At 39.4% G+C, this 57,671-nt stretch carries 56 protein-coding genes, 3 pseudogenes and 1 other annotated feature (1 of these 60 running past the window's edge); of the genes and pseudogenes, 41 read left to right on the top strand and 18 right to left on the bottom strand.

The features are described 5' to 3' along the window. Nucleotides 1–17: 17 nt before the first annotated feature. Nucleotides 18–311, bottom strand: coding sequence for a hypothetical protein (locus tag PSM_RS14605; RefSeq protein WP_013466154.1), 294 nt, complete (start codon nt 309–311; stop codon nt 18–20). 385 nt (nt 312–696) lie between these two features. Between PSM_RS14605 and PSM_RS14600 the strand changes: the two genes are divergently transcribed. Then, nucleotides 697–1,293 (top strand): hypothetical protein, encoded by a 597-nt coding sequence (locus PSM_RS14600; RefSeq protein WP_013466153.1) that lies wholly within the window; start codon nt 697–699, stop codon nt 1,291–1,293. A gap of 74 nt (nt 1,294–1,367) precedes the next feature. On the opposite strand, the gene PSM_RS14595 is transcribed toward PSM_RS14600, so the two are convergent. Beyond that, nucleotides 1,368–1,748 (bottom strand): hypothetical protein, encoded by a 381-nt coding sequence (locus PSM_RS14595; RefSeq protein WP_013466152.1) that lies wholly within the window; start codon nt 1,746–1,748, stop codon nt 1,368–1,370. Between the two features lie 95 nt (nt 1,749–1,843). Here PSM_RS14595 and PSM_RS14590 point away from each other — a divergent pair, with 95 nt between their 5' ends. Beyond that, a complete protein-coding gene (locus tag PSM_RS14590) occupies nt 1,844–2,287 on the top strand; it encodes a TerB family tellurite resistance protein (protein ID WP_013466151.1) in 444 nt (147 codons plus the stop codon). Between the two features lie 7 nt (nt 2,288–2,294). On the opposite strand, the gene PSM_RS14585 is transcribed toward PSM_RS14590, so the two are convergent. After that, complete coding sequence (locus tag PSM_RS14585) at nt 2,295–2,861, bottom strand: NADPH-dependent FMN reductase (protein WP_013466150.1); 567 nt, start codon at nt 2,859–2,861, stop codon at nt 2,295–2,297. A 116-nt stretch (nt 2,862–2,977) separates the two neighbouring features. Between PSM_RS14585 and PSM_RS14580 the strand changes: the two genes are divergently transcribed. Beyond that, complete coding sequence (locus PSM_RS14580; protein ID WP_013466149.1) at nt 2,978–3,874, top strand: LysR family transcriptional regulator; 897 nt, start codon at nt 2,978–2,980, stop codon at nt 3,872–3,874. A 5-nt stretch (nt 3,875–3,879) separates the two neighbouring features. Here PSM_RS14580 and norR read toward each other — a convergent pair whose 3' ends face one another. Continuing rightward, nucleotides 3,880–5,445 carry a nitric oxide reductase transcriptional regulator NorR gene (gene norR, locus PSM_RS14575; RefSeq protein WP_013466148.1) on the bottom strand — a complete coding sequence of 522 codons (1,566 nt, stop codon included), beginning with the start codon at nt 5,443–5,445 and terminating at the stop codon, nt 3,880–3,882. Nucleotides 5,446–5,610: 165 nt separating this feature from the next. Here norR and hmpA point away from each other — a divergent pair, with 165 nt between their 5' ends. After that, a complete protein-coding gene (gene hmpA, locus PSM_RS14570; RefSeq protein ID WP_013466147.1) occupies nt 5,611–6,792 on the top strand; it encodes an NO-inducible flavohemoprotein in 1,182 nt (393 codons plus the stop codon). A 39-nt stretch (nt 6,793–6,831) separates the two neighbouring features. Here hmpA and PSM_RS14565 read toward each other — a convergent pair whose 3' ends face one another. Further along, nucleotides 6,832–7,485 carry an endonuclease gene (locus PSM_RS14565; RefSeq protein WP_013466146.1) on the bottom strand — a complete coding sequence of 218 codons (654 nt, stop codon included), beginning with the start codon at nt 7,483–7,485 and terminating at the stop codon, nt 6,832–6,834. 252 nt (nt 7,486–7,737) lie between these two features. Between PSM_RS14565 and PSM_RS14560 the strand changes: the two genes are divergently transcribed. Continuing rightward, entirely contained in the window at nt 7,738–8,118 is a 381-nt protein-coding gene (locus PSM_RS14560) for a hypothetical protein (protein WP_013466145.1), read from the top strand. 29 nt (nt 8,119–8,147) lie between these two features. Here PSM_RS14560 and PSM_RS14555 read toward each other — a convergent pair whose 3' ends face one another. Next, on the bottom strand, nt 8,148–8,591 hold the full coding sequence (locus PSM_RS14555; RefSeq protein WP_013466144.1) for a PaaI family thioesterase: 444 nt from the start codon (nt 8,589–8,591) through the stop codon (nt 8,148–8,150). A gap of 198 nt (nt 8,592–8,789) precedes the next feature. Here PSM_RS14555 and lexA point away from each other — a divergent pair, with 198 nt between their 5' ends. From lexA to PSM_RS14530, 5 genes are all read left to right on the top strand, one after another. Continuing rightward, a complete protein-coding gene (gene lexA / locus PSM_RS14550) occupies nt 8,790–9,407 on the top strand; it encodes a transcriptional repressor LexA (protein ID WP_008114166.1) in 618 nt (205 codons plus the stop codon). A gap of 493 nt (nt 9,408–9,900) precedes the next feature. Next, nucleotides 9,901–11,043, top strand: a complete 1,143-nt coding sequence (gene coxB, locus PSM_RS14545; protein ID WP_013466140.1) for a cytochrome c oxidase subunit II — start codon at nt 9,901–9,903, stop codon at nt 11,041–11,043. Then, complete coding sequence (gene ctaD, locus PSM_RS14540; RefSeq protein ID WP_008114160.1) at nt 11,043–12,635, top strand: cytochrome c oxidase subunit I; 1,593 nt, start codon at nt 11,043–11,045, stop codon at nt 12,633–12,635. Before coxB ends, ctaD begins: the two co-directional genes overlap by 1 nt. Continuing rightward, nucleotides 12,635–13,165, top strand: a complete 531-nt coding sequence (locus tag PSM_RS14535; protein ID WP_013466139.1) for a cytochrome c oxidase assembly protein — start codon at nt 12,635–12,637, stop codon at nt 13,163–13,165. The genes ctaD and PSM_RS14535 overlap by 1 nt, the downstream gene beginning before the upstream one ends. 35 nt (nt 13,166–13,200) lie before the next feature. After that, complete coding sequence (locus PSM_RS14530) at nt 13,201–14,076, top strand: cytochrome c oxidase subunit 3 (protein ID WP_013466138.1); 876 nt, start codon at nt 13,201–13,203, stop codon at nt 14,074–14,076. On the opposite strand, the gene PSM_RS18850 is transcribed toward PSM_RS14530, so the two are convergent. After that, nucleotides 13,979–14,287, bottom strand: coding sequence for a DUF2909 family protein (locus PSM_RS18850; RefSeq protein WP_081485455.1), 309 nt, complete (start codon nt 14,285–14,287; stop codon nt 13,979–13,981). The two genes, PSM_RS14530 and PSM_RS18850, sit on opposite strands and share 98 nt — an antisense overlap. A 14-nt stretch (nt 14,288–14,301) precedes the next feature. Here PSM_RS18850 and PSM_RS14525 point away from each other — a divergent pair, with 14 nt between their 5' ends. From PSM_RS14525 to PSM_RS14465, 13 genes are all read left to right on the top strand, one after another. Further along, nucleotides 14,302–15,042 carry an SURF1 family protein gene (locus PSM_RS14525; protein ID WP_013466137.1) on the top strand — a complete coding sequence of 247 codons (741 nt, stop codon included), beginning with the start codon at nt 14,302–14,304 and terminating at the stop codon, nt 15,040–15,042. Next, nucleotides 15,032–15,526, top strand: coding sequence for a hypothetical protein (locus PSM_RS14520; RefSeq protein ID WP_013466136.1), 495 nt, complete (start codon nt 15,032–15,034; stop codon nt 15,524–15,526). The genes PSM_RS14525 and PSM_RS14520 overlap by 11 nt, the downstream gene beginning before the upstream one ends. Before the next feature lie 12 nt (nt 15,527–15,538). Then, complete coding sequence (locus PSM_RS14515) at nt 15,539–16,528, top strand: COX15/CtaA family protein (protein ID WP_013466135.1); 990 nt, start codon at nt 15,539–15,541, stop codon at nt 16,526–16,528. A gap of 12 nt (nt 16,529–16,540) precedes the next feature. Continuing rightward, nucleotides 16,541–17,470, top strand: a complete 930-nt coding sequence (gene cyoE / locus PSM_RS14510; RefSeq protein ID WP_013466134.1) for a heme o synthase — start codon at nt 16,541–16,543, stop codon at nt 17,468–17,470. Continuing rightward, entirely contained in the window at nt 17,467–18,084 is a 618-nt protein-coding gene (locus tag PSM_RS14505) for an SCO family protein (RefSeq protein WP_013466133.1), read from the top strand. Before cyoE ends, PSM_RS14505 begins: the two co-directional genes overlap by 4 nt. Nucleotides 18,085–18,247: 163 nt before the next feature. Then, nucleotides 18,248–18,520: an STAS domain-containing protein gene (locus PSM_RS14500; protein WP_013466132.1), complete on the top strand. Its 273-nt coding sequence runs from the start codon at nt 18,248–18,250 to the stop codon at nt 18,518–18,520. A gap of 8 nt (nt 18,521–18,528) precedes the next feature. Continuing rightward, a complete protein-coding gene (locus PSM_RS14495; RefSeq protein WP_013466131.1) occupies nt 18,529–18,891 on the top strand; it encodes a response regulator in 363 nt (120 codons plus the stop codon). Nucleotides 18,892–18,905: 14 nt separating this feature from the next. Continuing rightward, nucleotides 18,906–20,981 (top strand): chemotaxis protein CheA, encoded by a 2,076-nt coding sequence (locus PSM_RS14490; RefSeq protein WP_013466130.1) that lies wholly within the window; start codon nt 18,906–18,908, stop codon nt 20,979–20,981. Then, nucleotides 20,963–21,448, top strand: a complete 486-nt coding sequence (locus tag PSM_RS14485) for a chemotaxis protein CheW (protein WP_013466129.1) — start codon at nt 20,963–20,965, stop codon at nt 21,446–21,448. The genes PSM_RS14490 and PSM_RS14485 overlap by 19 nt, the downstream gene beginning before the upstream one ends. Nucleotides 21,449–21,496: 48 nt before the next feature. Further along, complete coding sequence (locus tag PSM_RS14480) at nt 21,497–24,196, top strand: methyl-accepting chemotaxis protein (RefSeq protein WP_016900080.1); 2,700 nt, start codon at nt 21,497–21,499, stop codon at nt 24,194–24,196. A gap of 69 nt (nt 24,197–24,265) precedes the next feature. Further along, entirely contained in the window at nt 24,266–25,096 is an 831-nt protein-coding gene (locus PSM_RS14475; protein ID WP_013466126.1) for a CheR family methyltransferase, read from the top strand. After that, a complete protein-coding gene (gene cheD, locus PSM_RS14470; RefSeq protein WP_013466125.1) occupies nt 25,080–25,697 on the top strand; it encodes a chemoreceptor glutamine deamidase CheD in 618 nt (205 codons plus the stop codon). Before PSM_RS14475 ends, cheD begins: the two co-directional genes overlap by 17 nt. Nucleotides 25,698–25,705: 8 nt before the next feature. Continuing rightward, the gene (locus tag PSM_RS14465) at nt 25,706–26,737 is read left to right on the top strand and encodes a protein-glutamate methylesterase/protein-glutamine glutaminase (protein ID WP_013466124.1); all 1,032 of its coding nucleotides are present in this window, start codon (nt 25,706–25,708) and stop codon (nt 26,735–26,737) included. A 3-nt stretch (nt 26,738–26,740) separates the two neighbouring features. Here the strand turns inward: PSM_RS14465 and PSM_RS14460 are convergent, their stop codons facing one another. Then, nucleotides 26,741–27,766 carry a polysaccharide deacetylase family protein gene (locus PSM_RS14460; RefSeq protein WP_013466123.1) on the bottom strand — a complete coding sequence of 342 codons (1,026 nt, stop codon included), beginning with the start codon at nt 27,764–27,766 and terminating at the stop codon, nt 26,741–26,743. On the opposite strand from PSM_RS14460, the gene dinF reads away from it, so the two are divergent. Next, nucleotides 27,746–29,080, top strand: coding sequence for an MATE family efflux transporter DinF (dinF, locus tag PSM_RS14455; RefSeq protein ID WP_076916068.1), 1,335 nt, complete (start codon nt 27,746–27,748; stop codon nt 29,078–29,080). The two genes, PSM_RS14460 and dinF, sit on opposite strands and share 21 nt — an antisense overlap. Before the next feature lie 4 nt (nt 29,081–29,084). On the opposite strand, the gene PSM_RS14450 is transcribed toward dinF, so the two are convergent. Together PSM_RS14450 and nfuA are read right to left on the bottom strand one after the other, a co-directional pair. After that, complete coding sequence (locus PSM_RS14450) at nt 29,085–29,354, bottom strand: hypothetical protein (protein WP_013466121.1); 270 nt, start codon at nt 29,352–29,354, stop codon at nt 29,085–29,087. A 13-nt stretch (nt 29,355–29,367) separates the two neighbouring features. Further along, nucleotides 29,368–29,943: a Fe-S biogenesis protein NfuA gene (gene nfuA, locus PSM_RS14445; RefSeq protein ID WP_013466120.1), complete on the bottom strand. Its 576-nt coding sequence runs from the start codon at nt 29,941–29,943 to the stop codon at nt 29,368–29,370. Nucleotides 29,944–30,089: 146 nt separating this feature from the next. Here nfuA and PSM_RS14440 point away from each other — a divergent pair, with 146 nt between their 5' ends. Then, nucleotides 30,090–32,639 (top strand): M14 metallopeptidase family protein, encoded by a 2,550-nt coding sequence (locus tag PSM_RS14440; RefSeq protein ID WP_013466119.1) that lies wholly within the window; start codon nt 30,090–30,092, stop codon nt 32,637–32,639. 2 nt (nt 32,640–32,641) lie between these two features. On the opposite strand, the gene PSM_RS14435 is transcribed toward PSM_RS14440, so the two are convergent. Beyond that, complete coding sequence (locus PSM_RS14435) at nt 32,642–33,319, bottom strand: ComF family protein (protein WP_013466118.1); 678 nt, start codon at nt 33,317–33,319, stop codon at nt 32,642–32,644. 74 nt (nt 33,320–33,393) lie between these two features. Between PSM_RS14435 and bioH the strand changes: the two genes are divergently transcribed. The 3 genes from bioH to PSM_RS14420 all read left to right on the top strand — a co-directional run bounded on the left by bioH (nt 33,394) and on the right by PSM_RS14420 (nt 35,396). Continuing rightward, nucleotides 33,394–34,131, top strand: a complete 738-nt coding sequence (bioH, locus tag PSM_RS14430; protein ID WP_013466117.1) for a pimeloyl-ACP methyl ester esterase BioH — start codon at nt 33,394–33,396, stop codon at nt 34,129–34,131. Between the two features lie 92 nt (nt 34,132–34,223). Next, a complete protein-coding gene (locus tag PSM_RS14425; protein WP_008112879.1) occupies nt 34,224–34,532 on the top strand; it encodes a hypothetical protein in 309 nt (102 codons plus the stop codon). A 6-nt stretch (nt 34,533–34,538) separates the two neighbouring features. Next, nucleotides 34,539–35,396 (top strand): putative metalloprotease CJM1_0395 family protein, encoded by an 858-nt coding sequence (locus tag PSM_RS14420; RefSeq protein ID WP_013466116.1) that lies wholly within the window; start codon nt 34,539–34,541, stop codon nt 35,394–35,396. Between the two features lie 66 nt (nt 35,397–35,462). Here PSM_RS14420 and PSM_RS14415 read toward each other — a convergent pair whose 3' ends face one another. The 4 genes and pseudogenes from PSM_RS14415 to PSM_RS14400 all read right to left on the bottom strand — a co-directional run. Then, a complete protein-coding gene (locus PSM_RS14415; protein ID WP_013466115.1) occupies nt 35,463–37,787 on the bottom strand; it encodes a Tex family protein in 2,325 nt (774 codons plus the stop codon). 168 nt (nt 37,788–37,955) lie between these two features. Further along, the gene (locus PSM_RS14410; protein WP_013466114.1) at nt 37,956–38,534 is read right to left on the bottom strand and encodes a CBS domain-containing protein; all 579 of its coding nucleotides are present in this window, start codon (nt 38,532–38,534) and stop codon (nt 37,956–37,958) included. 55 nt (nt 38,535–38,589) lie between these two features. Further along, nucleotides 38,590–38,895: a hypothetical protein gene (locus PSM_RS14405; RefSeq protein ID WP_013466113.1), complete on the bottom strand. Its 306-nt coding sequence runs from the start codon at nt 38,893–38,895 to the stop codon at nt 38,590–38,592. A gap of 124 nt (nt 38,896–39,019) precedes the next feature. Then, a pseudogene (locus tag PSM_RS14400) lies at nt 39,020–39,352 on the bottom strand (GreA/GreB family elongation factor); the annotation flags it as partial. Between the two features lie 138 nt (nt 39,353–39,490). Here PSM_RS14400 and gmtY point away from each other — a divergent pair. The 4 genes from gmtY to PSM_RS14375 all read left to right on the top strand — a co-directional run bounded on the left by gmtY (nt 39,491) and on the right by PSM_RS14375 (nt 45,589). Next, nucleotides 39,491–40,795, top strand: coding sequence for a gamma-mobile-trio recombinase GmtY (gene gmtY, locus PSM_RS14395; RefSeq protein WP_016900090.1), 1,305 nt, complete (start codon nt 39,491–39,493; stop codon nt 40,793–40,795). Beyond that, nucleotides 40,792–43,380 (top strand): integrase repeat-containing protein, encoded by a 2,589-nt coding sequence (locus tag PSM_RS14390; protein WP_013466110.1) that lies wholly within the window; start codon nt 40,792–40,794, stop codon nt 43,378–43,380. Before gmtY ends, PSM_RS14390 begins: the two co-directional genes overlap by 4 nt. Nucleotides 43,381–43,392: 12 nt before the next feature. Further along, nucleotides 43,393–44,612 (top strand): IS3 family transposase gene (locus tag PSM_RS14380; protein WP_236613520.1). Its coding sequence is split into 2 segments (ribosomal slippage): nt 43,393–43,681 and nt 43,681–44,612, totalling 1,221 coding nucleotides; the frame shifts between segments, so codons are not numbered across the junction. Next, nucleotides 43,671–43,787 (top strand) — a sequence feature (AL1L pseudoknot). It overlaps the preceding gene by 117 nt. Nucleotides 44,613–44,632: 20 nt before the next feature. Beyond that, on the top strand, nt 44,633–45,589 hold the full coding sequence (locus PSM_RS14375) for a VPA1269 family protein (protein ID WP_013466108.1): 957 nt from the start codon (nt 44,633–44,635) through the stop codon (nt 45,587–45,589). Here PSM_RS14375 and PSM_RS14370 read toward each other — a convergent pair. Then, nucleotides 45,586–46,788 carry an IS256 family transposase gene (locus PSM_RS14370; RefSeq protein WP_013463204.1) on the bottom strand — a complete coding sequence of 401 codons (1,203 nt, stop codon included), beginning with the start codon at nt 46,786–46,788 and terminating at the stop codon, nt 45,586–45,588. The two genes, PSM_RS14375 and PSM_RS14370, sit on opposite strands and share 4 nt — an antisense overlap. A gap of 72 nt (nt 46,789–46,860) precedes the next feature. Here PSM_RS14370 and PSM_RS14365 point away from each other — a divergent pair, with 72 nt between their 5' ends. Genes PSM_RS14365 through greB form a run of 3 tightly spaced genes read left to right on the top strand, consistent with a single transcriptional unit; the run spans nt 46,861 to nt 49,327 of the window. Further along, nucleotides 46,861–48,210, top strand: coding sequence for a tyrosine-type recombinase/integrase (locus tag PSM_RS14365; RefSeq protein WP_013466107.1), 1,350 nt, complete (start codon nt 46,861–46,863; stop codon nt 48,208–48,210). A 1-nt stretch (nt 48,211) separates the two neighbouring features. Then, complete coding sequence (gene gmtX / locus PSM_RS14360; RefSeq protein WP_013466106.1) at nt 48,212–48,835, top strand: gamma-mobile-trio protein GmtX; 624 nt, start codon at nt 48,212–48,214, stop codon at nt 48,833–48,835. A gap of 21 nt (nt 48,836–48,856) precedes the next feature. Then, nucleotides 48,857–49,327, top strand: coding sequence for a transcription elongation factor GreB (greB, locus tag PSM_RS14355; protein WP_013466105.1), 471 nt, complete (start codon nt 48,857–48,859; stop codon nt 49,325–49,327). A 354-nt stretch (nt 49,328–49,681) separates the two neighbouring features. Here the strand turns inward: greB and PSM_RS14350 are convergent, their stop codons facing one another. After that, nucleotides 49,682–51,550 (bottom strand): hypothetical protein, encoded by a 1,869-nt coding sequence (locus PSM_RS14350; protein ID WP_010554775.1) that lies wholly within the window; start codon nt 51,548–51,550, stop codon nt 49,682–49,684. Nucleotides 51,551–52,132: 582 nt separating this feature from the next. On the opposite strand from PSM_RS14350, the gene PSM_RS14345 reads away from it, so the two are divergent. The 5 genes and pseudogenes from PSM_RS14345 to PSM_RS14325 form a co-directional block, all read left to right on the top strand. Next, nucleotides 52,133–52,966: an HNH endonuclease gene (locus PSM_RS14345; RefSeq protein WP_010554774.1), complete on the top strand. Its 834-nt coding sequence runs from the start codon at nt 52,133–52,135 to the stop codon at nt 52,964–52,966. 25 nt (nt 52,967–52,991) lie between these two features. After that, nucleotides 52,992–53,555 (top strand): hypothetical protein, encoded by a 564-nt coding sequence (locus tag PSM_RS14340; RefSeq protein WP_010554773.1) that lies wholly within the window; start codon nt 52,992–52,994, stop codon nt 53,553–53,555. 237 nt (nt 53,556–53,792) lie between these two features. Beyond that, a complete protein-coding gene (locus PSM_RS14335) occupies nt 53,793–54,833 on the top strand; it encodes a nucleoid-associated protein (protein ID WP_010554772.1) in 1,041 nt (346 codons plus the stop codon). Continuing rightward, on the top strand, nt 54,833–56,032 hold the full coding sequence (locus tag PSM_RS14330; RefSeq protein ID WP_010554771.1) for a hypothetical protein: 1,200 nt from the start codon (nt 54,833–54,835) through the stop codon (nt 56,030–56,032). The genes PSM_RS14335 and PSM_RS14330 overlap by 1 nt, the downstream gene beginning before the upstream one ends. A 228-nt stretch (nt 56,033–56,260) precedes the next feature. After that, nucleotides 56,261–56,380, top strand: a pseudogene (locus PSM_RS14325) (integrase); the annotation flags it as partial. 7 nt (nt 56,381–56,387) lie between these two features. Here the strand turns inward: PSM_RS14325 and PSM_RS14320 are convergent. Then, a protein-coding gene (locus PSM_RS14320) for an IS3 family transposase (RefSeq protein WP_086008870.1) occupies nt 56,388–57,568 on the bottom strand; the annotation gives its coding sequence in 2 pieces (ribosomal slippage) (nt 56,388–57,310 and nt 57,310–57,568; 1,182 coding nt in all). A gap of 80 nt (nt 57,569–57,648) precedes the next feature. On the opposite strand from PSM_RS14320, the pseudogene PSM_RS14310 reads away from it, so the two are divergent. Then, a pseudogene (locus PSM_RS14310) lies at nt 57,649–57,671 on the top strand (transposase) (its annotated part continues 253 nt past the right edge of the window); the annotation flags it as partial.

Below are 57,671 nucleotides of genomic sequence, written 5' to 3'. Positions count from 1 at the left end.
TGCGCTTTTTTAATCGCTTATATTAAAAAACCACGCAATAAGCTTGCTAATGTAATCATTGCCATTAGTAATAAATTGAGAGTTTTAAATTTCTGGTAGCGGACTACCTTTGGGTCGTTGATAGTCGAAAAAAAACCATCTTTAAATGACTCAGCAAGATTGGCATAGGGTGTCCCATCTAATGAATTTTGTGATAATTTTTTCCATTGTTCTGGGTGCTGCTCAGCAAGGTGTTGATATATGTGCAGAGTGTAGCGATTTTGAATAATTAATAGTAATACGATGATTATTAAGCCGATATATTTTTCCATTTAAATATGTGCTCCACGCTAAAACTGGCTTTACGTTTATACCAATCCGCAATAATACTCAATCATTTTGCGGGGCTAAACGTGTCGCTATCTGTGTTAAAAAATTCTCATTTAGAACAACTAAATAGCGAATTTCTTGCCTAGCTATCAACCCGTTTTTCCTGCCTCAAAATAGACCGCTTAATTAAGCGAGTTGGTATTAGTTATTTCTCCTTTATCAAACAACGATATTTAATTTCTCATTTTCTTTCAAGCGATATTTTTTTACCAATTAATTAAAGCAAAGCTCCATTGTTCTGTTAATTTTTATTGCTGTTCATCGTGATTATTTTCTTTGTGTTTGCTTAAACGCTAAGCTGATTTTTTACATGTTTAGGGACACATTATGAAATTATTAACAGCTGCAGCGTTTATGCTGGCATCAACCGCTGCATTAGCTCGCCCAGCACCTTTAGTATCAATTCCAAGTCATGATAGCTTTTTCAATAGTATTGCTGCACATTGCGGTAAAGCTTTTGAGGGTAAAGTAACGGTTGATAATGCCACAGGGCCGAGTTCATTTGCCGGTAAAAAATTAGTTATGCATGTGCGTAAGTGTAATGAACGTGAGCTACAAGTGCCGTTTCATGTCGGTGATGATGCTTCACGTACGTGGATTATTACTAAAACAGGTAGTGGTTTGAGCCTAAAGCACGATCATCGCCATAAAGATGGCAGCGATGATGTGTCTACTATGTATGGCGGTCATACTGTGGATGCGGGTTTTGCTAATATGCAGTCATTCCCTGCAGATCAGTATTCAAAAGAGTTATTTGTTAGCCAAGGCATACCGCAATCGGTAGGCAATAAATGGCAAATGTATATTTACCCTGAACAGTTCACTTATCGACTTATTCGCCAAGGTCGCGAATTCCGTGTTGATTTTGATTTAACTAAACCTATCACACCACCGGCTGCGCCGTGGGGATATGGCGTTAACTAACTTAGTTCAGGTTAACTACAGTAAAACCACAGGCTATTTTAATACTCAGTGGTTTTACTGAAAATAACGAGGTGTTATTTTTTTGAGGTTTTTTCTGCAGGCATTTCACACTGCACAAATACACTGAGCGGTGGCTGATAAGCACGCGGTTTAGTTGGAAAGCGTTGGTACTCCTGCACGCCCTCAGTCACTTTTAACATAAAAGGATTATCGTGACATAAACGATTTGCGTGGCGCAACAAAAACACACTTTGGTTTCTAAAATGTGGGTAGTCGTCAGACTGTATTTCTAAGTGGTAATTGTTAGTGTCTATTTGAGTTTGCTTATAATGCACCTTTTCATCAAAATCATAAAGTCGCTGCATTTCACTTTGCTCTGCCGACACACTCAAACACCCTGTTAATAAACACCAGCTAATAATTCCATGTATGTAATGATTGGCTTTTATACTCATAAACCTTTAACTCCATCTTGATTTTGGGTAGTGTGATCAGCATATCTATTAAACCCGTTATGATATAAGTCTAACACCCAAAAAGGGGAAATGTGATGTTCAAGCAAATTAAACAGCTTTTTTCGAGTATTGATCAGCAAGATTATGATATTGAACAACATGATTTAAAAACAGCGGTTGCCGCATTATTAATTGAGGTAATGCGAGCGGATAACGATTTACAGGCTGATGAGCAACATACGCTAAGTCTAACATTAAAAAAATATTTTGATTTAACGGATGAAGCAGTAGATGAGTTAACCGAGCAAGCAAGTGCAAGCTTAGATGACGCCATTGATTATTTTCAATTTTCTAAGCAAATTAACAATCAATGTAGTGCACAGCAACGCATTGATATAGTTGAATTACTTTGGCGTTTAGCGTACTCCGATGGAGAACTTGATCCACAAGAAGAATACGTTATTCGTCGTGTTGCTAATTTATTGTATGTTACCCATGAAGACTTTATTGCTGCAAAGCTTGCAGCAACAAAGTTATAGTGGCTGCTTATTTAAGCTTACTTGCTACGCTAACTAACTGCTGTGCAAGACCAGCCACTTTTTCAGCGGTAGCGGGGTCGCTAATTCGACCGTTGTCATCTAATAAAGTATGAATAGCCGGTACTGCCAGTTGGTTCGCTAATACTAAGCTGCCAATGCCTGATAATATATCACGCACATGATTTAAGCCCCGTAAACCGCCCAACCCACCTGGTGAGGCTGCATATAACGCGGTTACTTTATTTGCAAATGCAGGCTCTGCGCCTTGTTCGGTGCGCGATGCCCAATCAATAGCATTTTTTAACACGGCGGTAATAGAGCCATTATATTCTGGGCTGGCCAGCAAAATGCCATCGGCTGCGCGAAGTTTGTCTTTAAGTTGTTGTACACCGGCTGGTGTGCCTTGTGCCTCGAGATCTTCATCAAACATAGGAATGGCTAAGTCTGCGAGTTTAATCACTTCTACTTCAGCGCCACTTTCTAAAGCAAAGCGTGCCGCTTCGTTAATGAGTTTTTGATGAAAGCTATCTTTACGTAAGCTACCTGCTAGGGCAATAATTTTTGGTGTTGTCATGAGCTGCTCCTGATAATGAGTTTGTATAATGTGACTTTAACAAATAATCACTTGCAGAAAAGCCAAATAAACGCAAAACTTGTGTGCGTATATGCACAGATTAAAGAGTAGTTATCATGGCAATTCAATTTAATGATTGGCAAGACCTGAAGGTTGCTTACGAGGTAGCGCGCTTAGGTACTTTAACTGCCGCTGCCGAAGTGTTAGATGTTCACCATAGTACGGTGCTCAGGCGAATAAATAACTTAGAAAAAAGCTTAAATGCGCGACTATTTCATCGCCATGCTCGCGGCTACAAAGTCACAGAAATTGGCGCTAAGTTATTTACCACAGCACAAGCGATTAATGGTGAACTAGAGCGCCTACATAATGACATTATTGCTGCAGATAGCACCTTGCAAGGTAGCTTGTTACTCACCACAGTTAGTGGCTTTATTGATGTATTAAGTGAGGTGTGTGAGCAGTTTCAAACCTTGCATCCGCAAGTGCAATTACAAGTGATTATGGATCAAAAACGCTTACGTTTAGATCATGGCCAAGCACATATCGCAGTAAGAGCTGGACCCAGACCGGATGAGGGTGATTATATTGCTCAGCATTTAGCGGCGCTCTCGTCAGGATTTTATGCATCAAAGCATTACATTAGCCGTTATGGGTTGCCACAAACATTAGCGCAACTATCGCTGCATAGCTTTGTGTCAGGTGTAGCAGGGTATAATGCCAAAGTGCCTTACTTTGCATGGGTTGATGAAAATATTCCCCCGTCGCAAGTTAAGCTAAGAGTGTCAGAAACCTCAGAAGCGACCCGCGCCATAGTAAAAGGACTCGGTATTGGCGGATTACAGCATGATGTTGCAGCGCAATACTCTGATTTAGTCCCTGTACTGCCTAATGAACTGAGTTGGCCAACCGATTTGTGGCTGGTTACGCATCATTTAGTGCATCGAACGGCAAAAGTTCAAGCGTTTAGTCAGCTATTAAAAAATTATTTTAGGCAGCGAAAGTTAAGTTAAAAAGGCTACAACGATTTTTTTATTGAAACACCTAAGCGCTTGGCTAGCCGCGTTAAGTTAGCGCGGTCGACCTGTAAACTACGCGCTGTGCTTGCCCAGTTATAATTATGTTGTTTAAGTTGCTGTATTATAAGTTGCTGAGTATAGGTATCTATAGCTTGCTTTAACGAAATGTTGTTTGCTAAAGGTGGGATTACAAGCTGGTTTGAGTGTTCAAGAGCTAAGGTGTTAACAGCGCTTAAATTTAGCTCACAATGCGCAGGTTCAATAGTAATAATTGGTTGCTGCCACTGATGTTGTTTAGCCTTTAATGCAGCCCGATTAATCACATGCTCAAGCTCCCTCACATTGCCTGGCCAGTCATATTTTTTAAGCAGCAGTTGCGTTTCAATACTGAGTTTTAGCTGTTTAATAGCGAGCTTGCGGGCTGTTTTTTCTGCAAAATAACCGGCTAATAAAATAACATCTTCATCACGGGCTTTCAATGGAGCGACTGTGAGTGGATAAACACTTAATCGATGGTACAAATCGGCGCGAAACCGTCCTTGTGTTACTTCGTGTTTTAGGTCGCGATTGGTTGCTGCAATCACTCTAACATCGACATATTTAAGTTCATCTTCGCCAACGGTTTGTACTTCGCCACTTTGCAGTACGCGTAATAATTTACTTTGCATAGCCAGAGGCAGCTCGCCGATTTCATCTAAAAATAAGGTGCCGCCATCGGCTAACTGAAATTTACCTTGGCGGGCATTTTGGGCGCCGGTAAAAGCGCCTTTTGCATGGCCAAAAAATTCACTTTCTGCGAGGTTTTCAGGCAGTGATGCACAATTTAAATGAATTAATGGCTGATCTTTACGTGCGGAGTGTAAGTGAATATTACGTGCCACCAACTCTTTGCCGACCCCAGTATCACCTAAAATAAGGACACTAAAGTTTGATGCCGCAACCAGTTTTATCTCATTTTTAAGCGTTTGTATTGCAGAGCTTTGGCCAATAATTTCACCACCATCACGTTTGAGCGCCTCACGGTTTAACGCTTGTACTAATTCACTAGAGTGCTGCGCATGTTGTTTGTAATGGGCAAGCTCTAGGGCTGTTTTAAAGTGCGCACTGCACAAGGTTTGTAAGGTGTTGAGTGTATCAGTGGTAATACCGTCAAACGCATTGGCGTTAAGGCTATCAAAGGTCAGAATGCCAAGTAGTGCGTTTTTATCATAAAGGGGTAACCCTAAGCAGGCATGCACTGGAATATCACCGGTTTTAGCCAGTAGTAGCCCGTCGTATGGATCAGGTAGTGGACAGTCATGTGCAAATTGCAGAGCCAAACGACTACTGCAGATGGCTTTAAGGCGAGGATGCTCCGCAATATCAAAACGTCGTCCTAGGCTATCGGGCATAAGCCCTTTAATGGCTAAGGGTTTTAATTGCTCACCTTGGCAAATTAATAATGCACTGGCATCGCTGGGAATAACACGTTCAACCGTGGCTAAAAGTTGCTCAAAACTGTGAGCATGTAACGTACTTTGCGCAAGTTCTAATGCAACTTGCGTCAGGTTGAATTGTTGGTTCATGTCAAAATGACCTGTTAGTGTATTTTTACAGGTTTTATAGTAGGTCATAAAGACCCATCTTGTAAAGCGAGTTAATTTAACCTTTTGAATATTATAGGTTTAATTAGTTGGCACACTCTGTGTAATGCTAAATGCAAGCAGTTAGTTATTACATAGGAAATAAACATGTTATCCGATAAAACCATACAAATAGTTAAAAGCACGGTGCCATTGCTTGCAGAGGCAGGTACGGTCGTAACCGATCATTTTTACAAGCGCATGTTTAGTCATAATCCCGAGCTTAAACATATTTTTAATATGACTAATCAAGAAACGGGTCGTCAGCAATTTGCATTATTTAATGCGTTGGCTGCGTACGCGCAAAATATTGATAATTTAGCCGTGTTAAAAGAGGCGCTAGCGCGAATTAATCATAAGCATACCAGCTTAAATATTTTACCTGAGCATTATCCTATTGTGGGCGCACATTTAATCGGTACGTTAAAAGAGCTTATTCCTGAGCAGTTTACTGCCGATGTTGAATATGCGTGGCGCGAGGCCTACGGTGTACTTGCTGATATTTGTATTACCGAAGAAGCGGCATTGTATGCGCACAGTAAAAACAACCATGGTGGCTGGGCAGGCACGCGCCAGTTTGAAATTACTGATAAACATGTTGAATCTGAATTCGTAACTAGTTTTACGCTGACACCTGTGGATGGTAAAGCAGTTATTACCTACAAGCCAGGACAGTACATTGGCATTAAAGTTAAGCCTGAGGGCGCAGAATATGAAGAGATCCGCCAGTATTCTATTTCGCAAAAGAGCAATGCTAAAAACTATCGTATTAGCGTTAAAAAAGAGTGCCAACCAAAGCCTGGCGTGGTGTCTAATTATTTACACTCACTAGAGCAAGGCGCACGAGTAGAGTTATACCCGCCAGCGGGAGACTTCATTTTAAAAAATGAGGTAACTCCAGTGGTACTTATTTCAGCAGGCGTTGGCCAAACCCCGATGATGGCGATGCTGCAAACGCTACTTAGTGGTGATAAAAATCAAGCGATTAGTTATTTGCACGCGTGTGAAAACAGCCGCGAATTTTCATTTAAAGGGTATTTAGCGCAGCAAACGGCAATGCATCCACAGCTAAAAACATTTACTTGGTTTTATCAAGGTGGCGAGGAGTGTGATTTCACTGGGCTAATGGATTTAACGGTGCTTGAGGCATCATTACCTATTAGCGAAGGGGCATTTTATTTGTGTGGACCAGCATCATTTATGGCTTACGTAAAAGGCCAGCTACTTGATTTAGGTGTGCAAAGCTCAAACATTCACTACGAAATATTTGGACCACACCAAGCGTTATAGGTTAATTAAAAGCGTGTGTTACACGCTTTTAATTTAAACTTACAGCTTTTTACTATTTGTGTTAGCAGCATAAGCTTGTTGTTGCCAAGCATTAAATAGCTTTTGTTGTTTAGCTGAAATTTTTAAACCATACGTTTTTTGCATGTAAGCGTACGCATCGGCAATGCGTTTACGTGCATGAACAGGCGGTTCAACAACACGTTGTTTAAAATTAACTTTAACCTCACAGCGACCATATTGCGTCGCGTTTTGGGCTAACATGCCAAAGCGGTAGTTTGAGCGATCGGCGTTAATTTCACCAATTGCAGGGGCTAAATTGTTTATATCGGCTTCCATCATGCGAAACTTAGCGCTAACTTTGCGGCAGTTTTTACGCCCACCATCTTGCCAACATTGTAACTGGTGACCAAATTCCCATGCAGGGACAATATGTTCCCATTCAATTCGCAGGGCACGTTGATTTACTTTGCCTGAGCGGGTTAGTGTGTTGCGAGGCACGTAGCCACAATGGGTAGGGTCGGGTACCAACTTTTTGCCTTGTTTTTTTATATCGCAACCACAATAAATACTTTTAGCGTTTTCGGGAAGGGTATTAATTAAGTGCTTTTTGGCACTCGAAAACCGCGTAAATTGTTCGCCCATTGCTGAAAAACAAGCACAGCAAGCCAACAAAGCTAAAATAAACCGAATCATATCCATCACATACGTGAACTACAGGAGCGGCTAGTTTAAGGCCTAGAATAAAAAAGTAAACTGCCGCCGGCATGCTTTAATTTTAATTTGCGTATTTTGTAGAGGGCGTTTTTGAGGAGTAAATAGTGGGCAATATTCAGAGGCTAACGCTAAAAATGCGTTAATGAGGTGATTCCTGCGTTGTTGATTTGGTATAACGGTAAAACTGCGTTAAAGTTTGCAATGAAATTAATAGAGGGTAAAAACGAGATAATGTCGGAAATTCAATTTTTAAATGTAGATCTAGAGCTTGAGTCAAAGCAAGATATTAGCGTATTAGTTGCTGATTTAAAAAAGGTCGCAACTATTTTACATTATGATAAAGACGAATACCGTCAACTTGCTCGCATTGAGGTTGCAGGTGAAATAACCACGCCAGATAAAGCGATTAATCACTTGTGTGAGTTAATCGAGTCGTGTTCACGCAATGCATTAAAGCAATGGTTGAGTTGTTCACGCAGAACTTTCGATATTGGGTTTGAGTCTGGCACTTCGCCAAAATGCTTTAACCAAGCCTTACATGCAGATACCTTGTTACGTATATCTGCAATTGGTGCAGGCGTAGAAATTACTATTTACCCTTTCGAAAAGTAATTTAATTTCAACCTTGGTTAATTGACTTACTAGCCTTTTCGCTCTACTACGGCTGCGGTCATACGTGATACGCAGCAAAGCTCATTGCGGCTATTGGTTATTTTAATATCCCAAACCGAGCTGCGCTTGCCGATATGATAAGCTCTCGCTGTGGCCGTTAATGTGCCATTGCGTGATGCCTTTAAATGACTTGCACTGATTTCTTGGCCAACACAATAAAATCGATTGAAATCAACCACAAAATTAGCGGCATAACTTGCTACTGTTTCAGCAAGCACCACATTTGCACCACCATGAACGATACCCATAGGGTTATGATGCTCTGGAATTGCCGGCATAGTTGCCACTAAGTAGTCATCACCAATTTCACTGATTTCTATTCCCATGGTTTTCATGAGTGTCCCTTGGCCTGTAATACCTTGATCTAATTGCTTACAAAACTCTAATGTAATCGGTTGATGCCAAATACTCATGCTAGCTCCTTGGATAAGTAATTGAGAATTAAAATTTATTAATATGATAATGCGTTGCTAATAATTACATTTATCACCCTGCTTTTAAAGTAGGTTATTGTTTGATGATAACGGCATATAAGGCATTAATTTATATTTGCGATTTTTAAATAACTGTATATACTCACAGTTAATTGTACTGTATGGAAAACCAGTTGTATGCGACCATTAACGAAACGCCAAGCGCAAATACTCGAACTCATTAAAGTGTTTATTAAAGACACTGGTATGCCTCCTACACGTGCCGAAATTGCACAAACACTGGGTTTTAAAAGTGCGAATGCTGCAGAAGAACACTTAAAAGCACTGGCCAAAAAAGGTGTGATTAAAATGAAGCCAGGCGCGAGTCGGGGCATTCAGCTTGTTGAAGAAGAGGAGCCAGAGCAGTTAGGCTTACCTTTAATTGGCAGGGTGGCTGCCGGTGAGCCTATATTGGCGCAACAGCATGTAGAAAGCCACTGTAAAATTGACCCTTTAATGTTTAAACCTGCGGCCGATTTTTTATTGCGTGTTAACGGTATGAGTATGAAAGACATTGGTATTATGGATGGTGATTTACTTGCTGTGCATAAAACCCAAGTTGCCGAAAATGGACAAGTTATTGTTGCCCGTGTTGACGACGATGTAACCGTGAAGCGTTTAGAAAAAGCGGGCAGAAAAGTACTCTTACATGCTGAAAATGATGAGTTTTCAGCTATTGAGGTCGATTTAGAAAATGAGTCGTTCAATATTGAAGGCTTAGCGGTAGGTGTTATTCGTAACGCTGACTGGATGTAGTATTAAAGCATAATTTAGCGCTTAATAGTGATTAGGCGCTGGGTTTGTTAGCAGCACAATGTCTAACTTATCAAATGTATGACTATATGTTGTTAAGTGCTTCTCCTATCATAAATAAAATCACTAAATACTTTATAAATAAACAAATTTACTCTGCTTTTTTAAGTTAACAATTTTTTATATTTCTATCCTGTAATTTCAATACACCCCTTACTAAACCTGACTCTTAGATTAATTGCCTGACTAGTTGCTATTTTTTTAGCTGCGCATTTTAAAAAATACACCTTGTTTATTTTTCATACTCACCTTGCTTATTGTTTATTTTTTAACTAGTTATTAAAGAGCTGGAATAAAAATAACTCACAGCTTAGTCGTTTTGAGAACACACATTTACTAAATCCAGCACCCTTATAAAAAATAAAAATAACGAATAGGCGTTTAAGCCGTATGCCTCTTCGCTTTGCGTCAGCAATAGCATCAAAGGAGCCGTCACATGGGTAAGCTGAGTTCTTCCTTGTGGCTTATATTGTTTGTTTTTTCGCAGAATGTGCTTGCTAATAGCCAATATAATATGCGTAAAGGCGTAACCGATATAAGTAATAATGTATACCAACTGCACATGACTATTTTTTTAATATGTTGTGTGATTGGGGTGATCGTGTTTGCCATTATGTTTTGGGCACTCATTCATCATCGCAAATCTAAAGGGGCTGTCCCTGCCCAATTCCATGAAAGCACCAAAGTAGAAATACTGTGGACTGCGATCCCTTTTGTCATATTAATTGTTATGGCCATTCCTGCGACTAAAACCTTAATTGCCATGGAGGATGCCAGCAAAGCTGATCTCACCATTAAAATTACAGGCTCACAGTGGAAGTGGCATTACGAGTATATGGGGGAGGACGTTGAGTTTTATTCCATGCTAGCTACACCTCAAAATGAAATAACCAACCTTGCTGATAAAAACCCGAATTATTTACTCGAGGTCGATAAACCGCTGGTACTACCAATTAATCAAAAAGTACGTTTTTTAATGACTTCAGATGATGTTATTCACTCATGGTGGGTGCCTGACTTTGCCGTTAAAAAAGATGCAAACCCTGGGTTTATTAATGAAACATGGACCAATATTAATGAGGTTGGTACTTACCGTGGGCAGTGTGCAGAGCTTTGCGGTAAAGATCATGGTTTTATGCCTGTTGTGGTAGAAGCTAAAACAGAAGAAGACTTCAAAACGTGGTTAGCAGAGGCTAAACAAGCCAAGCAAAAAGCAGCTGCAGCAGACGCTGCGTTATTAGACCAAGTTGTACCAAAAGAAGAGCTGATGGCGCTTGGTGAGCAGGTTTATATGGCGAGCTGCGCGGCGTGCCATCAGCCAACAGGATTAGGCTTGCCGGGTGTTTTTCCGGCTCTTAAAGGCAGCCCAATAGTCATAGGTGATATCAAAGGGCATATAGATATTTTGCTCCACGGTAAACCAGGTACGGCTATGCAGTCTTTCGCAAAGCAATTATCAATCAAGCAAATAGCAGCTGTTATTACCTATAAACGCAACGCGTGGGGTAATGACACTGGTGATGTAATTCAACCGAGCGAGATACAAGCGGCACTGGATGCTGATGGGGAGGCTAAATAATGAGTAGCATTGCAGAACAACCTAATACCAATGAGGCTCATCATGCCCATCAACCTGCCACAGGCTTTAAGCGCTGGTTATTTACAACCAACCATAAAGATATAGGTAGCTTATATTTAATTTTTTCACTCACCATGTTTTTAATTGGTGGGGCAATGGCGATGGTTATTCGAGCTGAGTTATTTCAGCCGGGCCTACAACTGGTTGATCCTCACTTTTTTAATCAAATGACCACAGTGCATGGTTTAATAATGGTGTTTGGTGCGGTTATGCCAGCCTTTACCGGCTTGGCAAACTGGATGATCCCGCTAATGATTGGTGCGCCAGATATGGCCTTACCGAGAATGAATAACTGGAGCTTTTGGATTTTACCGTTTGCGTTTTTAATCCTATTAGCTTCATTATTTATGCCCGGTGGTGGCCCTGCATTTGGTTGGACCTTTTACGCGCCGCTTTCCACCACTTATAGTAACGACAACACAGCAATGTTTGTGTTTGCGGTGCATATTATGGGTATTAGTTCGATTATGGGGGCCATTAATGTGGTGGTCACCATAGTAAATATGCGTGCTCCGGGTATGACGTGGATGAAGCTGCCGTTATTTGTGTGGACATGGTTGATCACGGCGTTTTTACTTATTGCAGTTATGCCGGTACTTGCTGGTGCAGTTACTATGGTGCTCACCGATAAATATTTTGCAACCAGCTTTTTTGATGCCGCTGGTGGTGGCGATCCGGTGATGTTCCAACATATTTTTTGGTTTTTTGGTCACCCTGAAGTTTATATTATGATTTTGCCTGCCTTTGGCATTATTTCTACGATTGTTCCCACCTTTTCACGTAAAAAACTATTTGGTTATGCCTCTATGGTGTATGCCACCTCCTCCATTGCCTTGTTGAGCTTTATTGTGTGGGCGCATCATATGTTTACCACTGGTATGCCCGTGGCGGGTGAGTTGTTTTTTATGTACGCGACTATGCTGATATCGGTACCTACCGGCGTAAAAGTATTTAACTGGGTAGCGACTATGTGGCGCGGGTCTATTAGCTTTGAAGTGCCAATGCTGTTTAGTATCGCATTTATTGTGTTGTTTACTTTAGGTGGTTTTTCGGGGTTGATGCTAGCGATTACACCTGCCGATTTCCAATATCATGATACCTATTTTGTGGTTGCACACTTTCATTATGTACTCGTAACGGGCGCGGTGTTTTCTATTATGGCGGGGGCTTATTATTGGCTGCCAAAATGGACCGGAAACATGTTCAATATTACCTTAGCAAAATGGCATTTTTGGTTGTCGTTGGTAAGTGTAAATGTGCTGTTTTTCCCAATGCATTTTGTTGGGTTAGCCGGTATGCCACGCCGTATTCCAGATTATGCGCTACAGTTTGCTGATTTTAACGCCATTATTAGTATAGGTGGGTTTGCCTTTGGTTTATCGCAATTATTATTTGTGGTGGTTGTGTATAAATGTGCAAAAGGGGGCGACAAAGTGCCTGCAAAAGTTTGGGATGGAGCTGAGGGGCTTGAATGGGAAGTTGATTCACCTGCGCCTTATCATACGTTCTCAACGCCGCCGGACATTAAATAATGACTCACTTGCCGTTATTAAAAAAGTTGGTGGTGATTTGCATTGCAATGTTTGCATTTGCATTTGCCATGGTCCCTTTGTATGACGTGTTTTGCGATATAACGGGGCTTAATGGTAAGCCCTCGTTAGAGCAGGCACAGCAAAGTACCTTGGTCACTGAAAATAGAGAAGTCAGCGTTAGTTTCACTACGCATGCGCAAAGTGGTGCGCCTTTTGAAGTTAAATCTAAAGAGTACAGTGTAGATGTAAAGCCTGGGGCCATGCGTGAAGTTAAGTTTAGCGCTAAAAATAACAGCAATGAAGATAAAGTAATGCAGGCTATACCGTCGGTAGCACCAGGAAAAGCGGCCAAGTATTTACACAAAATAGCGTGTTTTTGCTTTGATCAGCAACCGTTAAAGGCAGGTGAAGAGCTGGAGTTTACATTATTGTTTTATGTAGATACTGAATTACCCAGTGATGTAGAAGAGTTAACCCTGTCTTATACCGTATTTGATATTAGCGAGAGGCTAGTAGCCAGTAATAACTAGCTTATAAAACTAGTGAAAAACTAGGAGCAAATAAAATGAATCAAAAATATGAACATTATTATGTACCAGAGCAAAGTCCATGGCCAATAGTTGGGGCAGTTGCGTTATTTTTTATTGCGGTAGGCGCAGCCTTAACCGTAATGGATATGGGCAAAGAGGGTGGTAATGGCGTTTACTTGTTATACGTAGGTATAGCTGTACTACTTTACATGCTGTTTAGCTGGTTTAAAAATGTCATACACGAGTCTGATCAAGGGCTTTATTCTGCACAAATGGACCGTTCTTTTAGGCAAGGTATGAGCTGGTTTATTTTTTCAGAAGTGATGTTCTTCATGGCATTTTTTGGGGCGCTTTTTTATGCTCGCATGTTTTCTGTGCCTTGGCTTGGAGGTGCGGATAACAACGCCATGACAAATGAAGTATTGTGGCCGACGTTTGAAGCCATGTGGCCATTGCTAAATACCCCAGGAGGCACCACGACCCAAGCAATGGGCTGGCAAGGGTTGCCGCTTATCAACACCCTTATTTTGCTTGCCTCGTCGGTAACTTTACATTTTGCCCATGTGGCGATGGAAAATAATAAACGTACCCCACTCAAAGTATGCTTGGGAGCGACCATTTTACTCGGAGTGTGCTTTTTAGGGCTGCAGGTAGAAGAGTATATATATGCTTATAACGATCTTAACTTAACCCTTGATGCGGGCATTTATGGCAATACCTTCTTTTTGTTAACCGGCTTTCACGGCATGCACGTCACCTTAGGAACAATTATTTTATTGGTGGTGTTTTTACGCATTATGAAAGGACATTTCACTAAAGATAAGCACTTTGCCTTTCAAGCTGCAGCTTGGTACTGGCATTTTGTTGATGTTGTTTGGCTGTGTTTGTTTGTATTTGTGTATGTGCTTTAGTGATTAAGGGGGACTGATTTGCCGTAATAAAACCAAGTTTTAGTGCGGCAATCACCATCACTAATACCACAACAGAAAATAACACCCGACGCCCTAAAAAGTGAGACATAGGGCGTCCATTGGTTTTCCCTGACACCATAATTAATAAAGCACGAAATAAATTAAATAATATAAATAATAACAGTAGAACAATAATAATTTTAATAATCACTGGATTTTACCCTTATGCAGTTAGTTGTATTTAACAAACAAAAGCTTAGCTCAATAATAACAATTTGCTTGGTTGTTATTGTGGTATTGGTTTGTGTGCGACTAGGGTTTTGGCAATTACAGCGAGCAGAACAAAAGCAACAGCAGCTTAGTGCCATTGAAAATATACAACAACATGGCGTAATGAGCTGGGCAGAGTTACAACAGCTGCCAAAAGAGTGGAACAAAACCGGTGTATTGGTTTCGTTAAATGGTTATTTTGACACTAATAATTATTGGTTGCTTGATAATCAAATCTATAATGGTCAGGTTGGTTACGACTTACTGGCATTATTAAAACTGTCTGATGAATCACGCTTTTTGTTAGTGAACTTAGGCTGGGTAAAAGCAGAACGTTCAAGAGAAATCCTACCAAACGTAACAATACCTAGTGGTAAATTTACGTTAACGGCACAAATTAAAGAAGATAATTTAAGTGGCTTTACCTTAGCCAATAACAATACTCAGTCGGATTTAGCCAAACGAATTCAAATCATTGATTTACAAGCATTGAGTAGCCAATCTAATCGCCCTTTAGTGAATTTTATGGCTTACCGCCAAGGTCAAGCTGATGAAATTGCTGCCCCTCATTATGAAGCCGTTGTTATGAGTCCAGAAAAACATTATGCCTACTCAGTACAGTGGTTTTTAATTGCGGTTGCCTGTGTGGTGGTCGCTATTTTTGCAAGCAGGAAGAGGATAGATAATGAAAAATAAACCCCTGTTACTCTTTGCTGTGTGCTGCGCTATTCCCTTAGTGCTGGCTTACAGCGCGTTAAAACTTGATTGGCTACCTACAGCAATTACTAACCATGGTGAATTTTTAGAGCGTGAAATTAAGCTAGACAATTGGGCGCAGCATAACCCTAAGCAATGGACCATCGCTTTAAATTATTCAGCACAATGCAAAGCGTCTTGCACAGAGCAATTAGCCGCTTTAGACAATTTATATGTTGCCCTTGGTAAAAACCAACACAAAGTTGATATGGCTATTATGGGACAGCCTGAGCTAGTTACAACGCGTTGGCATGTTATTGATGAGCAACAGCAGTTAAAACCTGCCAGTTTGTATTTAATCGATCATATGGGGCTAATTGTACTGGAGTATCCATTTAGTTCTCAACCACAAGAAAACCGTTTGATCCAAAAAGGGTTATTAAAAGATCTAAAAAAATTACTCAATTACTCTCGTTCGAGCTAAGTAGAGGATGCTATGTATAAAAACTATAAAAATTTGGTATTAGCAACGGGTTTATTCGCATTAATTGTGGTGGCTCTGGGCGCATACACGCGTTTAAGTGACGCAGGGCTTGGTTGTCCCGATTGGCCTGGTTGTTATGGCTTTTTAACCGTGCCTAAACACGAAGCAGAGATTGCACAAGCGATTCAAAGTTATCCCGATATGATATTTGAAAAAGCAAAAGCATGGAAAGAAATGATCCATCGCTACTTTGCAGGCACGCTTGGGGTATTAATTTTAGTGTTGTTTATTTTAGCTTTTCTAAAGCGTCAGTACCCAACCACGCCTGTAAGGTTGCCTATGATATTGCTACTGCTTGTTATTTTTCAGGCCGCATTAGGTATGTGGACGGTTACTATGAACCTACAGCCGCTTATAGTTATGGGGCATTTGCTCGGAGGATTTAGTATTTTAGCGTTATTAACGCTATTGTATTTGCGTCTGACCAGCCAACCTATAACGGGTGGTGATGCGGGCGCAAAACCTCACTTTAAATTAAGCCTCGTGGCATTAACGGTACTGATTTTACAAATCGCCCTTGGTGGTTGGTTAGCGGCTAATTATGCGGCTCCACATTGTAATGGCTTACCGCTGTGTAGTTACGCTCAGCCTTTTTCATTCAGTAGTGTCTTTCAGCTCCCCCTTGAGCACAGTAATTATGAATTTGGTGTGTTGTCGCAACAGGCGCGTATGTCTATTCATTTACTGCATCGAATATGGGCCTTAGTTACTTGCATTGTTTTAGCCTTGGTGATGTGGCGTATATACAGTCATGCCTATTCGCAAAAAATTAAAAGCTGTACGGTGAGTGTGTTAGTGGCGTTATTCTGCCAGATAGCTTTAGGGTTAGCCGTGGTGCATTTTCATTTTCCGTTAGGCGTGGCACTGGCGCATAACTTAATGGCTGCCATACTGTTATTAACTATGGTTAGGTTATGTTATTACCTAAAAGTACGTACTTAGAGGGGAATGATTATGGCACTTACAATTAATAAAAAAGCAATGCAGCCCGTTTACAGCGCATCGTTATTGACTAAAAGTTACCACTTAATCCAAGATTATTTGGCAATAAGTAAATTTAAAGTAGTGGCTATGCTAGTGTTAACAGCATGGGTTGGCTTAGCGCTAGCCCCTGATGTTGGCAGAGGTGTTGGGGTTCAGTTCATCAGTTTATTAGGGATTGGATTACTCTCTGCGGCCGCCGCAGTCATTAATCATGTGGTTGATAGCGAAATTGATAGCAAAATGGCACGCACCCGCCATCGCCCTGTTGCTAAAGGGCGTTTAAGTAAATTACATGCGCTGAGCTTTGCTGCTGTGATTGGCGTTGCGGGCTTTATTATGCTGATGTTGTGGGCAAATACGCTCACAGCCATACTGACCTTATTTGCACTTGTTGGTTATGCGTTTATTTATACGTCATTTTTAAAACGTGCCACACCACAAAATATAGTTATAGGGGGATTAGCCGGTGCAATGCCTCCATTACTCGGTTGGGTGTCTGAAACAAATCAAATGGCGGCAGCCCCTTGGTTGCTGGTGATGATTATATTTACCTGGACCCCACCTCATTTTTGGGCGCTCGCCATCGCGCGTAAAAGTGATTATGAGCGGGCTAAAATCCCCATGTTACCGGTCACCCATGGTATCGATTTTTGTAAAACATGCGTGCTTGCATATTCGGTATTACTCGCCATTGTATGTGTGTTTCCTTATTTGATTGGCATGTCAGGGCTTATTTATCTAAGCGGGGCATGTCTTCTCAATATTGTATTTATATACAAAGCAATTAACTTAAAGTTTGCCGCCAAAGAAGACACTGCGATGGATTTATTTCGTTTTTCGATTATTCATTTGATGATACTATTTATCATCTTATTTATAGATAAATGGCTAGTTATATGAAGCAGTTATGGTGTGGTTTAGTTGTTTTTTCAGTACTCTTTTTATCGGCCTGTAGTGATAAAAAAAATTTACAAGATCTTGATGCGTTAGTTTATGAAACCGCAAAACCGTTATCTGACTTTTCGTTGCGTGATCAACAAGGGAAGTTAGTAACCAAACAGCAGTTTTTAGGCCAATGGAATTTAGTGTTTTTAGGTTACACAAGTTGCCCTGATATTTGCCCGATGACGCTAGCTAAGCTCAACAATGCCTATAAAAATTTGCAGGCTGAGTATCCACTACAAGTATGGTTTATATCTGTTGATCCTAAACGTGATATTGCTCAAAAACGTAAAGAGTACATAGATTACTTTAATCCAGATTTTTTAGCTGTATCAGGTGAACATAAAGACTTATTTCCATTTGTTCGCGAGCTTGGATTAATTTACGCAATTAGTGATAGTAATGAATCCGACTATGCGGTGGATCATAGTGCATCTGTTGCCCTTGTTGATGGCAGTGGCGCACTAAGAGCTATTTTTAAGCCTGAATTTAAACAAGGAGATGTGCCTTTGGTTAATACTACAAAATTAACCGCAGAATTTATTGAAATAGCCGAATACTACAAAAACTAGCTTTTAAAGGTTTTACGATTTTAAAGGGGCTTTATGCCCCTTTTCGCGTTTTTTATTAACGGTTTTTAATTAATTAGTTATTTTTTAGTCGTTTTTATGGCGTTTTCATTATCTCGGTCTAAGCTTTTGTTATGGATTGAGTTGATAAGGAAAAGCTTAAAAAATGCTTAAACTACCAAACGAACTTTCAATTGTTCATGTTGAAGTTTTACATCAAGATTTATTAAGCGAACTTAATAATAGCCGAGATATTTGCTTAGATATTAGCGATGTAATGTCTGCTGATACGGCCTCGGTTCAACTTTTATGTGCCCTACAAAAACATCTCCTTACTATTAATCAAAAAATTGCCTGGGTTGGCAGTAGTGATGCATTAACCAATACCATTGATCAACTCGGTTTAAGTGAATACCTAGCACCAGAAAGTACTAATTAGAGGTCTATATGAAAAGAATATTAGCTGTAGATGATTCTGCATCAATGCGTCAAATGGTGAGTTTTACGTTAAAAACAGCAGGGTTTGATGTTACCGAAGCCAAAGACGGTAGTGAGGCATTAGCGATTGCCAAGCAGCAAGGTTTTGATGCAGTTATTTCTGATGTAAATATGCCTGTTATGGATGGGATAACGCTTATTAGAGAGTTAAGAGGGCTTCCGAATTACAAGTTTACACCGCTACTTATGTTAACCACAGAATCGGGCATGGATAAAAAGGTAGAAGGGAAAGCTGCTGGGGCAACAGGGTGGATTGTAAAGCCCTTCAATCCAGATCAACTATTAGCCGTGCTAAAAAAAGTAATCCGCTAACCTAGGAGTGCACTGTGAGTATTGATTTAAGCCAGTTTTTTGAAGTGTTCTTTGAAGAGAGTTTTGAAGGCCTCGATGTTATGGAGACTGAATTACTCAACTTAGTGCCGGGCGAAGAAGACTTAGAAACCATTAATACTATTTTTAGGGCTGCCCATTCTATTAAAGGAGGCAGTGCTACCTTTGGGTTTAATTCAATCGCAAACTTCACTCATGTTCTAGAAACATTACTGGATCAAATACGTGAAGGTCAGCGAAATATAAGCAGTGAACATATTAACTTATTACTTAAATCAGTAGATTGTTTAAGAGCCTTGTTGCATTCGCTTAAAGTACAGGAAGAGCCTGATTTAAGCCAAGCTGACTCATTACGAGAGCAGTTTGAAAGATTACTTGGCATGCCTGAAAGTGAAGCCGTAGTGGCAGAAGCCAGTGTTGAACAGGTCATTATTAATACTTATCAAATTGATTTTAAACCGCATTTTCATTTGTTTAAAACGGGTAACGAACCGCTGTTTATGATCAGTGAATTAGCTGAACTTGGTGAATTGGAAGTACAAGCGTTTACAGATGTCATACCTGATATTAAAGATTTAACGACCGATGAATGCTTTTTATATTGGCGATTTTTCTTAAACACTGACCGTGACGATCAAGCAATTAGAGAAATTTTTGAGTGGGTTGAGGACGATGCCGATATTAAAATTGAGCTTTGCGGTGGCTTATTTAATGATGGTAAAGCAGCAGAAGCTGCAGTGGTCAACGAACCTGTTATTGAAACACCAAAAACGGTTGTTGAACCCAAAACCAATAAACCAAAAGCACCAACCAGTGCAAAAGCAGCGCCTGAGTCAACTTCCATTCGTGTTGGCATTGATAAGGTCGACTCACTGATTAATATGGTTGGAGAGTTGGTCATTACCCAAGCGATGCTAAATCAGCTTAGCGAACAAGAAATGACGCCTACCACGGTGACCTCGCTTCAAGAGGGGCTTGCGCAATTAGCGCATAACACCCGCGACTTACAAGAAAACGTGATGCGTATTCGCATGTTGCCAATTAACTTTGTGTTCAGTCGTTTTCCACGTTTAGTACGTGATATTGCCCAAAAGCTTAATAAAGAGGTGGAGTTAAAGCTGATAGGAGAACAAACAGAATTAGATAAAACCGTTATGGAAAAAATATCCGATCCTATGGTGCATTTAGTAAGAAACTCATTGGATCATGGTATTGAAACGGTAGAAAAACGTATTGCAGCAGGAAAAGATCCTGTGGGTAAGGTTACATTAAATGCCTTTCATCAGGGCGGCAATATCGTCATTGAAATTATGGATGATGGCCAAGGTCTTAACACTCAAAAGATCAAAGAAAAAGCGATTACCAATGAAGTGATCGCCGCTGACAGTGAGCTAACAGATGATGAAATTAACGAACTCATTTTTATGCCAGGATTTTCTACCGCTGATGAGGTAAGTGACTTATCTGGCCGTGGGGTGGGTATGGATGTGGTTAAGCGTAATATTCAATCATTAAATGGCTCGGTAGAAGTGACATCTGCTGCTGGAATTGGTTCTACTTTTACTATTCGGCTACCGCTCACTTTAGCTATTTTAGATGGGCAATTAGTCAAAGTAGCCAAGCATACTTACATTATTCCACTGATCTCGATTGTAGAATCGTTGCAAATTGATATTGCAAAAGTAAGCCGTGTTGGTAAAGACCTAGATGTACTCAGATTACGTGATGAATACATTCCTATTTTACGTTTATACGACATTTTTAATCACCAAAATGCCATTGAATCGTTAGATAAAACCTTACTAGTTGTCGTGGAAAACGATAATCAAAAAGTAGGGTTACTTGTCGACGATTTACTTTCACAACAGCAGGTGGTTATAAAAAGCTTAGAGGCTAATTACCACAAAGTGGATGGTGTGTCGGGGGCAACGATTTTAGGTGATGGGCGTGTTTCGTTAATTTTAGATATTAGCGGCTTGATAAAGCTTTCAGGGTTAAAAAAGCCAGGTAGCCAAGCATTGAGTATTGAGCCATCGACCATCTTGGAGGATTCATGTTCTCTGAATCAATAGCATTAAATAGCAATATTGAACTACAGCGCAAAGAGGGCATTAAGCAGTTTCTCACCTTTATTATGGCTGAAGAAGAGTACGGAGTAGATATATTAACGGTGCAAGAAATTCGTAGCTGGGAAGATATAACCGCACTGCCAAATGCCCCTGAGTACGTAAAAGGCGTGATTAATTTACGCGGCACCATTGTGCCAATTATTGATTTACGATTGCGCTTTGGTTTACCCACCATTGAGTATGGACCGTTAACGGTAGTCATTATTGTAAAAGTTGAGTTTGAGCAAGAAAGTAAAGTGATGGGGATCACGGTAGACGCCGTAGCGGATGTTTACAGTATTGCTGAGCAAGACGCTAAAGCAGTGCCGAGTTTAACCCAAACAAATGAAAGTGAATATGTCGCAGGGCTAGTGAATGTGGGCGATAAAATGGTCGCGCTAATTAACTTGCAGGCAACCATGAATATTTAGCGGTAATAGTAACTAAATAAAGCAAATAACTTAAAGGTGGTGATAAGCATGGGATGGTTTAGTAATTCAAAACAGTCTAAATCAAGCAATGATTTGATCATAAATGCATTGCATAAATCATTAGCAATAATTGAATTTGAGCCTAATGGAAGAATCATTACTGCCAATGTTAATTTTCTTCGTGTAATGGGCTACTCACTCGCTGAGATTCAAGGCCAGCACCATTCTTTATTTTTAAGCCCTAGCGAAACGCAAAGTGATGAATATCGTCAATTTTGGCAGCGTTTGAACGCGGGTGAATTTATTTCAGATGAATTTAAGCGTATTGGAAAAAATGGCAAAGAAGTCTGGATCCAAGCAACATACAATCCTGTTATAGACTCGCAAGGGCAAGTACTTAAAGTCGTTAAATTTGCAACAGACATTACTGAGCAAAAGTTAAAAGCGGTTGAAGCTGCAGGCCAAATTACCGCAATCAGTAAGTCACAAGCGGTTATTGAGTTTAATTTAGATGGATCCATTATTGGCGCTAATGATAATTTTTTAAAAACATTTGGTTATCAGGCAAATGAAATACAAGGGCAGCATCATAGATTGTTTGTTACTTCTGAATATGCAAACAGCCAAGAATATCAAGCGTTTTGGGATAAACTTGGGCGTGGCGAGTATGACAGTGGTGAGTATTTAAGAATAGGTAAACAAGGCGAGGAAATTTGGATATATGCCTCTTATAATCCTATTTACGATATGAATGGTAAGCCATTTAAAGTGATTAAGTACGCCACCGATATTACAGCGCAAAAAGAGCTAGAAAAAACCTCTAAAAAAGCGGCCGACTTGGCTAACGCATTAAAAGTATGCCAAGCAAGTGTGATGATTGCTGATAAAAATTTAAACATTATTTTTGTGAATGACTGCATCAAGAAAATGTTTAAAGCACGTGAAAAAGAGTTGCAAACTGTTTTACCTAGTTTTTCAGTCGCTGGGTTAATGGATATCCGTGTTGATGAGTTTCATCAGGAACTAGCTAATCAGCAAGAGCGACTAAAAAACTTAGATGCTCCTTATAAAACTACGTTGAATTTAGCTGGTCTTATTTTTGACATCATTGCTTCTCCTTGGACAAATCAAGATGGCAAGTGCTTAGGTACTATTGTTGAATGGCAAGATATTACTGATGAGGTGTCTAAAGCGGATGCTGAACGTGCTAGAGCGCAAGAAAACTTACGTGTTCGCCAAGCATTAGATACCGTGGCAACCAATACCATGATTGCTGATGCCTCGAATGTCATTGTGTATATGAATAGCGCAGTGAGAAATATGATGAGTGTTGCGCAAAATGATATACGTACTGACTTACCTAACTTTGATAGCAAAAACTTACTTAATCAAAGTATTGATATATTTCATAAAAATCCAGCCCATCAGCAAAATATGTTGGCTAAGTTAACGGATACTTACAGTACAGAAATTAAAGTGGGCGGCAGAACCTTTGGTTTAGTGGCAAACCCTATAATCACCACAGACAATGAGCGTATTGGGACGGTAGTTGAGTGGGAAGACAGAACCGCAGAAGTTGCTATTGAAAAAGAAATTGCTCAATTAGTCGGCGCAGCAAGCAAAGGTGATTTAAATGCACGAGTAGCTGAGCAAGGTAAAGATGGCTTTTTCTTACGTTTAGCTCAGGGTCTTAATAGTTTAGTTAAAGTGGTTGACGATGCGGTAACTGATACTGGCAATATGCTCGATGCCATGGCCACTGGTGATTTATCTAAACGGATTGAAAAAGAATACCAAGGCTCGTTTGAAAAACTGAAAACAGATGCAAATGCGACAGCAGATAAACTAACTGAGGTTATTAACCGAATTAATACATCAGCCACTTTGGTGGCCAGTGGGGCTGAAGAAATTTCACAAGGCAATGCTGATTTAAGCCAGCGCACAGAAGAGCAAGCGTCATCGTTAGAGGAAACAGCCTCTAGCATGGAAGAAATGACCAGTACGGTTCGCCAAAACGCCGATAATGCTAAAGTGGCAAATGACTTAGCTGAAGAAACCTGTGATAAGGCGATTCAGGGTGGAGAAGTGGTTAATAAAGCGGTAACCAGCATGTCTGCGATTAATGAATCGAGTAAGAAAATTGCCGACATCATTGGAGTGATAGACGAAATAGCATTCCAAACCAATTTGCTTGCACTTAATGCTGCCGTAGAGGCTGCTAGAGCCGGTGAGCAAGGCCGAGGTTTTGCGGTTGTTGCAGGTGAAGTACGTAACTTAGCGCAGCGCTCGGCAGGTGCAGCGAAAGAAATTAAAGAACTAATTAGAGACAGTGTTGGCAAAGTTGCTGACGGTAGCGCGCTTGTGAATGAGTCAGGTGTGACGTTACAAGAGATTGTGGTATCGGTGAAACGCGTAACACAAATGATAGCCGATATTACCCAAGCCTCTGAAGAGCAAAGTGCAGGTATTGAGCAAGTAAATAAAGCTGTATCGCAAATGGATGAAATGACCCAGCAAAATGCGGCATTAGTTGAACAAGCATCGGCTGCAGGTGAATCAATGGCGGAACAAGCCAATGAAATGCGCCGTTTACTGCACTTTTTCTCATTAGGCCAGCAAGATATGGCAGTGGTATCGCCTGTTATTCGCACACCTGAAATATCTCATCAGCAACAAAATAGCTTCGTTAGTAATAAAAGCAAAGGTGAAAATTTTGTAGACTCGGCTGAAGAGTGGGAGGAGTTTTAAACTCACTTTAGTTAGGTTCACCTGCAATGTATGCGTGAACCTCGCTTTATTTTTAAATGAGAGCAAATAATGAAAGAGTTTTTATTAACGGATAGTGATTTTAAGGAAGTGGCTCATTTAGTTTATAACGCCTGCGGTATTGTACTAGGAGAGCATAAGCGAGAGATGGTCTACTCACGCTTGGCAAGACGAATTCGTGAGCGAAAATTAACAAACTTTTCAAGCTACCTCGATTACTTAAAAAATCATAAAGATCAGGAGTTTGATGCATTTATCAATGCCATTACCACTAATCTAACCTCTTTTTTTCGTGAAATGCATCACTTTGAGTTTATAAAAGATCAGTTAATACCAACCCTGTTAAAGACAAATAAACAGACTAAGCGCATTCGAATTTGGTCTGCAGGCTGCTCTACCGGTGAAGAGCCCTATAGTTTAGCAATGACGCTGCAAGGAGCTTTTCCAAGTGATTGGGATGTGAAGATATTAGCCACTGATCTTGACTCTAATGTACTGGCGAAGGCGCAAAGTGGTATTTATACCGCAGCGAACGTAAATGGTCTTGATGATGCTTTACTAAAACGCTGGTTTTTAACCAGTAAAGATGGGCAAAGTTATAAGGTTAAACCTAAGCTGCAGCAATGTATTTCATTTAAGCGTTTAAACTTATTACAAGACTGGCCAATGAAAGGCTCGTTTGACCTGATTTTGTGCCGAAATGTAGTGATTTACTTTGATAAAGAGACAAAGGATCAGCTTTTTAACCGTTATGCCGATATTCTTAATGACCAAGGTTATTTATTTTTAGGGCACTCAGAAACCATGGGTAAAGAGCATGTTTTATTTAAAAACTTAGGGAAAACCATGTATCAAAAAGTAGCCCATGCACACGCAATTTAAGCCAGTATTAGCGGGTTTTGAGCATATTAAACGCTATTGGGACGCCTCGCGAGATCGTGTGGTCGCTAAGGTATTACCAGGTGAGTTTTATGTTTCTAAAAATGATGAGCTAATCACCACCGTCCTAGGATCGTGTATTGCTGCCTGTATTTACGACGATAAGCTAGGCATAGGCGGGATTAACCACTTTATGCTACCAATTCAAAAAGGTGAGCGAATTGAGCAAGCGCATAGTTTAAGTTGTCGTTACGGTAATTGGGCTATGGAATATTTAATTAATGAAGTGCTTAAAAATGGCGCATCCCGGGCAAACTTAAAAGTAAAACTGTTTGGGGGAGGCAAAATAATTAGCGCCATGACAGATATTGGTATTGGCAATATCAGTTTTGCCAATGCATATATAGCAGAAGAAGCGCTAAATTTAGTGGCGCATGATATGGGCGGGCCTTGGCCACGAAAAATATTTTTTAATCCTCATAATGGAAAAGTACAAGTTAAAAAGCTACGTAACTTACACAATAATACGATTGAAAAACGTGAAGTGCGTTACTTACATAATCTTGAACAACAAACAAAAGCCACTGATATAGAGCTGTTTTAAGGATGGCTATGATTAAAGTATTAATAATTGATGACTCGGCACTGATCAGACAATTGCTGACAGAGATACTGCAACAGGCAAAAGATATTGTGGTAGTAGGGGGGGCACAAGACCCATACGAAGCCCGAGAGATGATCAAAAAATATAATCCGGATGTACTAACGTTGGATGTTGAAATGCCAAAAATGGACGGCATTAGTTTTTTAAAAAACCTGATGCGCTTACGTCCTATGCCGGTTGTGATGATTTCTACACTCACACAAAAAGGTTCACCCATTACGCTTGAAGCGCTTGAGATTGGTGCAGTTGACTTTATTGCTAAGCCAACAGTTAACGTTAAGGAGCAAATGAGTCAATATGCTGATATTGTTCAGCAAAAAGTCAGAGTGGCAGCCAGTGCACGGGTTCGAGGCTATAAAAAAAATAGTGCTGTAGTAGAACCTATCCCCACTAATGCCGAATTTTTAGTAAATAAAGTGATTGCGATTGGTGCGTCAACCGGAGGCACGGAGGCGATAAAAGAAGTACTTATACGCATGCCAAAAAACTGCCCACCCATTGTAATAACGCAGCATATTCCTCCTGTATTTAGTACCTCATTTGCAGAGCGAATGCAGCGCACCTGTACCATTAACGTAAAAGAGGCACAACAAGGCGATAAGCTGGTAGCAGGATGCGCTTATATAGCTCCCGGCGGGCTACATTTACGCATTAGCAAACAAGGTAGTGCATTATATTGTCAGCTTGATGATGGTGAACCTGTAAATAGGCATAAGCCCGCAGTAGATGTACTGTTTAACTCATTACTTGAAATTGGTGCTAAGTATATTGTTGCCACACTATTAACCGGTATGGGAAGTGATGGCGCGAAAGGTTTACTGGCGTTAAAACAACAAGGGGCTTATACATTGGCACAAGATGAGTTTTCGTCTGTGGTATGGGGAATGCCCAAGGCCGCTATTGATATGGGGGCTGCAAATGAAGTAGCACCGCTGGAGAAAATGACCCAGCGGTTATTAAATCAAGTGATTAAAAAATAGAATTTAATTGATCACCCAAGGCTGTGAAAACCAATAATAACTGCCTGCTTTTTTTATTGAGGGAGCGGTGCAGTTAAAGCGAGAGCGGCCTTTATTAAGCTGCTTTGGCGAGGTCACCTCAACCGTATTATCGTTTAACCAATTTAAATCAGCTTGCCCAACGCTTGATACATAACAGGCAAATTGGCTTTTATGAAAATCATCAGTCTCTAGATTTATAGTTAACGACGGTGGATTTTGTGTGGTTACACTATCTTCATAGGTTAATTTATTAATAGTAAAAGCAGTTGAATTGAGCTTGGTAATTAACGTATCTAATTTGCTATAAAAACCAGATGCGGGAAAACGTGGTAAACGGCTAAAATTAGAATGTGGATTAACTGCACCAGAGTGCTGACCAATGCCAATAAAGCCTAGTTCAGTAACGAGAGCTTGTAGCTGATTGTTAAACTCTCCGTATGGATAGGCAAGGTATTTATAATCGTGGCCTATTTCTTCTTTAATACGCTGCTGTGAACTAAGAATGTCGTTTTTAGTGCGTTCACGCCATTGGCTTTGTGTTTCATTTTCGCGCTTTTTATGCAGATAGTTATGCTCGGCACTATGGTTGGCAATAAGGGCGCCTTTTTTTGCCAGCTCTCTGAGCTTATCCCATCCCATCACATAACCCGCTTGTTCATCAATGAGTTTTGGGTTTACAAAAATAGTGTACGGATAGCCAAATTTCTCAAGAATAGGCGCAGCTTGTTCGTAGTTATTGTTGTATCCATCATCAAAAGTAATCGCGAGCGTTTTATCGTCTAAAGCCTTACCTTGTTTTAATGCGCTAATCAGCTCATTTAGTGGAATAACGTTAAAGTTATGCTCTTTTAAATAATTTAAGTGTTTAGTAAAAGTGTTGGCGCTTACACTGGTCACCGCGGGAAGGGTTTCACTGACGTGATGATACTGTAGAATAACAGCTGCTTGCGCACGTAAAGAACCACAAATCAGGAACAATAATACTAAATGAAACAATTTCTTATACATAATAAAGCACACCATAAAAGCTTGTTGTTGTTAGCCGGTCCAATGATATTATCAAATATTACTGTGCCGTTGTTAGGAATTGTTGATACGGCAGTGATTGGTCACCTGGGGAGTGCGCATTATTTAGCGGGAATTGCCTTAGGTTCTACCGTGATCTCCATTTTATTTTGGCTTGCTGGTTTTTTAAGAATGAGCACCACTGGGCTGGTGGCACAGGCTTACGGTAAAAATGATTTAACTCAGCTTGCAGCTTTACTTAAGCGCAGTTTGTTATTGGCCAGCAGCGTAGCTCTAATTCTGATTTTATTATCCCCCCTTATAAAACATGCCATTGCGTATTTATCTGCTGCCAATAGTGATGTGCTCAATGAGGCCTATCGGTATTTTAGTATTCGTATTTTTAGCGCCCCAGCAGCGCTATGTAACTTAGTATTATTAGGCTGGATGCTCGGCGTTCATTATGGGCGAGGGCCATTTTATTTATTGTTAGTCACTAATATTACCAATATTGTACTCGACATTTATTTTGTAGTTTATCTTGATTGGGCGGTTGCAGGGGCGGCTTGGGCATCATTAATAGCGGATTACACGGCTTTAATTTTTGCTTTGCTGTTAGTGGTTCAGCTAGCTAAAAAACAGGGCATAAGTTTAGCGGTTGCAAATTGGTTTAGCATAGAAAAAATGGCAGGATTATTAAGTTTAAATCGCGATATTTTTATTCGCTCTTTAGTATTGCAGTTATGTTTTAGCTTTATGACCTTTTATGCTGCACGTATAGGTGAAACTACATTGGCAGCCAATGCGGTACTACTCAACTTTTTAATGTTGGTCAGCTTTGCGCTTGATGGAATTGCTTATGCGAGCGAGGCAAAAGTAGGCCAAGCGAAAGGTCAACAAAGTGTTGAAAAGATAAGGCTATGGGTAAAAATAAGCGTATTTTGGGGCATGTTGTTTGGCATTTTGTATAGTGTATTTTTTATATTATTTGGCAGCTCTATTATAAAGCTGTTGACTAATGTACCTGAGGTTATTGAAGAAGCTACTCATTACTTACCGTGGGTAATTGTGCTGCCAATTTTAGCAATGAGTTGTTTTTTGTTTGATGGTATATTCGTTGGTTTAACACGTGCTAAAGCAATGCGAAATAGTATGCTGTTATCGGCGACAATAGGTTTTTTTGGGGTGTTTTGGCTATTTAAGGAATGGCAAAATAATGGCTTATGGTTGGCAATGAGTTGCTTTATGCTAATGCGGGGTGTAACACTTATAATTAAATATCAGCAGCTAAAAACTAATAATCAATTACTTGATTAAACCGTTATTTCCATAGATCGGGGTCGTTATTTTTGGCAGGGATGTTTTTCAATACTTGCGAAAAACGATTGGCAAAAATACCCGCGTAGCCCCAGAATGCAAAAAACAATGCCGGCGCTAAAATTACTATGCCAATGACTTGTAAACTATAATGGTTGTAATAACCCAAAGTGATAAATATCACGGCCAGCACAAACAGTGCTAGGCCGCGAAAAAAGCGCTTTAGACTCAACTTAGGGTCGCTCCCTAAGCGGTAAATGAGTGGCTTTAGCATAGTGGATTAATACTTAGTAATAAGAGTGCTCGCCAGCTTCGTGATCGGTTATGTCAGCCACACCGGTGATCTCATCAAACTTAGCAATCATTTCTTTTTCAATGCCTTCTTTTAGTGTGACATCAATCATAGAGCAACCATTACAACCACCACCAAATTGAAGCACAGCAATACCAGCAGCGGTGATCTCTACTAAGCTTACTTGGCCGCCATGATTTGCAAGTTGTGGGTTAACTTCTGTTTCTAACATGTGTTGAACGCGTTCATTTAGGCTTGCGTCTTCACCTAGCTTACGTGCTTTAGCATTAGGCGCTTTTAGAGTTAGCTGCGTGCCCATTTTGTCAGTAACAAAATCAATTTCAGCTTCGGCTAAAAAAGGCGCGCTTTCGGCATCAACAACAGCGTCAAAACCGTTAAAGTTTAGGCGAATATCGCTCTCTTCTACCGCGTCTTCTGGACAATAAGAAACACCACATTCAGCTTGTGATGTACCAGGATTAACAACAAACACACGAATATTCGTTTGTTGAGATTGATCTGCTAATAGCTTAGCAAAATGCGCTTGCGCTGTTTCGGAAATTGAAATCATAAAACCGTCTATACTTGACTAAATTACTCGGATACTGCATATCATACTCCGCTCATCGTGTTGCGGCTAGTGTTGAGCGTAAAAAGTTGGCATCTATTTTAAGCAATGGTAGCGTGCAATTAACAAACATTTTTAGAGTTATTTATATGCGGTTTATATTTACAGTAATGGTGATACTAGCCAGTTTTTCAAGTGCGGCAAAGCCCCTGTCGTATTATTTTGAGCAACAGGTTGAATTTGATCCCAGCATTCCAACACCTGAAAAAGTACTTGGTTATCAAGTGGGTGAATGGCATGTAAGGCATGATCAGCTTGTACGCTATATGGAAATTTTGGCTCAAAAAAGCGATCGAGTTAATTTTGAAGTAATAGGTCGTACCCACGAGCAGCGCCCACTAGTTATGCTCACTATTACCGCAGCTAACAAACTAAAAAATATAGAACAAACTCGCCAAGCACACTTAGCTCGCCTAAATAACTCAAACAATAAATTAGCAGAGCAGCCAAGCGTTGTGTGGATGGGTTATAGCGTTCATGGTAACGAATCGTCAGGGAGTAATGCTGCCTTGCTAGTGGCTTATTATTTAGCAGCCGCGCAAGGTGATGAAATAAATGAGCTACTTAACAACACGGTGATTTTACTCGACCCGTCGCTTAACCCAGACGGCTTAGCACGTTTTGCTAATTGGGCTAATAGTAATCGTGGAATGAACTTATCGTCAGACCCGCAAACGCGTGAGCATGTAGAGAGCTGGCCAAGTAGCCGTACTAATCATTACTGGTTTGATTTAAATCGTGATTGGCTTTTACTGCAGCACCCTGAGTCGCGAGCGCGTATAGCCAAGTTTCATTATTGGAAACCTAATATTTTAACTGACTTTCATGAAATGGGACCAAACAGTAGCTATTTTTTCCAGCCAGGGATCCCTAGTCGTAAACACCCCATTACCCCTGAAGAAAATGTGAGCTTAACAAAAGCAATTGCAAATTATCATGCAAAAACTTTAGATGAAAACAACGCACTGTATTTTACAGAAGAAAGCTTTGATGACTTTTATTATGGCAAAGGTTCAACTTACCCTGATGTAAATGGTGGTGTCGGTATTTTATTTGAACAAGCAAGTTCTCGCGGTCATATTCAAGACACTATTAATGGCCCATTGACGTTTGCATTCACTATTAAGAATCAGTTATTAACCAGCTTATCAACGTTTAAAGCGGCGATTGATAACCGCCAAGCTTTACTTGAGTATCAGGCTAACTTTTATAACAAAGCGGTTGAGCTTGCCAAAGATGAAGACTATCAAGGTTATATTGTTCAAGGTGGGGAAGACAAAACACGTACTAACGATTTTTTAAGCATACTTAAACAGCACCAAATTAATGCTTATCCAGTTAAAGAGGGACTAAAAGCTGAAGGTAAAAACTTTACCGCTAATAGCTATTTTGTGCCGCTTGCGCAACCACAATACCGATTAGTTAAAGCTATTTTTAGTGAACAGCAAAACTTTGCCGATAACACTTTTTACGATGTATCAGGTTGGACATTAGCGCATGCGTTTAATTTACCATTTGCTAAAGTAAACAGCCGCTGGGGATTAGAGGTTGATACTACGGCTTGGCAAAAAGCAAAACAGCCTGTTTTAACGCCGCTAACTAAAAACTATGCCTACGGATTTGCTTGGGACGACATGCTTGCCCCAAAAATGCTCAATAGTTTATTACAGCAAGGCATTAAAGCGCGTGTTGCATTAAAGCCATTAACCGCAACATCAACAAGTAATGAAATAAATTTTGATGCTGGCAGTATTATTATCCCTGCAGGACTGCAAACAGAGACTGATTGGGTGGCAAAGCTAAATCAAGCACAAAGCCAATTTGATATTGAAATTAAGCCAATTACCACAGGCTTAACCAGTAAAGGTGCCGACTTAGGCTCGCGCTCTATGGCGGTTGTTTCTGCGCCTAAGGTGTTATTAGTTGGCGGTAAAGGGGTTAGCCAATATGAAGCAGGTGAAGTGTGGTATTACCTAGATCGCTTTGTAGGCGTAGCGCCTACCATTGTTGAAATGAACCGTTTAGCGTCTTTAGAGCTCAGTAATTACAGCCATATTGTTTTGGCGCATGGCGATTATTCGACGTTATCTGATACCGACAAAGTGGCAATTAAAAGCTGGGTGAGAAAAGGCGGCGTTATTTGGGGTCATAAAGGCGGGGCAAAGTTCTTAGCTGATCAGCAGTTATTAAAAGCAAACTACTTATCACGTAAAGATGTTGCCAGCGCATTTGATACTCAAGGTTTAAAATATGCAGACAAAGACCATCTAGCGGGTCGCCAGCGTATTGCAGGCGCTATATTTAATACTGATGTAGATACTACGCACCCACTGACGTTTTCATTTAAGCGTGACACTCTGCCAGTATTTAAAAACAGTACCTGGTTACTTGAAGCCTCGCAAGCGCCGTTTGTAAATATACTCACCTATACACAACAGCCGTTACTTGCTGGTTTTACTGATGCAGTTAATGTAGAGCAAGTGGCCGGCGGTGCTGCGCTAATGGCTCACTCTTATGGTCGAGGTAGTGTGATTGCGATGACAGACAACCCTGTATTTAGAGGTTACTGGTATGGCACCAGCCGATTATTAAGTAACGCTTTATTTTTCGGGCATACCTTTCGCGTCAGTGGTAACTAAATCTAAAGTGGCGTTAAACAGGTCGTAAATGCCCAGACTTGTTTAGCGCCCGCTTCTTTTAGCGACAAGGTGGCTGCATTGAGTGTTGCACCGGTGGTCATAATATCATCAATAATGACCACCGTTTTACCCTCTAAATTGGCAGTACATGAAAAAGCCTGCTGTAAATTTTTTATCCGCTTTGTTTTGCTCAGTTGTGACTGTGCCGAGGTGTTTTTATTGCGTATTAAAACATTATTCAAGACCTTAAAGGATGACAAACAAGGCTGCCATACTTGGGTAACCTGATTAAATCCTCGACTAAAAAAACGCGACTTGTGCAAAGGTAAAATAATAAATACAGCAGCAGCTAAATGCTGTTTATTAGTAAAAATAGTAAGTTGTTTTTTGATGACTTGCTGCAGTGCTTTTTTGTAATGAATTTGATTATTAAATTTGAGTTGTTTTAGCCATAAATCAAAAGGGGGTTGATAAAAAGCGCAGGCAAATAGTTTCTCAAAGCTGCAGTTAGGAAACATTTCTACAATATCTGGGCGGTAAAATAAATTGTCATACTCAGACAAATCTAGCAAAGGCAGGTCATCTAAACAAAACTGACATAGTCCCAGTGAGCTGTGTATCTGATTCTGGCACAACACGCAATACGAGGGAAAAAGCCAATCAGTTAGGCTAAGTTTCATTCGCTGATTCTCCTCATTACAAACTCCCCCTAAAACGCTATCATAGATTTAAGTTTGGTTAAGGTTAGGCAAATATGCAAAATGAATGTGTGTTGTTGCATGGTTGGGGAATGAACCAAGGCGTGTGGCAGTTAATAAAACCAGAATTAGAATTTTTATATTCTGGTAAGGTACGTAGTTTAGACTTACCTGGTTACGGTGCTCATGATGTCTCTTTGGAACCGTATACTTTACATGATGCAGCTCAGCTGGTGAGTCAGCAATTAAAACCACAATCTGTTTTGATGGGATGGTCTTTAGGCGGTTTGTTTGCCATTTATATTGCCAAACATTGGCCAGAAAAAGTGTCAAAAGTTATTTTAGTTGCCTCCACTCCTTTTTTTGTAGAGCAATTGCCCTGGGAAGGTATTAAACCTAAAGTGCTCACACAGTTTAAAGAACAGCTATTGCAAGAGCGTTCAAAAACGATAGAGCGCTTTTTGGCGATTCAAGCGATGGGCAGTGAGTCGGCGCGAGATGATGTAAAACAGCTAAAACAACTATTGAGTCAGTCACCGCCGCCGAGTAACCAAGCATTAAGTGCGGGGTTAGATATACTGCAAAGTGAAGACTTACGTGAATTATTTTCTCACTGTCCCGTCGCGATTAGTGGAATTTTTGGGCGTTTAGACTCTCTCGTTCCTTATCGAGCAATTGAAAAAATGGTCGCACTTAATTCTGGCTTTGAGTACGAAGTGATAGACAAAGCATCCCATGCGCCATTTATTTCTCATAAAAAAGAATTTTTATCTGCCGTTAAATCAATGCTTTGAAGCAAAGCCATGAATACAGCGGTTTAAAGCTTTATTTTGCGTGATTTTTGAGCGATAATTAAACAATATTTATTTGGTGGAGGTTTATTATTATGCCGATTGGATCTGTATTTAATAGCGGTGTTGAAGGGTTTAATAGAGCCAGCCAAGGTATTGAAAAGGCCAGCGCTGAGATTAACCGTGCCAGCATAGAGCAGCAAGATGATTCTCAATTAGCGCAGCAACGTCAATTAACGGCTGCTCGCCCTGAAGAAGCCGTAACCGCGCCGGTATCCCAACCTGCACGAATTGATGATGCATTAGTAAACTTAAAAGTTGAAGAGTTTAATGCCAAGGCTAACACGCAATCAATTCAAACTGCAGATGATGTACTAGGCACTTTAGTTGATATTAAAGTGTAATTCCTCATGAATATCGTCACGCCGTTTCCGTCTATCAATATAAACACTGCAAATGTTTATACGGAGACTGCTCGGCGTGACAATCAGTTACGTGAAGTCATTCCCCCAGCCGCTGCAAACACCGCTGGTAGTACTGAAAACAAAGCTCAAAGTGATGCAGAAAAAGCCAAACTACCTGGTAACAGCGATAGTTCAACTTATACTGCAAGCGGCAAAATTGCAGACAACAAAATTATTGAACAACGCGAAGGCAATGCTGATAGTGATCAAGATGATGCCGAGCAAGAAAAACAGCAAGCTGCCGAAGAAGTTAGTGAGCAAGAAGAGCTTCAACTTGAGCAAGAACAGCAACAAATTAAAGAGCTCAAAGCTCGCGATACCGAAGTGCGAACCCACGAGCAAGCGCATGCGGCTGTTGGTGGACAATATGCCGGTTCACCCAGTTACGAATACCAAAGAGGCCCCGATGGAACTAATTATGCCGTAGGTGGTGAAGTACCGATTGATGTTGGGGTTATCAATGGCGATCCGCAAGCAACCATCGATAAAATGCAAACGGTACGTGCTGCTGCACTAGCACCAGCAGAACCCTCAGGTGCCGACAGAGCGATTGCGGCAGACGCCACACAGAAAATGGCTGCCGCACAAGCTGAGTTAGCTTCAGCTGATGACGAAGACAGCAGCGAAGATAAAAGTAGAGTCAGTGCGTCGTTTTCTAATAGTGAAAGTTCAGAAGTAAAAACCGCTAAAAGCGAAGAACAATCGCGTGATATTGAAGTTGAAGCGCGTGCAGGACGCATTGCTAGCTTTTATCAACTGGCGACATCACCCGCGATTCAGAGCGAATTTTCAGCGCAAATTTAGCTTATTTAAAATGCATAAAAAAAACCGCCTAGGCGGTTTTTTTTATTTTTAAATATATCGTTTAAATTACTTTTTCACTTTTGCGTTAGCAAAGGCGTCAGCAAAGGCATTCCCCATCATCGCATTGCCTGTATCGCGTTTAGGCTTAGGCGCTCGTGCTTGGTTGGTATTATTGCTGCGAGGCTTTTGCTGTGCCGCAGCAGCTGCTTTATTGCTGGTGTCTATGTCGTCATCTAGGCGCATAGTAAAACTAATGCGTTTACGGGCAGCATCGACTTCAACCACTTTTACTTTAACAATGTCACCTGCTTTAACCACTTCGCGTGGGTCTGAAATAAACTTGTTAGTAATAGCTGAAATATGTACGAGTCCATCTTGATGAACACCCACATCAACAAATGCACCAAAATTAGCAACGTTAGAAACCACACCTTCTAAAATCATACCAGGCTTAAGGTCACTAATTTTTTCAACACCGGCTTTAAACTCCGCGGTTTTGAATTCAGGACGTGGATCGCGACCTGGTTTATCAAGCTCGCTAATAATGTCAGTCACGGTTGGTAAGCCAAATTTATCGTCAATATAGTCGTTTGCAGCGAGTTTACTTAAAAATTCACTGTTACCAATTAAGTTATTTACGTCTACCTGATTATGTTCACAAATACGCTTAACGATTGGGTATGCTTCAGGGTGAACTGATGAGTTATCTAGCGGATCGCTGCCATTATTAATGCGTAAAAACCCGGCCGCTTGTTCGAATGCTTTTGGCCCTAAGCGTTCTACTTTTTTCAATTGACTACGTTTTGTAAATGACCCATTCGTGTCACGGTAGTTTACAATGTTTTGAGCCAACGTTTTGTTTAAGCCAGAAACACGTGCAAGCAAAGGCACTGAGGCCATATTTAAATCAACCCCAACACTGTTTACACAGTCTTCTACTACAGAAATTAGGCTTTGCCCAAGTTGGCTTTGTGATACATCGTGTTGATATTGGCCTACACCGATAGACTTAGGCTCTATTTTAACTAGTTCAGCTAATGGATCTTGGAGGCGACGTGCAATAGATACTGCACCGCGTAAAGATACATCTAAATCTGGGAACTCATTAGCGGCAAATTCAGACGCAGAATACACCGAAGCGCCGGCTTCACTGACCATAATTTTATTCAGTTTAAGCTCGGCATTGGCTTTGATAAGTTCGCCAACCAGTTTATCTGATTCGCGAGAAGCAGTGCCGTTACCAATCGCAATAAGCTCAACTTTATGTTGGCGGCATAATTGCTCGAGCGTACGCAGTGATTTATCCCAATGATTTTGCGGTGCATGTGGGAAGATTGTTTGTGTAGCGAGCAGTTTTCCTGTGCTATCGACTACCGCAATTTTACAACCAGTACGCAAGCCAGGATCTAAACCAAGTGTTGTGCGAGGGCCTGCAGGCGCTGCCATTAATAAATCTTTTAAATTTTTAGCAAATACGTCAATGGCACCGGTTTCGGCTTTTTCACGCATTGCGGCTAAAAACTCGTTTTCTAAGTGTAGCCCAAGCTTAATTTTCCATGCCCACTGCACCACAGTTAATAACCATGCACTAGCAGGTTTGTTTTTAATATCTAGGCGGTAATGATCACTGATCATTTGGGCACATAACTGGGCTGGATTTTCAGCACTTGGCTCAGGGTTAATCGTTAACTGTAAAATGCCTTCATTACGTGCTCTTAGCATGGCTAATGCACGGTGCGAGGGCACTTTTTTTAACGGCTCTTGATGTTCAAAGTAGTCTCTGTATTTAGCACCTGCTTGTTCTTGCCCGTCAATTAACTTACTCTCAATCGCCCCATTTTGACTAATATGGCTTCTAAACTTAGCGAGTAATTTAGCGTCTTCAGCAAAACGCTCCATTAGAATAAATTTGGCACCATCAAGGGCTGATTTTGTATCAATAATGGCTTTATCGGCATTAATATAGTGAGCAGCTTCAGCTTCTGGGTCGAGCATTGGGTCGTTAAATAACGCATTAGCAAGAGGTTCTAAACCGGCCTCAATAGCGATTTGACCTTTAGTGCGACGCTTTGCCTTATAAGGCAAGTATAAATCTTCAAGCTCGGTTTTACTTTGCGCTGCTTTTATATCAGCTGCTAATTCCCCGGTAAGCTTATTTTGAGATTCTATCGTCGATAGAATAAAGCCACGACGCTCTTCAAGTTCACGTAAATAAGATAAACGTTGTTCTAGAAGGCGTAGTTGGGTGTCATCTAATCCACCGGTCACTTCTTTTCTGTAACGGGCAATAAAGGGGACGGTTGCGCCTTCATCAAGTAACTTTGTTGCTGCAACCACTTGTTGCTGCTGTGCATTTAGCTCAGTTGCTAAACGTGCAGAGATATCGCTCATGCAAAAACCTTTTAATACAAAAAATAAGACCAGCTAAGAAGTTAACTGATGCGTCAATGTCTTGAATAATATCACAGGGGAAGGTAATAAAAAGCTCTTAAAGCAAGCTATTTTACTTGCTTTAAGATGCCATTACTGGGGTTGGAACTATACTAATAAAAAGCTGATTTAGTGAGGGTGCTCTATACTTTCGAGTACTTCACTAAATGTGTGCGCTATTGGACTAATATGAACAGGAATTTGCAGCTTACGTGCTATATCGCGTGCTGAAATTAAACCACTTATTTCATTATTAGCCGCAGTGACTAATAAAAACATAGCGCCATGATGTTCCATAGTTTGCAGTGCATCACCAATGCATGAGTAGCTTAAGCTTTTCATACTTACACCCATTAAATTACTTAGCGGTGTCATTAAATAGCGCAAGCTAATTTCACTACGAGGCAAGCCTAAACGCTGTGCTAAAATCATGATTTTTGAGCTTTGTAAATCAGCACTCGCCACTATACCTACTAGCTTTTGCTGCTCATCAGTTACCAAAATAAAATCAGAGCGTTGAGTCGTTAACTGTTTTGACGCTTGTTCAATTGTTGTATCAAACGATGCACGCATCGGGCTTGTATCAGTAAAACTAGTCACCACTTGTGTAGCAGGTGAAGTTAAATCAATGACAGCTTCATTAGTAAATGTATTCGCAATAGTGCCATGCGAAATATCTTGGGTACGGAGTTCTTTAAAGTTAGACATAATATCCACCTAATTAGTTATAAAATTTAATAATGTTTAAAAGCAAGTTATTAAACTAAATAACGGGTGGCGCTCGCGGGTGTGCATGGCTGTAAGGTGTGACTAAAAGGCTGCTTTCATAATGAAAGTAAAACGCTAAAGGAAGTGGTTGAATTTCTCTAAGCGCAATAACACCGACATGAGAATCTATATCGGTGTCGAGGTTTGCTTGGTCAGGAGAGTCGCAAACAATAAATTCTGCAGGTGTAAAACCAGCATCAATTTGCGTATTTTTGGGTGTTGCATGCAATGTCAAACTTACACTCATAAAGAGTGTAAACAATAGGGCATGTTGTAATATGCGCGCTGTAATGTTTGACATAGTGACGACCTTAATTAACTACTCTCAAATTAATACATCATAACTTGAGTTACTTTAGTTATAGCTTACTCAGATAATATAAACAATAAAAAGTTAATATGATCTGAATCAAAACTAAGCCGTTTTATTTTTGGTAGGAAATATTATTTACATACCATTGCTTAGCACCTTGAGGGGTCATGACCTCAAAATCATCGTCTACTTGTTTTTTTAATAATGCTCGCGCCATCGGTGAGTCAATAGAAATGTAATCGTTGCGATCATAAATTTCATCGGGACCGACAATTCTAAACTTCTTACACTCCCCAGCCTCGTTTTCTATTTCAACCCAAGCACCAAAAAAAACTTTGCCGTCTTGCACGGGTGAGTAATCAACAATTTTTAAATCGGGGATGCGCTTACGTAGATAGCGCACTCGGCGGTCTATTTGGCGTAATAGACGCTTGTTATACTGATATTAGTACTACTGTGTTTCGCATACTAATTATCATTAAGTAAGTAATATAATTTGCTAAATCAATATAAATACTCTAAACCTAGTTATCTTAGTGTCACTAACTATATACTTAATAGTACAACTTATTGGATTAGTATTTTGGCTTATATTCTAAAACGGCGTGTCGATTATAAAGCAAATCAATCTGTCTTGGCTGTTAGCTTGCCAGTACTCATAACAGATAAAGGTATATTAGTTTCACATCTTAGATTTCTTTATACAAAACGTAATAAATCTCAGTCTTGGCTTGAACGAAATGTGTTTGCGGTTGAGCAACTGCTTAAGTTTATGAATGCTCATTCAAGTACATTCACATCAGCAACTGAGCTATTACGTTCGTTTGTTGACGTTCTTTGCTTTGGCTCAATAGATGATTCTCAGAATGATCCCTCGAATTTGTATTGGTCCCCGCGAAAGGTTGAAGATGTTAATGTGTTATTGAGTCATATTAATTGTTATTGTGACTATCTTGATGAAATCTATGGATATGATCTTCCTAACCTAAACCCATTAAGAAAAGCTACTAGAGCTGAAGAACGAATGCGCTGGTGTGCTTATTATAAACGTGAATCGAATTGCTTTTTAAATCATCTGAGTAACCCATCTAAAAATAGATTCGAAATGATACGAAGCATTCAAGGGCCAATGAATCATTTACTATCTATTGAGTCTGTAAATCGATTTCCAGAAGAGCACTTTCAGCGCTTCTTGAAGTATGGGTTTCTTAATCATCGAACACGAGAAGTTGATTTTGGCTGCGTCTTAATAGTTATGTTAATGCATTATGGTGGACTAAGATTATCTGAATGCTTTCACATATATATTCGAGATATTACTATTGATGTTAAAAATAGTACGGCAATTTTTTCTGTTTTTCACCCAAGCGATGGAGCTAGTCCAGAGCTAGGTTTCTCCAATCGACGCGAGTATCTAAATACTCGCTTTCGACAAAAACCACGCAATGAATATCAACGCTCTCATAGGCTTTATTCAGGATGGAAGCAGCCTCTATTAACGAATAAAAATCTTTCTTTCGATGTCATGATATTTCCAAATAACAAGGCTAAAGAACTGGCTTGGTTACTGGAACAATATCTAGCAGTAAGAATTACTGGAAATCATCCATACCTTTTCACTAACTCAAATGGAGACCCTGAATCTAAAAAGAACTTTATCCAAAAGTACAAACGTGGAGTCGAGCGAATTGGACTTGATGCTGGAAAGTGCTTCGGTACTAGCCCACATTCTCATCGGCATTCTTATGGATATAGTTTAAACCAAGCAGGCTTCAATCAGCTAGAGATACAAAAAGCTATGCACCATAAAAGTAATTTCAGTTGTTTGGTTTATTTGAAACCTAATGATACCGATATTCGTAATATAATGAGAAAGAATGATATATGAAAAAGTACTTTTATCCAGAATACGCACTAGCCAAAAAACATGCACAATTGCTTGGTGTAAAAACCTCCAAAGAATATAAACTAAGATATAAAGAAGATCCGCTGCTATTTAATACGCCCAATAAAATCTATAAAAATGAATGGGAAGGTTGGGAGAGCTTTCTTGGCACAAAAAAAGAATTTTACGCTACATTATCTGATGCTAAAAAAGCAATACAAGCACTAGGCGTTACTACAAGGCGAGAGTATAAGAGGCAATATAAATCAGACCCTTTACTAATTAGTGCACCAAATATTTACTATGAAGATGACTGGAAAGGTTGGAGAGATTTTTTTGATACTAATCAAAACTTTTATAGCTCTATTGATCTCGCGGAAAAAGCAGTGAGTGTATTGGGTATCACGACAAGTACTCAATATATGGCACAATATAAACAAGACCCACAGTTGCCATCGGTCCCAGGAATAACTTATTCAAGCGAATGGAAAGGGTGGAAATCTTTTTTAGGTAAGGAAAAAGAAGTATATACTTCGTATAGCTTAGCTCAAAAAGCTGTTATAGATCTTGGAATTAAGACCCAAAAAGCCTACATTTCGTGTCGTAGGAATGATCCCCTACTACCTTTCTCCCCTGACAAGGTGTTTTTTAAAGAGTGGGAGGGTTGGCAGCATTTTTTAAATACATTTGATGAATCCTACTTTGATTTAAGCTCTGCAAAAAAAGCAGTTATATCTTTAGGGATTCAATCTAGTAGTGAATATGTTAAACGCTATAAAGAAGACCCCAGGCTACCAGCGAAACCAACTAGAAAATATAAAGATGAATGGCCTGGCTGGTTTAGTTTTCTAGGAAAAGATATAAAATTTTATGAGAGCTATGAGCTTGCTCAAAAAGCTGCTCTAAAACTAGGTATAACTTCGGTAACTGAATACCGTGAGAACTATCACAACGATCCAATGCTTCCTAGTATGCCTAATAAAAAGTATGCCAAAAGTTGGCGTGGTTGGCCCCACTTTTTAAATAAGACTTACAAATTTTATACTTCTTACGCAGATGCTAAGAGCGCCACTCAAGCATTAGGAATTAAATCTAGCGTCGAATATAAGAAACGTTTTAAAGAAGATTTTCAACTACCATCACAACCAGATAATGTATATGAAGAAGACTGGATAAACTGGGGGGATTTTTTAGGTAAAAAGCTTATACAGTTTTATCTGACATATGAGGAAGCTAAAGTTGCTGTAAAAAAACTAGGGGCCACCACATTAGTTCAATACAAACAAAAACGTTTAGATGATCCAAAACTCCCATCTTGTCCAGACCAAGTTTACTTAAAAGACTGGCTTGGCTGGAAAATTTTTTTAAATACTCCAAAGAAAGAAAAATATTTAACTCTTATTGAAGCTATGCAAGCCACGCAGGCAATGAATATCACTTCCCTGAAAGAGTACAAAAGTAAATATCACTTAGATCCTAACTTACCAGCAAAGCCCGATGGAAAATATTGCAAAGAATGGATTAATTGGCATACTTTTCTAGGAAAATCGCCTAAATTTCATAGCTATGACGAGGCACAGCAGTCAGCTATTAAATTAGGTATCAAAACAGCTGCTGAATATCGAGAAAACTATAAAAAAGACTTGAAGTTACCATCAGTTCCACGACAAATCTATACCCATAGATGGGAGTCTTGGCAAGACTTTCTTAAAGTAGCGAGCAAGTTTTATCCCACTTATACAGAAGCTCATAATGCAGCGAAAGCACTAAAAGTATCCTCTTTGCTAGAATACAAGGCCAGATATAAAGAAGATCCACGTTTAGCTGTAAAACCTTTTGCTTTATACGCAGATGATTGGATAAATTGGATAGAGTTTCTTGGATTGAAAAAGAAAAGTTTTAAGTCTTATGAAGATGCTAAGAAAATTATCCAAACTTTAAATATTATTAGTTTTGCCGATTATAAAAACTGTCCTTTAGCTGATTTGTACTTACCTAAGAATCCTGACAGCTATTACTCTGCTAGTTGGACAAATTGGAAAGATTTTGTCTTACCTGAAATCGTTGATAACTTAGAAATACTCAAAAAAGCATGCAAAATACTTAATATTAGTAACTCGAAGCAGTATCGGGAGGTACAAAAAAAATATAAACAATTACCTTCCAAGCCAGATAAAAAGTTTGAAGATTGGGTTGATTGGTATGATTTATTAAATATCCCCCGGCCATATTCATATGAAGAACTACGTTTAATAGTATTAAAATATAAATGTAAGACTTTAAAAGATTATAAAGATATGCGCACCAAACTACATGATCCGCGAATTCCTTCGTCGCCAGAAGAGACTTATAAAACATGTGGCTGGACAAACGCATATAATTTTCTTGGAACAAATAGACCATATCAAATTAAATATTTTGATCCAAAATGGAAATTTTGGGCAGATTTCATAGTTGAATTTTTGAAATCTGCTAAAGCTGGTGATACAAAGGTCAAAGATTTATGTGAGTTTGTTCGTGAATATATTGAACCTAACAATTATGAAGTATTGAATCGCCCCGTGTTTGCCAGAGACTCAATAACTTGAGAAACTGGAACTATGAAAAAATCAAATCGCTATACATCAGAATTTCGTGAACGTGCAATTAGGCTTGTTACCACACAACAGCATGAATACCCTTCTCTTTGGGCTGCGCTAGTATCGATTTCAGATAAACTGGGATGTACCCCAGAAACACTTAGAGCATGGGTCAAGAAATCTCAAGCTCAACCGTCTAAACCCTCTTCTAATACGCAATCAACTGAAGAACGCCTTGCCGTCTTAGAGCGCGAGAATAAAGAGCTCAAGCGAACGAATGATATCCTGAGGCAAGCTGCCGCTTTTTTCGCCCAAGCGGAGCTCGACCGCAAACAGAAGTAATAGTGGATTTTATTGATGCTTGCAGAGAGCATTACGGTGTCGAGTCAATTTGCAAGGAATTGCCGATTGCACCATCAACGTATTATTCTCATAAACAGATACAAAGAGAGCCTGAGCGACTGTCTAACCGCAAAAAGCGTGATGCTGAGCTGATAATACTCATTCGCGAAGTGTGGGAGGATAATATGTCAGTTTATGGTGCAAGAAAAATATGGAAGCAGCTACAGCTTGACGACCATCAAGTCGCCCGCTGTACAGTCGAACGATTGATGCGAGTTATGGGAATTCAAGGTGTTCGTCGGGGTAAAGCACATAAGACAACGATACCTGACGAGCAACAAGATAAGCCACTTGATTTAGTTAATCGTCAATTTACTGCTGAGCAGCCAAATCAACTTTGGGTAGCTGACATCACCTATGTTGCCACATGGAGTGGGTTTGTTTATGTCGCTTTCGTGATAGATGTTTTTTCACGATACATTGTAGGTTGGCGTGTATCAACGACAATGCACACAGAGCTTATTCTTGATGCGTTAGAGCAAGCTATTTGGCATCGTGGCAACCCCGAAGGGTTAATTCACCACAGCGACAGAGGCAGCCAATATTTGTCTATACGATACACTGAGCGACTTGCTGAAGCTGGAATTCAAGCGTCTATAGGCAGTGTGGGTGACTCTTATGACAATGCATTGGCTGAAACAATAAATGGATTATTTAAAACAGAGATTATTCGCAGAAATGGCCCGTGGAAGAATGTTGATGCTGTTGAATACGCAACGTTAGAGTGGGTCAATTGGTTTAATAATCAACGCTTATTATCTTCAATTGGGTATATTTCACCAGCTCAATATGAAACAGACTACTATGATAATTTAAACGAGTCAGGTAAAGTGGCCTGACTTAAACAAACTGGTCTCCGATGAACTCGGGGCGATTCATATCCCCTTTAGAATTCCTTATAAGAGAAAAAACTAATATACAACCAATGTTAGATTTATTTGAAGAGGAATCTGTTTTACGTAAGAAAAAGTGGTTATTTTCAGTTAATGAGTTTTTAAATTGGACTATTGTTAACTTTTTAACTGTTGAAGACCCTGAAACGGGAGAAATTTCTAGAATTAAAGGAGCAAGAAACCCCTTTGCCCGAATTAACTTTGATGATGAAATAGCACCAGTTTTACTCAATGAAACAAATAAATTAGCTTTGCCTTATCAGTTTGTAAAAAGTGCTAGAGAGTGGATATTTCCTCCTAATGAGATTCAAAATAAGACTAACTATTCAGATCTCAAACACCTCCACAGAACCTCAGCAGATTGGATTCAAATCAATGACCTATCCCTTATTGACACTACAGATCCTGATTGTATTATCAGGCAGGAAGGAGATAAAACATTCCTTTGGCTGCCAATATACTGGACTTATACATATGCATTAATGCAGTTACCTGCAAGAGGAAGACAAATTGTTTATTGTGACTCGGGTGAGGCAGATGCAGAAGTGCCGGATATAAAAAATGGATCAATTATCTGGAAACCAAATCGGAATAAGTTAACAGGTCTAACAAAACAACAAGGTATGATAAACAAAACCAAAGATAATGACTTTGGTGTCCATTATACTTCGAATAAAACTCACTTTAGTGGTGAAGGTTATACCATAGCATTTATGCCAATCGAATTAGCTTATTGGCTCATTAAGTTGAGAAAGTGGCAAGAAAAGTATAACCCCATTTCAAAACCAACAAAGTGGTTTGATTGTAGGCGAACTAATTTAAATGAGGTACAGAGAAAACAAAAAGGGATTAATTGTTTTTTGTTCAGAGGTTATCAAAATGAAGGAGGGCGTTCAGAATTCTGTGTCAGCCTAAGTTGCTAAATATCTAGCACACCATCTAACCTACCTTCGAAGTGGATGGCCAATTGCGACAATGTCAGATTCCAATTATGGATTGGCATTGTCCATTTCTTCGAGGCATTCAATATGCCTGCATACAATAATTTCATCAAGCTGTTTTCATTAGGGAATGCTCCCTTAGTCTTGGTGAGTCGTCTAAACTGACGATGTACAGCTTCAATTGCATTTGTGGTATAAATAGCTTTACGCACGTAATCTGGATACTTGAAGTAAACCGACAGATTGCCCCATTTACGACGCCAAGACTCGATAACGATAGGGTATAACTTGCCCCATTTGGCATCTAATTCGGCGAGAGCGGCTTCTGCTGCATCTTTAGTGGCTGCCTTATAAACGGGTTTCAAGTCAGCCATAAACTCTTTTTGGTGCTTTGAAGCAACATACTTCATCGAATTACGAATTTGATGAATAACGCACTCCTGCACTTCGGCGTCAGGATAGATTGTTGCTATTGCTTCAGGGAAACCTTTTAGTCCATCAACACAGGCAATTAAAATATCGGATACACCACGATTATGTAAATCTGTTAATACTGATAGCCAATAGTTAGCCCCTTCACTTTCAGAGATATATAAACCAAGTAACTCTTTGCGGCCCTCGATATTGACACCTAGTACGGTATAAATAGCCTTACTCACGTAGCGCCCATTTTCTTTAATCTTATAATGAATGGCATCAAGCCAGATAAACGGGTAAAGCGTGTCTAAGCTGCGCGCTTGCCATGCTTTAAGCTCTGGTATCAGTTGGTCTGTTACGGCAGTGATGGTGGCCTCTGATACCTCAACGCCATACATATCCTGTATGTGGCCTCGAATATCTCGGTAGCTCATACCTAAAGCAAACATAGATAGGATTTTCTCATCAATTTCAGGCGTTAACTTGGTTTGGTTCTTTTTAACAAACTGAGGTTCAAACGAACCTGAACGATCTCTGGGCGTTTCAAGTTCGAATTGACCTATGGATGACTTAACTGTTTTTTTGGTTGAACCATTTTTACGGTTAACTTCGGTCTCAGATTCTAAATGCTGCTCTAATTCAGCTTTAAGAGCCGCTTCGGTGAGTTGTTTAATTAATGGTGTTAGAACACCGTCTTCGCCAGTAAGGCCTTTACCAGCTTGAAGTTCAGCTAATGCTTTGTTGAAGTCGAAAGATTGAGTCATGTGTCACTCCTGTTTTCTTAATAATACTGAAATGACACAGATTTCTAAACACTACCAAATGAAGAGCCTGGTTTGTTTGGCTCTCGTTTAGCAAGCCGCCTTGCAGCAGCACTATTTTTTGCTTCGAAAGACCAACTCACTTCTGCAACTTATGCTGGAAAAAGTTTCAAAGAATGTCATCTTCAACTTGAGCAGCAAGAGGGCATTGCTCTTAGCTTATTTAAATCTGAATATACTCCTCACTCTATGCGTGTGAGTTTAATTAATGCATACGTTTATGAGTTTGGTATGCCACTCGAAGTCATCATGAAGCTAGTTGGCCACTCATCTGTTGTGATGTCGATTTACTACTTAAAAAGTGATAAAACGGGAGCTAATATTCGCGAAAAACTGAAACTTGGTGAGAAACAAGCCTTAAGCAATGGGTCGGATACTTTAAAAAGCTTTATTGAATCCCAACGAATTGAAGAATGTAAAAAGCAATTACTTGGAAACAACCCTGAATTTCTGCAGACTTTAAACAATAGTAGACCTGCTTCTAGCTATCTGTTTAAAGACTTTGGAATCTGCCCTGTTGGCGGTGCGTTCTGTAGAGAAGGCGGTGATGCAGTTGCGACAAAGGCAAATATATATCACCCTGTGAATGCAGGTTACCTAGGTGAACAAAATTGTATTCAATGCAGGTTTTTTGTCACAGGTCCAGCTTTTATGATGGGTCTTTCAGCACTTTTTAATGAGGTTAGTCTAGCCGTTAACACTCAATCATATCGCTTTACAAGCTTAGAAGAAGAGCTAAATAATGCAGCTAGTAGAGTAGATGTTATTTCACATGAGTTGTATAAACAAAAAAATCAGCAATTAGAAGATGAAAAGCAACAACTTCAAGCTCTCAGACGCAAATTAAATTCGGAAATTGAAACTAGAGCTAAAAAGTTAGATTTATATATGGCTGATATGAACTCGCTTCATAAGCACCTGACTAATTGTCAAAAGGTAATAAATAACGATAAGCAACAAGGGGATTCAAAGCTTCAGCTAATAGTACCTAATGAGTTTGAAATTAGCTTTGAACTCGATGATGTTAGCAGTTTTCAGCAACTTTCAGAAGTATGTGAGAATGCTGAACTTTATCATAGCTGTAGTGATGAACTAGCAGTTACACGGAGAAGCCAGGCTCTTGATAGGATGTTGCTGAACAATGGAATGAATCCTCAATTTATCTTTCTAACAGAGAAGCAGCAGCTTGCGGTTGGCAACCAAATGACACAGCTTATGCTGTCAAGACTTCAAAGCTGGGAGAAGCTTGATAAGCTAATAAACGGTACTTTAGCTTTAAACGACTTTTTAGAAAAAGAAAGGTTGACCTTGATGGATATTAAATCATTATTCGCAAGTTCAACACCACTAAAACAGGTAGATTAACATGACTGAATTATCGCCTAAAACAGTACATGAACAACTTAAAAAGCAAACATCTTCACGTGTCCAAAGCTCATTAGATGCAATTTTTCAAGTCTGTACAGAACAAAAAGAACGCGGCTTAAATGAATTTGGTTACTCTATTATTGCACGTCTTGGCAAAGGTCGTGGTGTTCCAGCAGCTCAAAGTATACGTAACAAGACAGGAGAACCATACCGAACCTTGATAGCGAGTTTTGCAAACTCAAGCTTACAACCTGATAAGTCAACTATTAGTTTAAATAAAGGAAAAAGCTTCACTTGGATAGAAAAATTAAAAGACCCTGTAGTTAGGCTGCAAGCTAACATTCTCTACTCTCAAAAATTAGCAGCTGAAAAATTAGTAAAGGAGATCGTACCGATTGATCAAGTCATAGAATTTTATGACGGTGGGTCGTCTTCGTCACCAAACTTAAAATTGACTGACTTAGAAAGAGAAGCTCTTGAATACCTCATATCTAAAGAGTTTATGCGCCGAGCAGGTTTGGAAGTGGGGCCAAACGGTAGTATATTATCAAGTAATGATAAAGATAATTTTCTCCCGGTTGCAACTTTAGATGCTGTTAAAAAAGCATTGCAGTATTTGTAATAGTGGGATGGGGCAAACTAATTGTATACCGATCTAATAACGCGTGAAGGATTAGACAAGCTAAATAAAGAGCTTAATTATCTTTGGCGCGACTACAGACCTGAAATAACAAAAAAAGTAGCTTGGGCTGCTAGCCTTGGCGATCGTTCAGATAATGCCGATTATAAAGAAAATAAAAGATTACTTAGACAGATAGATTCTCGAATTAGGTTCCTTAGAAAGCGCATCGAAGCCGTCAAAGTTATTGACTACTCTCCTCAGCAAGCCGGCAAGGTTTTCTTTGGGGCATGGGTAGAGATTGAAAATGATGATGGTGAAACAAAAGCTTTTCGCATAGTTGGCCCTGATGAGATCTATGGTCGTAACGATTACATTTCTATTGACTCTCCTATGGCCAGAGCGATGCTAAAAAAGGAAGTTGATGATGAGTTTCAAGTGAAAACGCCAGTTGGGGTAAAAGAGTGGTTTATTAATAAAATTGAGTATAAGTAAAGAGCTAGTGCAGCTTATGCTATAAAGAGAGTGCTTATATTCCTGCATTACCGCTGAACTTTAGTCATCAAAATCTCCTCTGGAATATAGCTGTTAGTCTGCTTTGAGCGAATAGCGGACGGTCAGGAAAAACTCGTTTTTGGACAGAATGAGTCAACGACTTTTCTAAATTAGCAAAAGATAGATTAATTCAAGTATGGCAAAATCCGCTCGGCAAAAGGTATGACCTGCCCCCAATTAATTCACTAAGTTAAAGATTTAGATCAGATGATTCATAACCTCAAGAAACAGCACAAAGCCTGTGCTGTTTAATTTTATTATGCTCAATTAGTTGTATTGCCCGATATGAATAAGCTACATAATCTCTGGCAAAGGTGGTTTTTCTTTACCTATACGAGCCTTGAAGTTATGAATATCCGTTTCGAAATTTTTGTCTTCTGTTTTTAGAGCAAATTTTAACATACCATCTGTAAATCTAGTTAGGTTCAAATGATTTGATATGCGCTCATGCTTGAGGATTTTTCCATAAAGTAAGTTATGATCTATATAATCAATAGATATAACAGAAACATAATCATTGTATTTTAGGTATCTTGCATTAATTCTTTGCCTATGTGCAAATTGAATCCTACAATAATCTCTTAATATCAACCCACAACTTTCAATTAATTTAGATGAATCGCCAAGCTCATATTTTTGAGCAGAGTTTAATATTTTATCAAAATGATATGACAATGATAAGAAATCTTCCTTACTGAAGTATTTTAATGCATCACTTATTAAAAATTTGTAGTTCTTCTCTTGATTGTCAATTACGTCATTTAGTAAGTTATTTAGCATTTCCTCGTCAAAATTTAAAGTATATGTTTCACTATAAAGTTCTTTAAGAAATTCAATAAAATCCTTATATTCTAGTTGGAAGTCTAGGTTAGGGTTATCTATAAAGTCCAATTCTACTGGGTATGTTTCTGTAGGAACTTGCAGTTTCTTTTTGTTTATAGAATTTAAGTTATATTCAAGATATGCTTCACGTCTAATCGGTGATGTTGAAAGTGTTAGAATGAATTTGTAAGATAGCTCTGAGTCGTTTAGATAAGTGACAATCAAAATGACTGTAGACATAATTTTCTTTTTTAGCAATTGATCAAAGTTGGTGTGCGTCACCATGTTATCAAGCACATTACAAATGGTTTTAATTAGTCTTTCTTTCTGATTGCTACAAAGAAGATAATACATACCATCGACTATATTTTGTACTATTTGAAAAGAGTTGTGAAAGCTCTCGTCTCCGAAAATTAAATCCAGCGCGGTTGAATATGCACCAGATGTTATTTCTGGATAATATTTTAATATAGTGTGGTCATTAATATACTCGTATAGTCTATCATTATCTTTATCATCTAACCTCATCGATGAAAGCTCTTTCCTTCTAGACTTAATCCACTCACCAGCTTTGATTTTTTCATTTATTTTTGTTCGTCTTTTAAAAATCATTGGTGTGTAATCTGGAAGATAATCAGGAGAAATTTTCTCTCCGAAAACTGAAATTTTCATTTCGTTTTGTAAATCATAATTATCTTCAAAATACTCAGTGGACTGAGATATTATAAATCCTATATTATCATAGTGAGAGAAAGGTTTTCCCACGTTACCACTATTTGGTTGAGTCCATGCAGGGAAGGCTGATTTAATTTCCGTTCCTTTGAACTGAATAACTATTTTCATAGTTTTCATTGGTTCATCATTATTGATGTAACCTATGATCTGACCATTACTTCGTTGAGTTATATCTTCATTCTCTAATGCCTCATCAATTGCCTCGATGACAGCATTTCTATCAAAATGCTTAGGGAAAAGAGTTTTCCATAGGTAGCCAGATTTATAATAATCGTCTGGATACATTGTTATTTTAGCTGCTTTACCCGAAAATAAGTCTCTGGGTAGCCTTAACGTGATAACTCCATTGCTAAGCTCTCTAGCGTAATACCAGTATTTGTGAATGTTACTGTTGAAAAAGTGTAAGTGAGAAAGTTCTTTGTTATAATTATTTCTAAAGGTGTTCCATCCGCTACAGGAATGTAAACCACCTCTCAGCACAGTCATATTGTCATCACCTTGCTGAGTTCTTACTACAAAGTTACCTTCATAGACATGCGTGACAGCCTCTTCGCTAAGTCTTAGTTTTTTACCATCTGACTGTATATATTCTTTAATAATTTTCATATTTCAATAAACTTTTGTTAAACACTTGAGATATGATTTGTTAATTGTAATCTTTACTATGAATACTGTTAGGGAGATATACTTACGAATCATATAGTTAGTTGAACCAGAGGAAATTGATGCTTCACCTCCTCCAGTACACTGTGTTGCATAAGGAAAAGTAAGTCAATTGATGCTGAGGAGTAGCTAGTAGAAAAATGTCGAAACTCACAATGAGGTATAAACGAGTTAGTACCAATGACCGCTCATGGCACGTTCCTGAAGCCTGCTGTGAGCGAAAACCGGCCAGTCAAGAATTATGATGCATTAAGTCAAAATTTTACCCTTTTGGCTTTTAGCCTGAATAGTAAATTCACTTGGGCAGTATTGGTTTATTGAATTGAACTAAGTGTCTATTTTAGCTTTACAGTTTAAATTTACCCTCAAGATGCTATGAATTTGTGAGGTTACCTTTTCATGGTCAAAAATTTAACCACATGATGGTATTGCTGTATGCTAAACGATAGTTAGTTGACCACTACAATCCTGTAAGTCAATAGTATCTGTTGGAGACCTTATGAATATTATAAAAGAAGAAACTTTATGATACAGCTCAGTGAACTTAGGCCATCTGGGAAGCAGCGTGTTTATGATATTTTAACCGCATTAGAGTTTGATATGGCTGATTGGAGTGAATCACTTACCAATAAAGAGCGTAGCCCGTCGTCAAATCCAAAATATTGCTATAATTGGTCTTTTGTTCGTGATGATAAAAAAGTCATTGTTCTCTTTTTGTGGTATGAAGAAATGCGAATTATCAACGGGAGAATCTATCAAGAGCATAGCTTCAAGAAGTATGCTGAGGAGCAAGAAAAGGGGAGAAAGAAACGTTCGCTTGAAATTGACTATGCGATAGGGTTGGCATATGAGAAGAAATTATCTATTGATGTTGTAATATGCCAAGGAAACGAAAATACTAAAGGGGTTCTTAAAAGAGAACTGGATCAAGAAAAGTGGTTTGTGACTGGTTATGATGACAAAACTGGAGCTTGCATTATCGAAAGAGGCAACAGCTACCAACCTTCTAAGCTTGCTGACCAGTTTGATGCGAACAATATTAAAAATCCAAAATACGAATACGAAAAGTATGGAGTTGAGTATGCCCGTTCAAGTGTTATACGAAGAAAAGTATTGCTACGATCAAATGGTAAGTGTGAGTACTGTTTATCAGATGGATTCATTACAAACAGCGGCGATAAATACTTGGAAACACACCATATCCTCCCTTTAAGTCAAGGCGGCGATGATTCATTTATAAATGTTATTGCACTATGTCCTAAAGACCACCGAAAGGCTCATTTTGAAAAAGACTCTTTTCTAACTCAGGAAAGTTTGAGCAATATAGTGAAAGCAAAGCTTACAGTTGGGAACTGCTAAAATTTTATAAGGAATCGATCTTAGCATGGAAAAATTATTGATCGGAATAGCTGGTGTCTTTGTAGGGGCTTTACTAACTATCCTCAGAGAATTTTTTAATGAATGGCGCTCAAAAAGGAATGATGCTCGATATTTAGCTGTAAGAGTTTCGTGCCAGCTAGACCATTTTATTTCAGGGTGTTTTGAGGTGGTATGTGACAATGGAGTGGAAGATCAGCAAGGTTGCTTAGTGACAAATAGTAAAACACCTACTATCGACTTAGATGGTATAGATGGAAAGTGGCAGTCAATGAGGTTTGACTTGATGTATAGAATATTGGACTTGCCTAATCGCCTTAACTACGCAAAAGAAGTTATTTCCATAGCAGCGGAATATGGTGATGGAGCACCTGATTACAGAGATGCTTTTAGGGCTAGGCAATATCAATATGCACTTCTTGGAATTGAGGCCAATGAAATAGCAGAAACTTTGAGGAGTAAATACTCAATGCCAAAAAAATGTTACGAAACTTGGAACCCATTAGAGAGGTTTATTGAAAAAAAAGCTGAGATTGATGCAATCGAGAATAATAGAAAGTGTAGCAGTTAATATTATAAATTTTGGATTTTTAAAAAGTTCTGTCGTTAAGGCTAACTTGACGAAGTCCGACTTAGAGCGAAAAGCGGTCTTTGATAAAACTTCTTACCTGCCCCATGTCGCTTATTAGGGCTTGCTTTGTGTAGGCAAAACAATTTAAAGTTTGAATGATTTAGATTCATATAAAGCAAGGATTAGCTTTTCTCTTCTCTTTTGAAAGTTCCTTGTCCAAAAATAAACAGGCGATGTATGGCAATTAAACACGTAATTATTCATGTTGTAAAACGTGACAAAGATGGTGAACGACTTTCAAAGCAACTCAGGAATAATGAGAATAGCACGCAAGGAATGACAGCACAGCTAACGGACGGATTGTTGGAACTTTTTTCAAATGCTCATCTCAATATCGGCGAATTTGGTGTAGATGGAGATAATGAAGTTGAACCTGCCTTTGAGCAGAAACTAAAAAAGTACTACGACGATGAATGTAAATGTTCTGACTTTATTGCTATGACAAAAGAATTGGCGAACAAATATGAAAGTGTCATCGTAGGTGATCAACTACATTCTGTTAAAGGCGGTTATCTGGTGTTTTATCAATATGAAAGAAACGATGATGATTGGTTGGCTGTAGCTATTTTGAATAAAACCGAAGGCATCGATGTAGCAGCTAATCTGGAAGTTGTAGCCAGTGAAATCTTAGATTTGAAAAGGCTTCATTTAGGAGCCGCTATCAACCTTACTCAATGGAAAAGTGAATTAAGCACAAGATATGTTCGCTTCCGAACAGGCTTAGCAGCCGACGTGAGAGATTATTTTGAAAAATTTATCGGGTGTCAAAGAGATAAGCTGGCAGCAACTGTTGAAACCAAGAAATTAAAAAGTGCTATACAAGATTACGCAAAGAACGCTTGTGGCATGGACGATGATGTCGTGTCACAAAAAGTTGCACAAGCGCATGATTACATTAAAGAGCAACAAAAACTTGGGAATCAAGTCCAATTGAGCCATGTATCAAATCATGTTTTTCCAGATCGTGCAGATGAATTTGCTAGGCAGGCGAAAGAAATACATGATTTGCCTGAAGAGCTTGCTATTGACGCAAAGGTACTAAAAAGCTACAAAAAACTTTCTGGTAGAGGAAAGGGTATTGCGATTAGCTTTGATAGAGGTATGCTAAACACCACTGTAAAATATGACGATGGAGAGCTTACCTTTTCAGAAATCCCTGACTCTTTGCGTGCAGCGATTGAAGAAGAGCTAGAAGACGATCTTGGTCAAGATAACTAATGAGCACCCAAATTCTCGACGCATATGCCGCAGTTTTCGCTGCACTTGATGAAAAAGAACTTCAAGACGGTGAATTTAAAGGATGGCTTCGTCTTACACCACAACTAAAAGATAAGTTGGAGTTACTAGCTGATGCGGGATTAACTACAGGTTCGTACGACTTTAATAAAGATGGGAAGCCCTTTTCTAGCGCAAACCTCAGCCAACTTAAGCCAGCACACTTTGAAAATAATATACGATTTTACATCGAGCTAACCGCACAACAAATCAAGTCAGACTATTCAATTTGTTCTGAATGGAATGAACTTCTGGCTAATGAGCTACGTGTAAAATCACCAGTTAAATATATTTTTTTCACTAACACTAGTACGTTATTGACACCAGATAGTGGAGACGAAAAATATGTTAATTATCTGAATGTGCACAAGGCCTATGAGTTTGTAAAAGAGTTGGCTGAATCTACTGAAGGTGGAGATAGTACCATTTTCTATGAGCGACCTTTGAATTTCGAGTTTGTTTTGAAGGAGTCTGATTTAACGCACTCGATTGACCTTGATGCCCTTAAGAAGCTGCTGAGTAAAGATTTACACAAAGAAGCAATCACTTGCTTAATGTGCAGGGAGTTAGTTTCGTTTCTTAAAGATAATACGTTGAGGCAGCGGTTTAGCTATTTGATACAACATATGGACTCTTTGGTGTCGAATGTGCTTTTAAGCTACCAAAGCTATGTAGAAAATTACACTTTTGATAAAGTGCGTAAGGAATATTTGGAAAAGCGTACTGAGTATGTAAGCAAAATTCATGGGGTCTTTGACAATATAGCGACTAAACTTTTATCCCTGCCGGCGGGTATTTGGTTTGCAACCACTCAAATAAAGGAAATTGAAATAGGTGGCTTAGAAACGATGGCATTCGCAAAAAATGTGTCTGTTATTGTTACAGTGTCAGTATTAGCGGTATTACTAATTTTTAATTTGTTCGGTCAATTTTCAACAATTAGTACTATGAGTAAGGAATATCGCGGTGTATTCAATGCATTAGCTAAAACTTACGAAGATGAGGCTCCGGAGATAGGAAAAGCCAAAAGCGATATTGAAAGCGCGCAGACCCAGGTTGAAATCAAATTATACATTGCTATATGCGCAACACTTTCTCTTGTTGGATTAACAATTTGGATGTTTTGTAAAGCTTATAATTAATAACAAGCCTCCTTCTTAACTACCATTTTCTCAAAGTAGTGGTACTTTCATAGTGTCTAGTGATGTGTGATTTTTCAATCAATGGAGTCAGAGTTTTTGATTTTAACAATACTATTTAACGGCTGCTTCTGGCACAGAGCCGTCATTCGGCTCTGAAACGTTTTTGTCCAAATCCTAATCAGTAATACATCCACTATCCTCATAGTGACTTTTAAATAGGAGGTCACTATGAAACCAGAACTAAATCACAATGCTACTGGTGTGAAACGTCCTTTCAAGCTTGAAGAGATTTGGCGTATTCGCACTCGAATTGAAATTCAAAACAACTTGATGCAATTAGCTTTACTTGTAGTGGTCAACTAATTTTGGCCACAGTTTTAGAATCTTGATATCTAATCTCAGATTCATTCGGCGCTAAACCAGCATTATAATGATGTGGTCTAACATTATTGTAATATCCGTTGATATAATCACTCACACTATATTTAGCGTCTCTAAAGTTTTCATATCCAACTTTTGGCATCCATTCCGTCTTAAAGCTTCTAAAAAATCGTTCCATTGGCGCATTATCCCAACAATTTCCGCGCCTACTCATACTTTGTTTGATTTTATAGCGCCATAAACGTTGACGATATTTTAAACTTGTATAATGACTACCCTGATCTGAATGAAACATCAGTCCTGTCGGTTTTCCTCTGCTTTCATACGCGAGTTCAAGTGCTTTTAGCGTTAAATTAGTATCTGGCGACAACGACATGGCCCAGCCAACTACTTTACGTGCAAATAAATCAATAACAACGGCTAAATAAGCCCAGCGATTACCTACCCAAATATACGTCACATCACCGCACCACACGGTATCTGGCTCAACAACATCAAATTGTCTATCAAGCAGGTTTGGAATTTCAAGGTGTTCATTACCACCACGTTTATATGAATGTTGAGGTACTTGGCAGCTTTCAAGCTTTAATTTAACCATTAGCTTAGCAGCACGATAACGACTCAATTCAAAACCATTGTTCGTTGCTATTGCCGCGATTGTCCGCGCCCCAGCTGAGCCGCCGCTCATTGCATGTATTGCTTTAACTTCAGCCTCTAGCCTTACTTGCTCTGGCGTCGGCGTTGTATCCCGTATAGCCCAATATTTATAGCTGCTCCGATGCACATTGAATACGTTACACAGCACGCTAATTGGGTAACGCTCTCGTTGGTTTAGTTTCTCAATTAACGAGAATTGTTCAGGGAGTCGGACATCAAGAGAGCGGTAGCCTTTTTTAATATATCCTTTTCTAATTCAATGCGTTGGATTTGCTTTTTAAGTTCGCGGATTTCAATTTGTTCGGGCGTCATTGGCGAAGCAGATGGTGACTGACCATTACGCTCTTGCTTTAATTGGGTAACCCATTTACTGACGGTTGATTTACCCACCCCCATAGCCTTGGCTGCATCTTCTTGTGTATAACCTTGGTCCACCACAAGCTGAGCCGTTTCTAATTTGATTGCCGCAGAGTATGTTGCGCGTTTTAATTTCGTCATTTTTTCACCCAAATTTGTATGCTTATTAGCATAACATTTCTTTCTTAATGGGTGACCAAATTAACTATGCCACTACAACTAGGCGAATAAGGCGGTGGGTGCA

It is taken from the genome of Pseudoalteromonas sp. SM9913 (assembly GCF_000184065.1).
Lineage (GTDB): Bacteria > Pseudomonadota > Gammaproteobacteria > Enterobacterales > Alteromonadaceae > Pseudoalteromonas > Pseudoalteromonas tetraodonis.
Note: the sequence above shows the minus strand (reverse complement) of the source record. Positions and strands in the feature narration are given on the sequence as shown.

Coding starts and splice junctions, on each gene's coding strand:
- PSM_RS14420 (WP_013466116.1), top strand. CDS start 34,539: ATGAATATCGTCACGCCGTTTCCGTCTATCAATATAAACACTGCAAAT.
- PSM_RS14330 (WP_010554771.1), top strand. CDS start 54,833: ATGAGCACCCAAATTCTCGACGCATATGCCGCAGTTTTCGCTGCACTT.
- PSM_RS14345 (WP_010554774.1), top strand. CDS start 52,133: ATGATACAGCTCAGTGAACTTAGGCCATCTGGGAAGCAGCGTGTTTAT.
- PSM_RS14580 (WP_013466149.1), top strand. CDS start 2,978: ATGGCAATTCAATTTAATGATTGGCAAGACCTGAAGGTTGCTTACGAG.
- PSM_RS14350 (WP_010554775.1), bottom strand. CDS start 51,550: ATGAAAATTATTAAAGAATATATACAGTCAGATGGTAAAAAACTAAGA.
- cheD (WP_013466125.1), top strand. CDS start 25,080: ATGCACACGCAATTTAAGCCAGTATTAGCGGGTTTTGAGCATATTAAA.
- PSM_RS14425 (WP_008112879.1), top strand. CDS start 34,224: ATGCCGATTGGATCTGTATTTAATAGCGGTGTTGAAGGGTTTAATAGA.
- dinF (WP_076916068.1), top strand. CDS start 27,746: ATGAAACAATTTCTTATACATAATAAAGCACACCATAAAAGCTTGTTG.
- PSM_RS14560 (WP_013466145.1), top strand. CDS start 7,738: ATGTCGGAAATTCAATTTTTAAATGTAGATCTAGAGCTTGAGTCAAAG.
- PSM_RS14440 (WP_013466119.1), top strand. CDS start 30,090: ATGCGGTTTATATTTACAGTAATGGTGATACTAGCCAGTTTTTCAAGT.
- PSM_RS14605 (WP_013466154.1), bottom strand. CDS start 311: ATGGAAAAATATATCGGCTTAATAATCATCGTATTACTATTAATTATT.
- PSM_RS14495 (WP_013466131.1), top strand. CDS start 18,529: ATGAAAAGAATATTAGCTGTAGATGATTCTGCATCAATGCGTCAAATG.
- PSM_RS14480 (WP_016900080.1), top strand. CDS start 21,497: ATGGGATGGTTTAGTAATTCAAAACAGTCTAAATCAAGCAATGATTTG.
- PSM_RS14410 (WP_013466114.1), bottom strand. CDS start 38,534: ATGTCTAACTTTAAAGAACTCCGTACCCAAGATATTTCGCATGGCACT.
- PSM_RS14465 (WP_013466124.1), top strand. CDS start 25,706: ATGATTAAAGTATTAATAATTGATGACTCGGCACTGATCAGACAATTG.
- lexA (WP_008114166.1), top strand. CDS start 8,790: ATGCGACCATTAACGAAACGCCAAGCGCAAATACTCGAACTCATTAAA.
- PSM_RS14600 (WP_013466153.1), top strand. CDS start 697: ATGAAATTATTAACAGCTGCAGCGTTTATGCTGGCATCAACCGCTGCA.
- PSM_RS14555 (WP_013466144.1), bottom strand. CDS start 8,591: ATGAGTATTTGGCATCAACCGATTACATTAGAGTTTTGTAAGCAATTA.
- gmtX (WP_013466106.1), top strand. CDS start 48,212: ATGACTGAATTATCGCCTAAAACAGTACATGAACAACTTAAAAAGCAA.
- PSM_RS14415 (WP_013466115.1), bottom strand. CDS start 37,787: ATGAGCGATATCTCTGCACGTTTAGCAACTGAGCTAAATGCACAGCAG.
- PSM_RS14595 (WP_013466152.1), bottom strand. CDS start 1,748: ATGAGTATAAAAGCCAATCATTACATACATGGAATTATTAGCTGGTGT.
- PSM_RS14590 (WP_013466151.1), top strand. CDS start 1,844: ATGTTCAAGCAAATTAAACAGCTTTTTTCGAGTATTGATCAGCAAGAT.
- PSM_RS14435 (WP_013466118.1), bottom strand. CDS start 33,319: ATGAAACTTAGCCTAACTGATTGGCTTTTTCCCTCGTATTGCGTGTTG.
- PSM_RS14370 (WP_013463204.1), bottom strand. CDS start 46,788: ATGACTCAATCTTTCGACTTCAACAAAGCATTAGCTGAACTTCAAGCT.
- ctaD (WP_008114160.1), top strand. CDS start 11,043: ATGAGTAGCATTGCAGAACAACCTAATACCAATGAGGCTCATCATGCC.
- PSM_RS14520 (WP_013466136.1), top strand. CDS start 15,032: ATGAAAAATAAACCCCTGTTACTCTTTGCTGTGTGCTGCGCTATTCCC.
- nfuA (WP_013466120.1), bottom strand. CDS start 29,943: ATGATTTCAATTTCCGAAACAGCGCAAGCGCATTTTGCTAAGCTATTA.
- PSM_RS14485 (WP_013466129.1), top strand. CDS start 20,963: ATGTTCTCTGAATCAATAGCATTAAATAGCAATATTGAACTACAGCGC.
- PSM_RS14515 (WP_013466135.1), top strand. CDS start 15,539: ATGTATAAAAACTATAAAAATTTGGTATTAGCAACGGGTTTATTCGCA.
- hmpA (WP_013466147.1), top strand. CDS start 5,611: ATGTTATCCGATAAAACCATACAAATAGTTAAAAGCACGGTGCCATTG.
- PSM_RS14375 (WP_013466108.1), top strand. CDS start 44,633: ATGAACTCGGGGCGATTCATATCCCCTTTAGAATTCCTTATAAGAGAA.
- PSM_RS14565 (WP_013466146.1), bottom strand. CDS start 7,485: ATGATTCGGTTTATTTTAGCTTTGTTGGCTTGCTGTGCTTGTTTTTCA.
- PSM_RS14475 (WP_013466126.1), top strand. CDS start 24,266: ATGAAAGAGTTTTTATTAACGGATAGTGATTTTAAGGAAGTGGCTCAT.
- PSM_RS14525 (WP_013466137.1), top strand. CDS start 14,302: ATGCAGTTAGTTGTATTTAACAAACAAAAGCTTAGCTCAATAATAACA.
- norR (WP_013466148.1), bottom strand. CDS start 5,445: ATGAACCAACAATTCAACCTGACGCAAGTTGCATTAGAACTTGCGCAA.
- coxB (WP_013466140.1), top strand. CDS start 9,901: ATGGGTAAGCTGAGTTCTTCCTTGTGGCTTATATTGTTTGTTTTTTCG.
- PSM_RS14390 (WP_013466110.1), top strand. CDS start 40,792: ATGAAAAAGTACTTTTATCCAGAATACGCACTAGCCAAAAAACATGCA.
- PSM_RS14535 (WP_013466139.1), top strand. CDS start 12,635: ATGACTCACTTGCCGTTATTAAAAAAGTTGGTGGTGATTTGCATTGCA.
- PSM_RS14335 (WP_010554772.1), top strand. CDS start 53,793: ATGGCAATTAAACACGTAATTATTCATGTTGTAAAACGTGACAAAGAT.
- PSM_RS14585 (WP_013466150.1), bottom strand. CDS start 2,861: ATGACAACACCAAAAATTATTGCCCTAGCAGGTAGCTTACGTAAAGAT.
- PSM_RS14530 (WP_013466138.1), top strand. CDS start 13,201: ATGAATCAAAAATATGAACATTATTATGTACCAGAGCAAAGTCCATGG.
- PSM_RS14505 (WP_013466133.1), top strand. CDS start 17,467: ATGAAGCAGTTATGGTGTGGTTTAGTTGTTTTTTCAGTACTCTTTTTA.
- PSM_RS14460 (WP_013466123.1), bottom strand. CDS start 27,766: ATGTATAAGAAATTGTTTCATTTAGTATTATTGTTCCTGATTTGTGGT.
- cyoE (WP_013466134.1), top strand. CDS start 16,541: ATGGCACTTACAATTAATAAAAAAGCAATGCAGCCCGTTTACAGCGCA.
- PSM_RS14500 (WP_013466132.1), top strand. CDS start 18,248: ATGCTTAAACTACCAAACGAACTTTCAATTGTTCATGTTGAAGTTTTA.
- PSM_RS14405 (WP_013466113.1), bottom strand. CDS start 38,895: ATGTCAAACATTACAGCGCGCATATTACAACATGCCCTATTGTTTACA.
- bioH (WP_013466117.1), top strand. CDS start 33,394: ATGCAAAATGAATGTGTGTTGTTGCATGGTTGGGGAATGAACCAAGGC.
- PSM_RS14450 (WP_013466121.1), bottom strand. CDS start 29,354: ATGCTAAAGCCACTCATTTACCGCTTAGGGAGCGACCCTAAGTTGAGT.
- PSM_RS14340 (WP_010554773.1), top strand. CDS start 52,992: ATGGAAAAATTATTGATCGGAATAGCTGGTGTCTTTGTAGGGGCTTTA.